Consider the following 54,912-nt stretch of genomic DNA (forward strand, 5'->3'; position numbering starts at 1 on the left):
AACCAGGAACTGGGCGAGCCCTTCCGTCGTGACGCGATGAAAAAACCGGTCGCAGTCGCCGGTATCAGCGAAAACGATATGACACCACAGGCCGGAGCGTAATCCGAGTGAAACCTCTGCGCGCCATTCTCGGGACTGCAAGCGCCTCTGACAAGATCATCGCCTTAGCCGAGGGCGATGATCCCCGTGTTGTCGAAGGCGCGGTCATGGCTGTGAAAGAGAACGTTGCGCGGATTATTCTGATTGGCAGCAAGGCCGAAGTCTCGGCCTTGCTGGACACGCATGAAAGCTATGATCGCGAACGGATCAAAATTTACGATCCTGCCCACTCTTCACTGACACCCGAACTTGCACAAGCGCTGTATGAACGGCGCAAACACAAGGGAATTTCGCTTGACCAGGCGCGGCAACAGATCACAAACCGTCTGAATTTTGCCGCCATGCTGGTGCAGCAGAGCATTGCAGACGGCACTGTCGGCGGCGCGGTTGAAACCACGTCAGACACCGTGCGTGCCGCGTTGCAGATCATCGGCACAGCCCCGGATGCCGCCATGGTCTCCAGCTTTTTTCTGATGCTGTTCTGCAAGGACCATCACGAGGTCAAGGGCGCACGCATCTTTGCCGATTGCGGTCTGGTCGTTGACCCCAGCGCACAGGAAATGGCCGAGATCGCCCGCGCCTCGGCCGCGTCCTACGAGACCCTGACCGGTGAAACCGCGCGCGTGGCAATGCTGTCCTTTTCCACCTCCGGCAGCGCCCAACATGCCAAAGTTTCCAAGGTCGTCGAGGCCACGCAAATTGCGCGCGATAGGGACCCAACGCTGCTGATCGACGGAGAGCTGCAGTTCGATGCCGCCTTCGTGCCCGAGGTCGCGGCCAAGAAAGCCTCCGATTCGCCGCTGAAGGGTGAGGCGAATGTCTTTGTCTTTCCCAATCTGGATGCCGGAAACCTGGGATACAAAATCGCCCAGCGCATTGGCAGGGTCGAGGCGATCGGCCCGGTCCTGCAGGGGCTGGCCAAACCCGCAAACGACCTGTCGCGCGGATGTTCCGCCGAAGACATTCTGCACATGATCGCCGTGACGGCCGTGCAGGCTCAACATGCCGAGTCCAAGCCGGAGACGTGTTGACCCGATCACCAAAGACCCCTGGCGGCTTGTCTGCCGATACCGTAGTTTTTCAAGAAGGCCTGTTGGGTAGATGCTGGCAAAGACCGAGCTTACGTCTCTTTTCGGCGCAAACGCCGCCCGGACGATCCGCACCCTGTTTCCCGGCGTGCTGGTGGCTATGACCGTTGCCGCGACGGCCAAGTTCCTGTCCGAGCACTATGCCACCCCCGCCATGCTGATGGCGCTGTTGCTGGGCATCGCGCTCAGCTTTCTGGGGGAAGAGGGTAAAACCGTGCCTGGCATCGGCTTTGCCGCGAAATCGCTGTTGCGGCTGGGCGTGGCGCTTTTGGGCGTGCGGGTTTCGATGACGTTGATGATGGGGCTGGGCTGGGACCTGATCGCATTGGTCGTTGGTGGTGTTCTGGCCACGATCGCATTTGGCCTGCTGATCGCGCGGTTCTTTGGACATAAGTGGCGCTTTGCCTTTTTGACCGCGGGTTCGGTTGCGATCTGCGGTGCCTCTGCCGCAATGGCAATCAGCGCCATCCTGCCCAAGGACGAGCGGTCCGAGGAACGGCTGATCTTTACCGTTCTGGGTGTCACCGTGCTGTCGACTATTGCTATGATCGCCTACCCCATCCTGGTGCGCACGCTGGGCATGAGCGACGTGGCAGGCGGCGTGTTCCTGGGCGGCACGATCCACGACGTGGCGCAGGTTGTTGGCGCGGGATTCTCGATTTCGGAACAGACCGGCGACACCGCGACGCTGGTGAAGCTATTCCGCGTGGCCATGCTGGCTCCGGTGGTTCTGGTCGCCTCGCTGATAATCCGCAGTGTCGCCGACATGGATGAGGCAGGCCAACGCCCGCCGATCCTGCCCAGCTTTGTCGTGGGCTTTCTGGTTTTGGCTGGGGCCAGCTCATTCGGTCTGATTCCGCCGTTCATTTCGGAACTGCTCAGCCAAACCTCGCGCTGGCTGTTGCTGATCGCCATCGCGGCGGTCGGCATGAAGACCAACCTGAAGCAAATCCTGTCGGTCGGCGGCGCTGCAATCGCCCTGATCGTCGTGGAAACTCTTTTTATTGCAGGAGTTATCCTCGCCGGAATAACATTCCTGACCTGATACGCTGACCCGACAGAAGGACGCCAGATGACCATCCAGCAACCGAAGATCGACACCAGCCCCAAAGTCTCGGACGAGGTCCGGCGCACCACCTGTTACATGTGCGCCTGTCGCTGTGGCATCAACGTGCATATGAAGGACGGCAAGGTCGCCTATATCGAAGGCAACCGCGACCATCCGGTGAACAAGGGCGTTCTCTGCGCCAAAGGATCGGCAGGGATCATGCAGGTCAACGCGCCATCCCGCCTTCGCAAGCCGCTGCTTCGGGTCGGGCCGCGCGGTTCGGGTGAGTTTCGTGAGATCGAATGGGATGAGGCGATCAGCACCGCCGTCGGCTGGCTGAACGAGTTGCACGAGACCGCACCGCAGAAACTGGCCTTCTTCACTGGCCGCGATCAAAGCCAGAGCTTCACATCGTTCTGGGCACAGAATTTCGGCACGCCCAACTACGCGGCCCATGGCGGGTTCTGCTCGGTCAACATGGCCGCTGGCGGCATCTATACCATGGGTGGCGCCTTCTGGGAGTTCGGCCAGCCCGACTGGGAGCATACCAAACTGTTCATGCTGTTCGGTGTGGCCGAAGACCATGACAGCAACCCGATCAAGATGGGTATCGGCAAGATCAAGGCACGCGGCGCGCGGGTGATCGGCGTAAACCCGATCCGCTCGGGCTATAACGCCGTCGCTGATGACTGGGTCGGGATCACCCCCGGCACTGATGGGCTGTTCATCCTGTCGCTGATCCATGTGCTGATGAAGGCGGGCAAGATCGATCTCGACTACCTCAGCCGCTACACCAACGCGCCGGTTCTGGTGAACGCCGCCGAAGGGTCCGAAAAGGGCCTGTTCCTGCGCAACGCCGATGGCAAGCCGCTGGTCATCGATCGCGTGACAGGTGAGCCGACGGCTTTTGACAAGCCGGGTGTCCGCCCTGATCTGTCGACCACGTATGAAAAAGACGGCGTCACCCACCGCCCTGTTTTCCACCTGATGGCCGAGAAGTACCTGTCCGACGAGCATTCACCCGAAAACGTGGCCGATCGCTGCGGTATCCCAGCCCAACGCATCCGTGCCATCGCCGCCGAAATCGCCCGCGTCGCCTTTGAAGAGGCCTTCGAACTGGACCACGAGTGGACCGATTTCCGGGGTGAAACACATTCAAAAATGACAGGCCGCCCGGTCAGCTTTCACGCCATGCGCGGGATTTCGGCCCATGCCAACGGATTTCAGACCTGCCGGGCGCTGCATGTGCTACAGATCCTGCTCGGAACGGTTGAAGTCCCCGGTGGCTTCCGTTTCAAACCGCCCTACCCCAAACCGATAGAGGCACACCCCAGCCCGCACGGAGACCGTCGGCCCGGGCGCCCGCTGGAAGGTCCGCATCTGGGATTTGTGCGTGGCCCCGAAGACCTGCTGATCGACGATTGCGGCACGCCACAGCGCATCGACAAGGCATTCACTTGGGAGAACCCCATGTCCGCCCACGGGCTGATGCACATGGTGATCTCGAACGCCGCCGCAGGTGATCCTTACAAGATCGATACGCTGTTCATGTACATGGCGAACATGTCATGGAACTCCTCCATGAACACCAAGGGTGTGATGGAGATGCTGACCGCCCGCAACGAAGACGGAAAATACGTCATCCCCAAGATCATCTATTCCGATGCCTATTCTTCGGAAATGGTGGCTTATGCCGACCTTGTCCTGCCCGACACCACCTATCTGGAACGGCACGACTGTATTTCTCTGCTGGATCGCCCGATCTGCGAGGCTGACGCCGCCGCCGACGCGATCCGCTGGCCGGTGGTCGAACCCGACCGCGACGTGCGCGGGTTCCAGTCGGTGCTGATCGAACTGGCTAACCGCATGAGCCTCCCGGGATTCACCAACGAAGACGGCACGCCCAAGTGGCAGGACTATGCCGACTATATCGTCAACCATCAGCGCAAGCCGGGCATCGGCCCGCTGGCCGGGTTCCGGGGTGAAAACGGTGAAAAAGAAGGCCGCGGAGAAGTCAACCCTGACCAGCTGAACCGCTATATCGAAAACGGCGGCTTCTACGTTGCGCATATCCCCGAAGGCGCGGATTACTACAAGCCGTGGAACGCTGCCTATCAGGATTGGGCCGTGGGAATGGGCATCTATGACAGCCCGCAACCCTACCTGTTCCAGCTCTATTCCGAACCGATGCGAAAGTTCCAGCTGGCCGCTGAAGGCCACGGAGATCGCCAGCCCCCTGAGCACTTGCGCCAGCGCGTCAAGGACACCATGGACCCGCTGCCGATCTGGTACGAAACCGATCAGCAAGGCAATGAGGGCTTTACGGTCAACGCCCTGACCCAACGTCCGATGGCGATGTATCACAGCTGGGGCACCCAGAACGCGTGGCTGCGCCAGTTGCACGGGCGCAACCCGTTATATGTCCCGACAAAACTGATGCGTGAGCACGGGCTGAGCGACGGCGACTGGGCGAAGGTCAGCTCTCCACACGGGGAAATCACCGTTCCGGTCATGGAGATGGCAGCGCTGAACGACAACACCGTCTGGACATGGAACGCCATCGGCAAACGCAAAGGCGCCTGGGCCCTGCAGGAGGATGCGCCGGAGGCCACCAAGGGCTTCCTGCTGAACCACCTGATCCACGAGCTGCTACCGCCAAAAGGCGACGGGCAACGCTGGGCCAACTCGGACCCGATCACCGGACAGGCCGCATGGTTCGACCTGAAAGTGAAAATCGAAAAAGCCGAGGCCCCGAGTGACGCGGAAAGCCAGCCCGAGTTTGGTCCGATCAAGTCACCCGTTGGCACCGGTCCGAAAGATCTGGCGTGGAAGGTAGGCAAATGACTCAGCTCCCCCAATCCACCGAACGCAAAATGGGTCTGGTCATCGACCTGGATACCTGTGTCGGCTGCCATGCCTGCGTGATCTCATGCAAAGGCTGGAACACCGAGAACTACGGCGCGCCGCTGTCGGATCAGGACGCCTATGGCGGTAACCCATCGGGCACCTTCCTGAACCGTGTGCATTCCTACGAGGTAACACCTGAACAGGGTCACGCCCAACTGATCCACTTCCCCAAGTCGTGCCTGCATTGCGAGGACGCGCCCTGTGTCACCGTTTGCCCAACCGGGGCCAGCTACAAAAGGGTCGAAGACGGCATCGTTCTGGTCAATGAAAGCGACTGTATCGGCTGCGGCCTTTGCGCTTGGTCCTGCCCCTATGGCGCGCGTGAACTGGACGTGGCCGAAGGTGTGATGAAAAAATGCACCCTCTGCGTCGACCGTATCTATAACGAAAACCTGCCCGAAGTGGACCGCGTCCCCTCTTGCGTCCGTACCTGCCCCGCTGGAGCACGTCATTTCGGTGATCTTGGCGACCCCGACAGCGATGTCAGCAAACTGGTGGCCGAGCGCGAGGGCATGGACCTGATGCCTGAAATGGGCACCAAACCCGTCAACAAGTACCTGCCGCCACGGCCCAAGGATCAGATCGAGGACCAGATCGACATTCTGGCACCCCTGCTTGCCCCGGTCGCCGAAGAGCCCAAAGGCTTCCTAGGCTGGCTCGACAAAACTCTGGAGAAGCTCTGATGCATCCGGCCCCATCTGTCATCATCTTCACAACCTGTTCCGGGCTGGGCTTCGGCCTGCTGTTTTTCCTTGGCCTCGGCCAACCCGCGGTAACCGGTTTCGTCGCGTTCGTATTCTACCTCATCGCCTACGCTCTGGCGGTGGGCGGCCTGCTCGCCTCAACCTTCCACCTTGGACACCCGGAACGTGCCTGGAAAGCGTTCAGCCAATGGAAATCCAGCTGGCTCAGCCGGGAGGGGGTCTGCGCCGTTGCTGCACTGCTTGTCATGGGGCTTTATGCCCTTGGTGCCGTGTTCATGGGCAGCCATTGGACCGTTTTGGGGTGGGTCGGAGCACTGCTCAGTCTGGCCACCGTGTTTACCACCTCGATGATCTATACACAGCTCAAGACAGTCCCGCGTTGGAACATGAACCTGACACCGGCACTGTTTCTGTCTTTCAGCCTTGCAGGGGGTGCTCTATTGGCCGGGGTCGAAGCCTTGGCTCCCTGGCTGTTGGCCATCGCTGGGGCCGTGCAGCTTGCCTATTGGGCTAAGGGCGACGGCGCATTGACCCGGTCTGGCACCACCTTGGGCACCGCAACCGGGTTGGGAGGCCGAGGCACCGTTCGTGCGTTTGAACCGCCACACACGGGAACCAACTATCTGCTGCGAGAATTCGTCCACGTCGTCGGGCGCAAACATGCACAGAAACTGCGTGCGATTTCTTTTGGCTTGGCCTTTGTCTTCCCGTTGCTGTTGATCCTGATCCCGGTCTCGGGGGTCGCGATCAAACACATCCTTGCACTGCTTGCCGTACTGTCACATCTGACCGGCGTCGTAGCCTCGCGGTGGCTTTTCTTCGCGCAAGCTGAACACGTGGTGGGGCTATATTACGGCAAGCGCTGAAAACGGTAGAAAGAGCCTCGGGAGTGAGGCTCTTTTTCTTTGCACCGTGTCACAAACCCGGTGACTCGTGCGTCCTGTTTTTGTTCAATACCCAAACAGGAGAAATCGATGTCCCCCCGGATCAATCACTTTGCCCTTGCACCCGACCTGTTGCAGCCCATGCTCGACATGGAGGAACGACTGCGCGCGTCCGAACTGGAACATAGCCTGATCGAGCTTGTGAAACTCAGAGTTTCTCAGGTCAATGGATGTGCCTATTGCATTCACATGCATACGCATGACGCGCGCGCAAACGGAGAAACCGAAGACCGCTTACACCTGCTGAACGCCTGGCATGAATCGTCGCTGTTTTCGGAGCGCGAACGCGCGGCGTTGATCTGGGCTGAAACGCTCACCCGGATCGAAACCAGCCGTGCACCTGACGATGTTTATCGGGTAGTTGCTGCGCAGTTTTCGGAGCGGGACCTAATCACACTGACCCTTGTGACCACCACAATCAATACCTGGAACCGTCTGGCCATTGGGTTTGCGATTCCACACCCTGAAAGCAAAAAGGCCACGGCTGCGTGACCCGTACGATCCCTCTGCCCAAAGATCGGGCATTTGTCGAAATGCAACCGCGTCTTTTCGCGGTTGCATATCATATGCTTGGATCAGTCAGCGATGCCGAGGATATCGTTCAGGAAGCTTACCTGCGCTGGCAGCGCGTCGACACCGAGCAGGTGCGCGACACCACAGGATATCTCATCCGCGTGGTTTCCAGGCTTTGCCTCGATCATCTACGCGCGGCCCGGGCCACGCGTGAGGCTTACCCCGGAGAATGGTTGCCAGAACCGCTGGTTACGGAAGACGCGACAGAACGATTGGACCGCGATGTTTCTGTTGCGCTCTTGATGGCTTTGGAGCGTTTGTCGCCTCTGGAACGCGCTGCATTCCTTTTGCATGACGTATTCGAACATACCTATTCCGACTTGTCTGATACGCTAAACCGCAGCCAGAGCAGCTGTCGCCAACTCGTCAGCCGTGCCAGAAAGCATGTTGAGCACGTCAAGCCCCGTGCAAGCGTCACGCGTGAGCACGGCGAAGAACTGGCCAAGGCGTTTTTTGACGCAGCAAAAAGTGGCGACACAAGAAACCTGACCAACCTGTTGGCACGGGATGTGCAATTGCACACGGATGGTGGCGGTAAAATCATCGCAACACTGAACCCGATTTACGGGCGGGATAAAGTCATTCGGTTTTTCGCGGGGCTGGCGCGGAAAGCCACTGCCGATCAGACCTATTCCGCAACCTTCTGTTGGCTGAATGGACTACCGGCAGTAATCAACAAAGAACCGGCGGGGTCAATGCAGGCGACCTCGCTAAAGATAGAAAAGGGTAAGATCGCAGCCATCTATGTGGTTCGCAATCCCGAGAAGACCCAACATCTGGAAAAACTGCTGGCAGACAGGGCCCGCTGATATCAACAGGCCCCGGCTAATGACTCAGAGCAGCCCCGCATGCTCCATTGCAGCGTCGATGGCGGCCATTGTGCTGTCGTCCAACGCGGTCAGGGGCGACCGGACTTCGGTGCTGCACAGGCCCAGCTTGCTGAGCGCGTATTTGGCGCCAACCAGACCCGGCTCAATAAAGATCGCTTCGTGCAGCGGCATCAGACGGTCCTGATACGCCAGCGCCTTGGTGTAGTCGCCCGCCAGCGTCGCCTGCTGGAATTCGGCACATAGCTTCGGCGCAACGTTTGCGGTGACCGAAATGCAGCCGACGCCACCATGCGCGTTGAAGCCCAGCGCGGTGGCGTCCTCGCCCGACAGTTGACAGAAGTCGGGCCCACACGAGGCACGTTGCTGACTGACGCGGGCCAAGTCGCCTGTTGCGTCCTTCACGCCAACGATGCGTGGCAGCTCGGCCAGCTCTCCCATCGTTGCGGGAGTCATGTCGATCACTGACCGGCCAGGGATGTTGTAGATGATGATTGGGATATCGGCGCAATCATGCAGCGCGCGGAAATGCGCGATCAACCCCTTTTGGGTGGGCTTGTTGTAGTACGGCGTCACAACCAGCGCCGCATCCGCACCGATCCGTTCTGCGAATCGCACGAAGCGGATCGCTTCGACCGTGTTGTTCGAGCCCGCACCCGCGATAACCGGCACTCGACCGGCGGCGGCTTTGACAACCTCTTCCACAACGGTTTCGTGCTCTTCATGGCTGAGCGTCGGGCTTTCACCGGTGGTGCCTACGGGAACCAGCCCGGTCGAACCTTCTTGAATCTGCCATTCCACCAAGTGTTTGAGCGTCTTCAGGTCCAACTCGCCGTTTGTGAACGGGGTGACGAGGGCTGGCATTGAGCCTTTGAACATGACACGCTCCTTGGTGTGCGGTTAGTAATTTTTGCGCCTCGGGCCATCACAATCGTCACGATGTGAGTTGATCCCGGCGGCGCAAGGTTTATCCTGAGTGGCTGTATCCTTGGTTGGTTGGGAAATGCAAGGCATGACACGCGTTCTGGCGCTTTTGATAGCGGTGATTCTGGGGTCAATCGGGCAAGCGCGGGCTGACGCCGCGGGCGATCTGCGCGCCGGGATGAATGAAATGCGCAAGGGCGACTGGAATGCGGCCCTGCGTGTGTCGGGCAAGCGGGGGTCCGTCAGCCGCGATATCATCGTTTGGCACTGGCTGCGGCAGGGCTTTGGCAGCTCGGGAGATGTGCTTGTGTTTCTGGACCGCCGTCCGGACTGGCCCGGGCTGGCCTGGCTGCGACACAAAAGCGAGCCTGCGTTCACCGGTGCCGATCCTGACCGGGTGATGAAATTCTATGCCGGCAATCGGCCGCAAACAGCGGAAGGTGCGCTGAACTATGCCGTCGCGCTGAAGGCTAAGGGGCATCCGGGCGATGCCGAAGCCGATATCGTGGCCGCCTGGCGCACTATGCCGATGGGGTCGGGGCTGCAAAAGGACTACCTTGAGAATTTCGGCAAGCTGCTGAAACCCCATCACGCCGCCCGGCTGGACCGAATGCTGTGGGATGGGCACCATGTCAGCGCCGGGCAGATGTTGCCCTTGGTCAGCGCCGATCAGCGCAAGCTGGCCGAGGCGCGGATTGCCCTGCAAAAACGCCAGCCCGGTGTGGATAACAAGGTCGCCGCGGTTCCGAAGGCGCTGGTCGAATCTCCGGGTCTGGCTTTTGACCGGTTTGTCTGGCGCGACAAGAAGGAACTGGACGACAGCGCGATTGACCTGATGCTGGCACGTTCAACCGGACCGGATGCGCTGGGTGAGCCGGACAAATGGGCCGAGGGCCGCCGCCGTCTGGCGCGGCTTGAGATGCGCAATGGCGACGCCAGCCGTGCCTACAAGATCGCTGCCAGCCACCACATGACACCCGAGATGGGTTACGCCTATGCGGATCTGGAATGGCTGGCCGGGTTCCTTGCGCTGCGCAAGCTGAATGATCCCGCCACGGCGGTGCGGCATTTCCAGAACTTCTCGGGCGCAGTGGAATCGCCGATCTCGAAAGGGCGCGGCGGCTATTGGCTCGGCCGGGCCTATGCGGCTCAGGGGGAGGCTGACAAAGCCTATGACGCCTATGCGATGGGCGCAGACTATCAAACCTCTTTCTATGGCCTGCTGGCAGCCGAACGGATCGGACGGCCCTTCGACGGTGAACTGGCCAATCCGCGCCGGGCACCGCATTGGAAACAGGCCGATTTCGCCAACTCAAGCGTATTGGAAGCCGGACTGCTGTTGCTGCGCGCCGGGGAAAAAAACTTGTCCGAGCGTTTCCTGACCCATCTGGTCGAAGAGCTTGACCCGGTGCAAGCCACACAGTTGGGCGATCTGGTGATCGAACTGAAAGAGCCTCATCTGGCGGTGATGATTGCCAAGCGCGCGGCCAAAACCGGCGTTGTTTTGCCCGCTGCCTATTACCCGATGCATCCGGTGGCCGATATGGGCCTGCCTATGGCGAAAGAAATGACACTGGCCATCGCCCGCCGCGAAAGTGAGTTCGACCCTGTGGTCGTCAGCGGTGCCGGCGCACGCGGGTTGATGCAGGTAATGCCGGCCACAGCCAAGCTGGTGGCCAAGGAACTGGGCATCCTCAGCGGTCACAAGACGTTGAAATTGACTTCGGACTGGCAATACAACGCCAAGCTGGGCGCAAATTACCTCTCGGGTCTGGCAGCTGATTTCAACGGCAATGTGGTGATGATGGCCGCAGGGTATAACGCTGGACCGCGCCGCCCGATCTCTTGGATGGAGCGCTATGGTGACCCCCGCGCCGGTGAGATTGACGTGGTCGACTGGATTGAGACCATCCCCTTCAGCGAAACCCGCAATTACGTGATGCGGGTGGCCGAAAGCCTTCCGGTCTATCGTGCCCGTTTGGGTCAGCCCGCTTTGCCGGTTCCTTTCTCGCAGGAGTTGGTCGGCTCAACCCTGGCTTCGTTCGCGCCATAGGGTGAACAGGCCCGCAGCCACAACCAATGCGGCCCCGATGACAACTGCGGGCCGCAACGCCTCACCAAAGACCAAGATGCCGAGGGTGGCGCTCCAGACCAGATGGAAATAGGCAAAGGGCTGTACGGCGCTGGCCTCGGCCATTTCATAGCATTTGATCAACAGCCAGTGGCCCAGAACGCCGCTGACACAGAGCAGCGCCATCCACACCCAATCCGCGCGCGCCATCGGTTCCCAGAACCACATTCCCACCAGTGTCATCGCGACGGCCCCGGCAATGCCGGTCCAGAAAAAACTGGTGGCCGAACTGTCCTTGCGGGCAACATAGCGGGTCAGCAAACCATAAACCGCGAACATCAGCGCGGAAATCAGTGGCAGGATGGCCCAAGGGTTAAACACGCCAACACCCGGTTGCAGGATGATCAGAACGCCGATGCAGCCCACTCCGATCGCCACCCAGCGCCGCCAGCCGACCTGCTCGCCCAGCACCGGCCCGCTGAGTGCCGCGACCAGCAGCGGATAACAGATGAACACGGCCATGCTGTCGATCAAACCCAGCGCCGTGAAGGCATAAACGGCGACGCAAATCTCAGCCGCCAACAAGAGGCCACGGAAGACTTGAAGCCCAAGCTGGCTGGTTCGGGTGGCAGCCACCAAGCCTCCGGGAGAACGCGCGGCCAGCGCAATCACGAAGGCCGCGAAAAACCAGTAGCGGATCATCACCACCATGTAGGTGTTGTATGTTCCCGCCAGATGGCGCGAGATGCCGTCCTGCAGGGCAAACACAATTGTCGCCGCGATCATCAGCGCGATGCCCACGCGGGAGTTGTTCTGCTGCGTCATTCCTGGATAGCCCGGGTCATATGGCGTTTGTGGCCGAAACCGGGAGTACGGGTGACAGTAAAGCCCGCACCCTCCAAACCGCGCCGCACAAACCCAGCGGCAGTATACGTGGCCGCCGTACCGCCAGCCACCGTGTGGTCGGCCACCTGCTGCATCAGGTCCGCCCCCCAGAGTTCGGGGTTCTTGGCTGGCGAAAACCCGTCCAGAAACCAGGCATCAGCCTCGCCTTCCCATGCGGGCAGCGTTTGACGCGCGTCGCCTTCGATCACCTCAAGATGCAGGGTGCCCAGATTACACCGACCGCCCTGCCATCGATCCAGAAAACGGTCGGTCCAAGGCGCAAGTTCCGGAAAGGCCGCCAGCGCACGGGACATGTCGTCGGCCACCATCGGGAAAGCCTCAAAACTGGTGAAGCTCAGGGGGGCGGTTTGGCCAGCCCTCTCCCACTCAGACCACACGGTTAGCATATTCAGACCGGTGCCGAACCCCAGTTCGGCAATGTGAAACCCCGGCGCAAACCGCGCGGGCAGGTCATTGCCCGCCAGAAACACGTGTCGCGTCTCTTCCAGCCCGTTCTGCAGTGAGAAATACGGATCATCGAAACGGTCCGAGACCGGAATCTGATCCTCGGTCCATGTCAGTTCAGCGCGCTGGTCTGCCATCGGGGAATCCTGTAGCTAAGCGGCGCGACACTGAACAAGGAAAAGGGGAATGGCAATGGTCGATGTAACGGTGCGCGGTGCGGGCATCTTTGGCCTGTCCATCGCCTGGACCTGCGCCCGACGTGGCGCAAAAGTGCAGGTCGTCGATCCGTATGGTGCCGGTTCAGGCTCCAGCAGCGGGTTGGTCGGTGCGCTGGCCCCGCATGTACCCGAGAACTGGAACGCCAAGAAAGCCTTTCAGTTCGACAGCCTGATCATGGCCGAACCGTTCTGGAAGCAGGTCGAAGCCACCGGCGGCGTTTCCCCCGGTTACGCGCGGTTGGGCCGGTTGCAACCCATTGCTGACGCTCGCACGCTGGAGCTTGCCCATGCGCGCGCGGAAACCGCTGCCGAGCTGTGGCAGGGGCGCGCCGAATGGAGGGTTGTAGCTGCCGAGGCCCTCGGTTCGTGGTGCCCGCCCAGCCCGACCGGTTTCGTAATCCACGACACGCTAAGCGCGCGAATGCACCCCCGCCGCGCCTGTGCCGCGCTGGTGTCGGCATTGGCAGTGATGGGAGTGGACGTGGTGGCGGAAGCGCCGGACCGGGGTCAGGTCGTTCATGCCACCGGTCTGGCTGGGTTGCAGGAGTTGAGCCAGGCCTTTGGCAAAACCGTCGGCAATGGCGTTAAGGGACAGGCCGCGCTGCTGCGTTTTGATGCGGGTGAAGTGCCGCAGCTGTTTGCCGATGCGATCCACATCGTGCCCCATGCCGATCGAACCCTTGCTATCGGTTCGACCTCAGAACGCGACTACGACGACCCGTCCAGCACGGATGCCGCGCTGGACGACGTGCTGGATCGCGCCACGCGGGCGGTGCCTGTGCTGCACGGCGCCGAGGTGATCGAACGGTGGGCCGGCGTGCGCCCCCGCAGCAAAAGCCGCGCCCCGATGCTGGGTGCACATCCGTTGCATCAGGGGCAGTTCATCGCCAATGGTGGCTTCAAGATTGGTTTCGGCATGGCCCCAAAACTGGCCGAGGTCATGACCGATCTGGTGCTGGACGGGCGCGACACGATCCCCGACGATTTCCGGCCCGAGGCCTCACTCTGATGAAGACACAGCCTCAGCCAACATGCATTGCCGACCATCTGGGCCACGTACCCACAGGGTTTGCCCGTTCCGACACAGTGTCGCGGTTTCGAAATGCATCAGCGGCGCGGTTGCCCGGAACGAGAACTTCGCCAAAGGCCCCATAGCGTCTTCCGCATACAGCATCAGGTGCTGCGCCAGCAACGGGCCGTGCACGACCAGCCCGGCATAGCCCTCGACATCGCGGGCATAGTCCAGATCATAGTGGATACGGTGGCCGTTGAAGGTCAGCGCCGAATAGCGGAACAGCAAAGTGCTGTCAAAAGTGACCGTGCACAGGTCTGTCTCGTCCGTGCGCGCAAGGGGCGGAACCGGTTTGACCTCATCAGGCGATGGATCCTGACGGTAGACCAGATCCTGCCATTCGGTCAGGCACAGCGTATCACTCTGCCAAACCTCGTGGCGCAGCGTAACAAATCCCAATGGCCCGGTGCGTCCCGTTTTCGAAGTCGCTTTTTCACAGACCGAGCGGCGCTCGGCCCCTGCCCCCGCGATCAGAGGCGTGTGGAAGTGCAGGCGGCCGCCCGCCCACATGCGACGGGGCAGGCCCATATCGGGGATCAGACTGCCCCCCACCTTCGGATGCCCATCGCGGCCCAAACGCTCGGGCGGCTGGGGCAACCAGAAATAGAGTTGGTGAAAGAACGGCGGCAGCGCCGCCCCCGCCATTATCGTTGCGTCCAGCCCCAACGCCACCTGCAATGCGGCAGCACGGGCCGGGTCGATCACATCAGATTGAATTTCATCTGCCATGGCGGCAGATTAAGCGGCCCGGAGAGGGTCAACAAGCGTTAGAACCCTGCCTCAGTTCGCAGCTTCTCCATCAGGGTCCGCAAGCTGCTTTCGTAGTGGTCGCTGGTCAGTTTCCCCTGCTCGTCGAACTCGTTCGAGCTGTCAGCCAGATGGATTTCCGGCCCCTGCAGGATGCGCGGCTGGAACGGCACCATACAGCTGCGCAGAACCATCTGCGCACGTTCACCGCCCGCACGGCCAGCTGCCGCCGACATCACGGCAACCGGTTTGTCTGCCCACGGGCGACCATTGGTCCGGCTGACCCAGTCCAGCGCGTTTTTAAGAACGCCAGACGGTCCTTTGTTGTATTCCGGCGTTGAGATGATCACCGCATGGGCCTGCGCGATTTGTTCAGCCAGCGTTTGAACCGCCTGTGGAATGCCCTCGCCCGCTTCCAGATCACCGTCATAGAGCGGCAGATTCAGATCGGCCTCGATATGGGTGCCGGGGTTGAACAGCCGCGCGGCCTCGCGAAGCAGTTTGCGGTTGGTGGCATTTTGGCGCAACGAGCCTGAAAGGCTCAGCAGGATCGGTTCAGACATCAGGAAACTCCGTCTTGGTGTTTCCCAATAGCTAGCCCAAAGGCCGCACGCGCCAAAGCCCAGTTGACGCGCAGTCAATGTGCGAAAAAGGGCACCCGCAGGTGCCCCCTTCACATTAAACGCTACCGTTCGGAATGATCTCGATATCGACCCGGCGGTTGCGGGCCTTGCCCTCGGGCGTCAGGTTCGACGCGGCTGGTCGGTTCTCACCCAGGCCTACTGTGCTGATCCGGGCACTGCTGACACCATTGGCCTGCAGGATATCCGCCACCGACCGGGCACGGCGTTCGGACAAGGCCTGATTATACGACGCCTCGCCATCGCTGTCGGTATGGCCGACGACCTGGACGCTCGAATTGGGATACCGCGTCAGGTTCTGGCCCACTCTCTCCAGATCAGCCCGCAGCGCCGGGCGCACGGTCGCGCTGTCGGTGTCAAAGGAGATATCATTCGGCACGGTGACAATCAGACGGTCGCCCGCATTGGTGACGGTGATGCCCTGATTGGCCAGTTGCTGACGCAGCTCGGCCGCTTGACGGTCCAGCTGATTGCCGATCAAACCGCCACCGGCGGCACCGACCGCAGCCCCGGCCAATGCACCCAGACCCGGGTTCGAGTTATTGGCAATCGCGCCAACTCCGGCCCCTACTAGACCACCCAAAATCGCGCCTTGTTTCGCGTTCTGGTTGGGATCGGCTGGCAGGTTCAGCGTGCCGGGATCTGTACAGGCCCCCAGAAACAAGGCCGAGCACAGCCCGGCGGACAATACAAATTTGGAATTCGTCATGATATCACCTTCTGCTCCGGCACCCGTTTACCGGGCGCATATTGTTTGGTGCAGTTTATCGCGCTGCTTGCAGGCGTTCTCAAGCAACAATCCGGTGAAATCGGCGAATACCCGCCGCCTAGGAGGCCCGTGCCGAGGCATCCCAGTGGTTCTGTTCCTGCCAGATCGCGCGCAGGGGTTCGCCCTGCCCGCAAAAGTGATCCTTGGTCAACTCGCACGCCCAGATTCGGTCGGTGCGGAAATGGCGGAACCCGTTCCGTAACTCACACCAGGCGGCCAGCAAGGTGCATTCGATGTGATAGATCAGCGCTACAGGCCGGACGATCCGTTCGGTTCGTTCCCCTTCGGCGTTTTCGTAGGTGATGCGAATCTTGCGTTCGTCCCGGATTGCCTCGCGATAGTTCACCACGGGTACGCAGCCTTTTTCGGGGTCGTCCATTGGGGCACCCCACGGCGCGACTTGCAGCCAGTCGGTCGGCACGCGCAAAGCTTCGATCTTGCGACACACCCGGTCAGCAGCCTGTTGCAACGTACTGTCCCCGGTGCGCGCCAGCATCGACAGGCCGACCCACAGCGCCTCGACCTCCTCGGCATCAAAATTCAATGGCGGCAGGTCATAACCGCGCCGCATCAGGTAACCAACACCGGCCTCACCCTCGATCGGGGTGCGTTGCGCCTGCAGGGCTGCGATATCGCGATAGACCGTGCGCGCGGACACTTCGAGCTTTTCTGCCAATGCATCCGCCGTCACTGGCGCGTCGGCCGAACGCAAAATCTGGATGATTTCAAACAGGCGGGTGGAACGGCGCATGGGGGTCTCCGGTTGATCTGCTGACACTCTAGCACACCCCCCTGACAAGGTGGTGTCAGGAGTGATGCGCAAAGCTGGTGATCGGAGAAAAGGAGATCCCCCATGCCAAGCCTCGACAATCACGTGATGATGACCCTGAAACTGGGTCCTTGGGCGCAGGATCACACCTTGCGCAGCTTTGAAATCGAGCGCGAGATCATGGCCGCCCGCCAACCCTGCACCCCGCGCAAACGCCGCTGGCGTTTTTCGCTGGGTAACCTGAAGATGCTGTGGACCAGTAGCGCCTAAGATTCAGAAATCCGCCTTGGCGCGGAACTTCATCGAATCCCCGCCCTCGGGGCTCTTCAGGCGCAGCTCCTCGGAATGAAGCATCAGCCGCGGGAAATCCCGGGCCGCCCCATCGGCATAGAACGGGTCACCCAGGATAGGGTGGCCCAGCGCCTGCATGTGAACCCGCAATTGATGCGACCGACCCGTTTTGGGGAACAGGCGCATGCGGGTCGTTTCGCCCTCGTGTTTGACAACTCTCCAGTCGGTGACAGCGGGCTTTCCGGTCTCATGACACACCTTCTGGCGCGGACGGTTGGGCCAATCCACGATCAGCGGCAGGTTAACGGCACCAGTCTTTTCTTCAACCCGTCCCCAGACCCGCGCCACATAGATTTTGCGGGTTTGGCGGTTCTCGAACTGCATACTCAGATGGCGTTGTGCATGGGGGGTCTGGGCAAAGACCATCACACCCGAGGTATCCCGGTCCAGCCGGTGCACCAGCAACGTCTGCGGAAAGGCCGCCTGTACCCGCGACAGCAGGCAATCGGCCAAGTGCTCGCCCCGCCCCGGCACTGACAACAGGCCCGAGGGTTTGTTCACCACTATCAGCTGCGCGTCCTCATACAGAACGTCCAGAGGGGTGTTCGGGGGATCATAGGTCTCGCTCATGCGCGCCTGCCTATCGCAGCGCGCGACCTCCCGCAACGTCGGGCTTGCCTGAACGAAACAGTTCAGCAACTCTGCCCTCAAAGCGGAAGGAGAATCCATGCACCCCACGATCGAACGCATGCAGGAGGTGGTCGCCAAAGGCGATGAGAGCTTGATCCATGAAGTACTGGCCGAGGATGTGCGCTTTTCCCCACCCACCTATTACAGCACCTGGACCGGGCGCGAACCGGTGGCGGCCGTGCTGGGCCACGTGGGGCAGGTATTCTCAGATTTCCGCTATCGCCGTGTGATGGGTGAGGGCAAGGACTGGGCGCTGGAATTCCAGTGCAAGGTCGGAGATCTGGACGCTGTGGGGGTCGATCTGATCAAGCTGAACGATGACGGGCTGATTCAGGAGTTTGAAGTCGTCATGCGCCCCTACAAAACCATCGGCGCCCTGCGCGAGGCGATGATGGCGCGCGTCATGACCGACCCGCGGTTCCTTGAATACAAGAACGCGCTCAGCTGACCATGCCTGTCGCCGCCGACCAGCTGTTGCGTGTGCCGTTGCTGCCGGTTCTGGCGGTTCAAGGCCTGTCGGTGCGCCGCAATGCTCAACTTTTGCCGGAACCCAGTGGCCCGCGCCAGGGGCGCGTGGGACGAGGGCCGAGACGGCGTCTTCTGATCGCAGGCGACAGTTCCGCCGCAGGGGTTGGCGCGGGGACGCAGGCACAAGCTCTGTCTGGCTATCTCGTGGCACAGCTGGCCAAGCACTATACGGTTGAATGGCGGCTTGAGGCCACGACCGGACATACAACACAGGACACGATCGATCGACTAAGCGGCTTGACCGGCCAGTTCGATATGGCCATCACTGCGCTCGGCGTTAATGACGTGACACGCGGTGTGACACGCCAAAAGTTCATCGCCCACCAAACCCAATTGCTGGATCTTTTGACCGGTCACCTGCGCGCGCGACGGCTGGTGGTCACGGCCGTGCCGCAGATGAACCTGTTCCCAGCACTGCCGCAGCCGCTGGCCTGGGTACTGGGACGGCAGGCCGCGCGGTTGGATCGCGGTTTGCAGCAGGTTGCGGCCAGCTTTCCGCAGGCACGACATCTGCAACTGGATTTGCCCAACGACCCGGCCCTCGCCGCGCCGGATGGCTACCACCCCAGCCCAAAAACCTATGCCATTTGGGCCGAAGAGGCCGCACGCCTCTTGCGTCAGGCCTGAGCCCGCATCTGCCGGATCATCGGGATCGAATAGACCACCAACGCCGTCCAGATCAGCGGAAACGCGATCATGCGCCCCCGGTCGATCTGCTCACCAAATACGGTGATGGCTGTGATGAAAATCATGGTCGGCGCGATGTATTGCAGGATACCCATGGTCGACAGCCGCACCAGTTTCGCCCCGTTGGCATAAACCAGCAGCGGCACCGCCGTCACAACGCCTGCACAAGCCAGCAGCATAGTGTCGGTTGCCCCCACACCGAAATGCCCGGTGCCCTTCAAACCCAGCCACGTGACGTACATCAGCGCTGGGATTAGCAGGATCACAACTTCAAGCAGAAACCCCTGATTTGGACCAATAGGCAGCGACCGCTTGAAAAACGCGTAGAAACCCCAGCTGATCATCAGACCCAGCGCCGCCCACGGCAGGCTTCCTGCCTCGACCACCAAAACCAGCACCCCTAACGCTGCAATTGCCACTGCTGCCAGTTGGATTTTCGTCAAAGGCTCACGCAACAGAACCGCGCCCAAAGCAATACTGAACAGCGGGTTGATGTAATAACCCAGCGCCGCATCCAAAGCCCGGTCATTGGCAATCGCCCAGACGTAAATCGCCCAGTTCACCGAAATCAGAGCCGCCGTTATGCAAGCCATCCCCAACATCTTTGGGTTCACCAGCGCCGCTTTTAAATCGCGCGTGCGCCCCAAGGCCACCAGCAACAGCCCCGCCACCGGAACCGACCAGATGATGCGGTGCGAAACGACCTCAATCGGCCCCACATGAGACACCGTCTTCATATATAGCGGCAGAAAACCCCACAGGACATAGGCCGTCACGGCCAATGCCAACCCTTTGGGCGTATCTGCATTGTTGGGCGGTACAGGAGTGTCTGCCACGGCGGGTCTCCGACTGATACCGGATCTCTCTACGGCAAATCAGACCGGGTTGGAAACTACGAAAACTGTGAAGCAGGTCATCAGGAAATCTGATACGTCGCGACGCCCACCAGCACACCCCAAGAAAAAAGCCGGGGCGCCGCAGCGCCCCGACAGTTTGGTTATACTTTAACGCGTTCCGATTTCGGGTCGTACATCGGCTTCAGCGACGCCTCGGCTTTGACCTTCACACCGCAGACGTCGATTTCGTAGGTCGAGGCAAGCACATCCGCTGCCTTTTCACCTTCGCACGGTACGTAGCCCAGACCAATGGCAGCACCCAAAGTGTGGCCGTAGTTGCCCGAGCTCAGATAGCCCACATATTCACCATCACGGATGATCGGCTCATTGTGAAACAGCAGCGGCTCGGCATCGGTCAGTTTGAACTGCAACAGACGGTTCTTAGGACCACTTTCCTTGCGCGCAATCACCGCCTCGCGGCCGATGAAATCGCTGCCCTTGTCCACTTTGACCGCAAAGCCGAGCCCCGCATCCACGACGTGGTCTTCGCAGGTGATGTCGTGACCAAAGTGGCGGAAACCTTTCTCGATCCGGCAACTGTCCATCATGTGCATCCCACAGAGTTTCAGCCCCATGTCCTGCCCGGCTTCGTGCAGCGTCTCGAATACATGACCAGCCATATCGGACGAGACATAAACCTCCCACCCAAGCTCACCCACATAAGTCACGCGGTGCACGCGGGCGAGGCCCATACCGATCTCGATTTCCTGCGCAGTGCCGAAAGGATTGGTCGCGTTCGAGAAGTCGTTGGGCGAGACTTTCTCCAACAGCGCGCGTGCGTTCGGGCCCATCACCGCCAGAACCCCTTCGCCAGCGGTCACGTCGGTAAGGACCACATTGAAGTTGCCCACATGGCGCATCATCCAGGTCTGATCGGCCAGACGCGTCGCAGCCGGTGTCACCACCAGATATGAGGTCTCGGTCAGTCGGGTGACGGTCACATCAGATTCGATCCCGCCAGTGCGGTTGAGGAACTGGGTATAGACGATCTTGCCGTTGGGCACCGAATAATCGCCGCCGCCGATATAGTTCATGAACTTCTCGGCATCGGGTCCTTCGACGCGGATCTTGCCGAAAGACGACATGTCGTACATGCCGACATTTTCGCGCACAGCACGGTGTTCGGCCGCCGAGTTTTCGAACCAGTTCTGGCGCTTCCAGCTGTATTGGTATTCGCGCTCCTGCCCTTCATTTGCAAACCAGTTGGCGCGTTCCCAACCGGCGATTTCGCCCATGACAGCACCCTGTTCCAGCAGGTGATGGTGGAACGGTGTGCGGCGCACACCACGTGCGGTCGCCTTTTGCCGATAGGGGAAATGGTCCGCATAGAGCAGACCCAGCGTCTCTTTCGAGCGTTCAAACAGGTATTTCTTGTTGCCTTGGAACGGTTGCATCCGGCCGATGTCCACGTCACCCAAATCAAAGGGCTTCTCACCGCTGTCCATCCATTCGGCCAGCGCCATGCCCGCACCACCGGCGGACTGGATACCGATCGAGTTGAACCCCGCCGCGACCCAGACATTGTCCATCTCGGGTGCCAGACCCAGGTGATAGGCGTCGTCGGGGGTAAAGGACTCGGGGCCGTTGAAGAAGGTGTGAATGCCCGCCTCGGCCAGCATCGGCATCCGGTTACAGGCCGCTTCGAGGATCGGCTCAAAGTGGTCGAAATCTTCGGGTAGTTGGTCGAACTCAAAGGTGTCCGGAATACCACCCATACCCCAGGGTTTGGCATTAGGTTCAAACGCACCCAGAAGGATTTTGCCCGCGTCTTCCTTGTAGTATGCGCACTCATCCGGAACACGCAGAACCGGCAGCTGTGTCAGGCCGTCGATGCCTTCGGTCACAATATAAAAGTGTTCGCACGCATGCAGCGGGACATTCACGCCCGCCATGCGGCCGACCTCGTGACCCCACATCCCGGCGCAGTTCACCACCATGTCGCATTCTATGTGACCCGAGGCGCTGCCATCGTCAGCGACCCAATCTACACCGGTCACCTTGCGGCCCTGCTTGACGATATCGGTGACCTTCACACGTTCCTTTACGATGCCGCCACGCTGACGAGCACCTTTGGCAAGGGCCAGCGCAATGTTCGCCGGATCGCCCTGCCCGTCCAGCGGGAGATACACTGCGCCTTTGACGTCTTCGATGTTTAAATGCGGATACAGCTCGGCCACGCGCTCGTTCGAGATCTCTTCAACCTCAACCCCAAAGGCGCGGGCCATGGCGGCCTGACGATAGATCTCCTCCTTGCGCTCTTCGGTCAGGGCAACGGTAATCGAGCCGCAGCGCTTGAAGCCGGTAGCGACCCCTGTCTCTTCTTCCAAAGAGCCGTAGAGCTCCTGGCTGTACTTCGCCAGCTTGGTCATATTCGCCGTTGCACGGAGCTGTGCGATCAGACCAGCGGCATGCCATGTGGTGCCGCTGGTCAGCTGCTTGCGCTCCAGCAGGACAACGTCGCTCCAGCCCTTTTTGGTCAGGTGATACGCGACCGAGCATCCAATGACGCCGCCGCCGATGATGACCACTCGGGCCTTGCTGGGAAGATCAACCATCCTGAAATCTCCGCTGTGTCAGGTTTTGCGCAAAATGCCACGAAAGATCGACACTAAATGCACCAAAAACGTCACAGTATCAGCGATTTTCACCGATATGTTGCCGCCCGCTTTTCCCGTCGGACAACAAAGGGGGTGACGCCGAAAAAACTTTTGTAAACAGAAGAAAAACCGTTGGGAAACCCGCAGGCTAGACCGATTTCACGGACGCTCATGGTGGTGTTGAGCAACAGGTTATTGGCTTTGGCCAGCCGCATTTCGCGATAAAACCCGTTCGGCGTGGTGCCAAAGTAATTTTTGAATTTCCGCTCCAAAGACCGGTTCGACAGGTGCAGTGATTCGACAATCTGGTGGATCGGCAGCGGGTCTTCGATATTGGCCTGCATCAGTTTGATGCACAGATCCAGCTTGGCGTCGCCGGTTGCGGTCTGCTTGGCCCCGGAAAACGGCTGCATCGAGGCAAAGTCGCGGATATTTTCGTGCAGCATGATGTCGGCCACGGTCATCTTGGCCGGTCCCGAGATATGCCGGCCTATGACGGCTAACGCCACATCCGTCGTCGCCCCCATCCCGGCGCAGGTCACCACCGCGCCCTGTTCTGTCGCGATCGACAGCTTGGCCTCGAACCGGGCGCCGCGTTCGCGCAGGAACGAGGCATTTTCCCAATGCGTTGCCATGTCGTCTGTACCCTGTTCATCAATATAGCGGCTGGCGGCTTCGGCCAGCAAAAACACCTTGGCCCCGCGGAAGGTATAATCCGTCACCACGCGGCCCAGAGACAGGTCCGGGTGATCCGGGTTGGAATTGCCGATCACGAACAGGTAATTCGCCTCGGGTTGGGCCTGCACTGGTTCCGTTTGCACCACCGCATCGCTGCTGCTGGCAATCGGGCCGCCTTTCAGCGAACGATAGGTATAGGTGAACGGAGGGCTCGGACACACACGATTGGCCAGCCGCAGCACCTCGACCAATGAGGCCAGTTCCAGCAGCACGTATCCGGGCGCGACCAGAATATCGAAATGCAGCTGAGCTGAATTGCCCACCGGGTTCCGCATCCTTTGCGCCTCAGACGATTTGGTGACCAGCGGCACGCAGCCGGCTGGCCAGGGTTTCGATGTGATCCGGGCCAACCTCGCAGCAGCCGCCGACAATGGTCGCCCCGTGCGCAACCCATGCCATCGCATGATCGGCATAGGCCTCAGGCCCCAGATCGTGACGTTGCTCCAGCGCGTCTACGGTGGGCGCGTCTTCCAGGAATTTCTGAGTAATGCCGGTGAACCCGTTGGCATAGGCCCCGAACGGTCGACCCAGTTTTGCGATGACGTTCAGAGCTGCGGGAATGGCCTCGGGACGCGAGCAATTGATCAGCACGGCCTCGGGCGAAAACCGATCAACCAATGGCGCGACGTCGGACAGCAGCTCGCCCGAGCGCAGGCGTGAACCATTGTCGTCCATCACTGTCAGCGCCAACCAGACGGGCTTGCCGCCTTCCGCGGCGCCGCGCAAAGCACCTTCGGCTTCCTGAACCGAGGATACGGTTTCGATCAGGAAAAAGTCCACGCGATCCGCCATCAGCTTGGCCAATTCAGCAAACTTCTCGGCCGCCTCGGCCACATCAGGTTTCAGGTCAGGCCGGTACGAGGCCAGAAGCGGCCCAAGCGCCCCTGCAATGCGCCCGCCATTTGATCCCCGCGCCCGTTCGGCCTGTGTCAACGCCGCGTTGATCAGGTCGGCAAGCTGCACCTCCATCCCCTCCCGAACCAACCGAGACCGGTGCACGGCGTAGGTGTTCGTCGTGGCAACGGTGGCACCCCGGCGAAAATACTCGGTATGAACGTCCCCGACCAATTCGGGGTGGTCAATCATCACCCGGGTCGACCACAATGGCGTCGGCTGTTTCCCGCTGCGCTTGACCAGTTCCTGCCCGATTGAGCCATCCAGAAGAGTGATTTTCGCCATTACCCCAGCCTTTTCACGGAATCAGAACAAGTTTGCCCGGGAACGCCTTGGATTGGAAATCCGCCTGCGCCGCCGCAATGTCCTTTAGAGGATAAGTTCTTGAAATCAAGGGTCTGATCCGTCCGGCATTGATCATCTCTACCAACCTCCCGAACACATCAAAAGCTTGATGGGTGCAGCCGTGAATGGTGATGTCGCGTAGATAGATGTCACGCAGATCGGCCTGAACGATTGGCCCCGCAATTGCGCCCGACACGGCGTAATGCCCACCCGGTTTCAATGCCAGGATCAGGCCGGGCCACGCCGGACCACCCACAACGTCGATCACCACATCGAACATATCCGCAGGCAGCGTCGCGTCGCGGACAAAAGTCGCAACCGCGCCCTGCCCTTTGACCGCCGCGACCTTGGCCGCGCTGGTTACGCCCCAGACACTTGCCCCCCGCAGCGCCGCCAGTTGCACGGCGGCCAGACCGACACCACCGGACGCCCCTGTAATCAGAACCTTCTGACCCAAGGTTACACCCGCACGGGTCAGAAGGTTTTCGGCGGTGCCAAAGGCGCAGGGGATGGCGGCAATTTCGACATCCGACAAGGGAGAGGCGGTCACGTCATACAAATCATCCGCCTCAACAAGACAATATTGCGCAAATGCACCATCTATTTCGGAACCCAGAGCAATGAACCCGGTCGGACGCCCCGGCCGCGGGCGGGGCAGGTTGATCGGGCAGGTTACCCGCTGCCCCGGTTTGAACCTGGTTCCCGGCTCGGCTAGTTCGACGACGCCGCACAGGTCCCCGCCCTGAATGCGCGGAAACTGCAGCGCGCCGCCCCAGCCTCCGACCTCGACGTCCTGATCAACGGCATCAGTCGCGCCCGTCACATCAGCGGAATACCAGCCGACACGCGTGTTGATATCGGTGTTGTTCACCCCCGCGGCGAGAACCCGAACCAGCACCTGCCCCGGTCCGGGCTGGGGCAACGGTATATCCTCGCGCCAGTCCAGCGCCTCCGGCCCGCCGTGTTGGGTCAGATAAACGCCAGACATTGTATGGGGGAGTGTCATCTGATGCCGCCTTCAGGTCTGATCGTCCGGATGTGGCGGAACCGGACCCATCGGGATGATGTCATAGCGGGCGTTCAGAGCAGCCATCTTTGCCTCATCTGCGAAATCGGCCTGGCTCATTGCCGCAAGCTCTGCGAGGAAACCGTCAAACCCCGATGGTTGAAAGATCATCAGCATCCGCGCGGGTTTCCCTCCCGCCACGCGGCAGGCATGGGGCACCCCGGGCGGGACATGCATCGTGGTGCCTGCCGTGCACCGGTGCCAGTCGCCATCGACGTAGAAATCCACCTCACCTTCCAGAAAGTAGAAGGTCTCGGCATGGCTGTCGTGGCGATGAAGGCCAAGCGCGAAGCTGGCCTTCAGATTGTCTTCCATGAGCGTATAGGCACCACCTGAGGCCTGACCGGAGACCTTGACGAAGGTATGGTCGTTTTCCCAGTCATAGTTGGGGCCCTCACCGGGCCCCAGTTTGGAGTATCGCTTGCTCATGGCAGCTCCGTCCGGGGTTATGCGCGCAGCCGCTCGTTTGCCGGATCCCAGAGCGGTTGGTCCTCTTGTACCACAGCACGGTATTTCTGGCCGTAGATTTCCACCTCCAGCTCAGTGCCCGGGTTGGCGGCTTCGGTCTTGACCATGCCCAGCGCGATGGACTTTCCAACGCGATAGCCCCAGGCGCCCGAGGTGGTCTCGCCCACGATCTCGCCATTCTGCGAGATGCAGGACATGTAGGGTGCGTCGCAATCACCGGCCTCAACGGTCAGCGTGACAAAGGCTTTCTTAACACCCTGCTGCTTTTCGTTCTGGATCGCAGCCTTGCCGGGGAAGTCCTGCGGCTTGTCCAGTTTGACGAACCGTCCCAGACCACCTTCCAGCAGCGAGTAGTCACTCGACAGATCTCCCTTCCAGGTGCGGTAGCCCTTTTCGATCCGCAGCGCGTTCAGCGCATACATACCGAAGGGTGTCGCACCGGCGTCGAGGATCGCCTCGTAAATCGCGGGCATGTCCTCGTTCAGGGCGTGCACTTCCCAGCCCAGTTCACCGGCGAAGGACACACGGATCAGGAAGGCCGATTTACCAGCTACTATGGCCGCCTGATGGGTCAGCCAGCCGGTGGTCAGGTCCGCATCGGTCAGACCCGACAGGATCTCACGCGATTTCGGGCCGGTCACGATCAGGGTGTCGCGGGTGGTGGTGACGTCCTCGACGGAAACACTGGCGGGCATGACCTTTGTCAGGATATCACGATCATGCCACTGTGCGGTGGCGGCAGTGATCATCATGAACTCATCCTCACCCAGACGGACACAGGACATCTCGGTCAGGATGCGGCCCCGGTCATCAGAGATATAGACGAGGTTGATGCGGCCAACCTTGGGCAGACCACCGGTGATCAGGCCGCGCAGGGCCTCGGCCGCGCCTTCACCTTTGACCATGAAGCGCGAAAAGCCCGGCAGGTCGAGCACGCCGCAATTGTCGCGGACGGCCTCACACTCTTCCTTGATGCGCTGTTCCCACGGGCCGGACCGGCCCCATGTGTGGGTGGCTTCCTCGGAGGTGTTGTCGCCCGGCTTGGCGAACCAGTTGGCGCGTTCCCAACCGTTATACGCGCCCATGACACCGCCCAGTTCTTTGACCTTGGCATGGACCGGCGACAGCTTCTTGTCGCGCGCTGCAGGCCATTCGTGATGCGGGAAATGCATGGCGTATTCGTTGCCGTAGACCTCCATACCTTTCTGGTTGCAGTAATCCTGATCGGTATAGTCGGTGTAGCGGCGCGGATCGACCGCCCACATATCCCATTCAGTGTGGCCATCGACGATCCATTCGGCCAATACCTTGCCTGCGCCACCGCCTTGTGCAATGCCGAAGGTAAAGCTGTGCGCCTCGAACGCGTTTGTCACGCCCGGCATCGGGCCGATCAGCGGCAGACCATCCGGCGCGTAAGGGATCGGGCCATTGATGACGCGTCCAACGCCTGAGGTGGCCATCAGCGGCACCCGCTCCATCGCGTCGGTGATGATGTCTTCGATGCGGTCCAGATCGTCATTCCACAGCTGGAACGAGAAATCCTCGGGCATCGGATCGTTTTCGGTCATCCATTCACCCTTACAGTTGGGCTCGTAGGGGCCGAGGTTGAAGCCGTTCTTTTCCTGACGCAGGTAGTACGAGATATCCACGTCGCGCAGCAGCGGCAGCTTGCCGCCGTTTTCTTTCGACCAAGCCTCGACCTCGGGCACTTCGTCGGTCAGCAGGTATTGGTGGCTCATGACCATCGCGGGCACGGTGCGGCCGCCATATGGCTTGAACATCTCGCCCACGCGCTGCGCGTAGTAGCCGGCGGCATTCACCACATAGTCACAGGCGATGTCGCCTTTTTCGGTGTGAACGGTCCAAGTTCCGTCTTCGTGCTGGGTTACACCTGTGGCCGGGCAGAATCGGATGATCTTCTGCCCCATGTCGCGGGCACCTTTCGCCAGGGCCTGAGTCAGCTGCGCCGGGTCGATATCACCGTCAGTGGGGTCATACAGTACACCTTCAAGGTCATGGGTTTCCAGGAACGGATAGCGTTCCTTGGCCTGTTCCGGGGTCCACATTTCCATCGGAATGCCCTGATACTTGCCCATAGCCATGGCGTGTTCGAATTCCTGCATCCGCTCTTTGCTATGCGCCAGACGGATCGAGCCCGAAACGTGGTAGTTCATTGGGTAGTCAACCTCTTCGGCCAAACCCGAATACAGCTCGGTTGAATAGCGCTGCATGTTCATGATCGCCCAAGAATTCGAAAACGTGGGGACGTTACCCGCCGCGTGCCAGGTCGAGCCGGCTGTCAGTTCGTTCTTTTCCAGCAGAACGCAATCGGTCCAGCCCTTCTTGGCCAGATGATACAGGGACGAACAGCCAACGACGCCGCCGCCGATGATGACCACACGGGCCTTGGTTGGAAAATCGCTCATGTGTTTTGATCCTCTTTTACTGTGCCCGCCGGGGCAGATCGTCTGTGATGTCGTAGTAATCGCCCTTGTCGGCCACAAAGATGTGCCGGGCGAGGCTCAGTCCGGTGGGTTCGCTCAGGGCGCCCATGGAAATGGAAATCGTGTCCTCGTCATTGTGCTGCCAGAACAGGAAGGAACCGCAGGCGCTGCAAAAGCCGCGCCGCGCGGTGTCTGATGCCCGGAACCAACGCAGCGTGTCGCTGGCGGTAAAGCTGAGGTTGTCCTGATGGGTCGAGGTCGAGGCCCAGACATGGCCCGATTGCTTGCGGCATTGGCCGCAATGGCAGGCCGAGGGCGGTGACAGATTGCCGTCGATGGCAAACGAAACAGCGCGGCAAAGGCAGGAACCGGTATGCATGTGATTATCTCCTTGCTGCTGGCGCATGGATGAGCACCTGCCCAACCACACCAAAGTTGAATGCAGGACACGACATGTCAGTACACTGGCGGCGCGATGACCCAGATGGCCACTGCGGGCTCATCATAGGGATTGGCCCATTGATAAGGCTCGTTCTTAATGCGAAAACTGTCCCCCGGACCGACCGAAAATGCACGGCCCCCGATCATCAGATCCAAACGACCCGACACCAAATAGCCGACCTCTTGCGTTGGGCGATTTGCGGGCGTCTGCATCTTCGAGAATGGCTCGAACGTGGAATGCACCATTTCGAAGTCATCGGTCAGATCAGGTGAAAGCAGCTCTTCGATTAGCCCTTCCTCGCCCGAACCCATCGGGCGGCGCAACCCGGCACGCACGACATAACCCTGCTCGTCCACCGGCACCGAGGAATGCGCAAACAGCATCGACATCGGTACACCCAGGCATTCGGCGATCTGGCGCAGGTCCGAGATCGAAGGGTCGGACATGTCCCGCTCAACCTGGCTGAGCCATCCGACCGAGCGGTTCAGACGTTCGGCTATTTCGGTCAGCGTCAGCCCACGCGCCTTGCGAAGGGCGCGGATATCTGCGCCGAGCGTCGCGCTATGGGGGGCCTGAGTGTTCACGTGCCGCTCCGATTCTGGTGAAATTTTTCTCTCCTTTTTCACGATGACCCAGATTCGTGAAATTTCCAAGAGTTTTTTCATTTACACGTGAAAGCGTACCTGTTTATGCCAAGGCCATGTGGATTGCAGTGATCTATCTTTGGGCGATCAACGCCCTGACGCTATTGGCATTTGCGTGGGACAAGGCCCGCGCCCGGCGGCGCAAAGGCAGGGTTCCGGAACGTCGGTTGCTGTGGCTGGCCGCACTGGGCGGCAGCCCTGGTGCGGTTCTGGGCCGCTGGATTTTCAACCACAAAACCCGCAAACGCGGCTTTTCGATGCGGCTTCTTCTTATTGTCGGGATGCAGGTTGTCTGCGGCTTTTTTCTTGTGCAGTTTGCGCAGGCAAATTGATCAGAAAAGTGCTGTTCAAGCCAACGTACTGGGTGAATTTACGGGGTAGCCGATGGATCTTGTATTGCAGTCGACCAAGTACATGCTTTGGCTGAACGGAGCGATGATCGTCGGCGCGACTGGAATCGCCATTGGACACAATTCGCCCGAAGCCATTGCGGTATCCCTGCAGATTGGGCTGGTCATCTTGATCTTGCTGGCCTTTCGTGCCGGTCTCCGCAGAGAAAAGCGTTGGGTTGCCCTGTTATTTGCCGTGTTCTGCACAATTGACCTGTTTGGCGCGATTTCAGGCGGCATTTCGCTGCGGAACGCCATCAACCTCGTTGACGGTATCTTGTCGTTCGTCGCCATTTGCGGTGTCATCATTTGGCTGCGCGAGCGCAGCATCACAGCCTCACAATCAAAGGCCTAACAGGCAAAGACCTGCGCCAGAATGCGAGCCAGTTTGTCGGCATCTTCCTCGTCAAAAGCATCCGGCTGATCGCTATCAATGTCGAACACGGCAATAACTTCGCCCGATGCGTCGCGCACCGGCAGCACCAGTTCGGACCGGGTGGACGACGCGCAGGCGATGTGACCCGGAAACGCATCCACGTCCGGCACCAACTGCACCTCGCCGGTGCGGGCCGCCGCCCCACAGACGCCGCGATCAAAGGGGATGACCAGACAGCCGTGCCCGCCTTGATAGGGGCCGATCTTCAGCAGGCCCGGTTCAGTCACCCGGTAAAACCCGGTCCAGTCAAACCGGTCGTCGGCGTGATGCACCTCGCAGGTGATCGTTGCCATCAGGGCGACCTGATCCGTTTCGCCTGCTGTAAGGGCGGCGATGGTTTTGGCGAGCGTGTCGTAATCAACAGTCATGGTCAGTCTTATTCCGTATGGGGCGGGGGCACTGCCCCATCTTGAGCCAATGACTCAATTCACCCCCGGAATATTTTCAAAAGGATGCAGCGTCAAATTCGTTCGATGGCAACGGCGGTACCTTCTCCTCCGCCGATGCAAATGGCCGCAACACCGCGTTTGAGGTTCCGCTTTTCCAGTGCGTTCAGCAGCGTGACCATGATCCGCGCCCCCGACGCTCCGATCGGGTGGCCCAACGCACAAGCACCGCCATTCACGTTCACCTTATCGCGCGGCAGGCCCATCTCGTGCATGAAAGCCATGGGGACAACGGCGAAGGCTTCGTTGACTTCCCAAAGGTCCACATCATCATGGGACCAGCCGATGGTCGAGAGCAACTTTTGCGCTGCAGGAACCGGAGCCGTCGTGAAAAGGCCAGGTGCCTGCGCATGGCTGGCGTGACCAACGATCCGAGCACGCACCGTCAGGCCCTGCGCCTCGGCAGCGTCGGCCGAGGCCAGCACCAGCGCCGCCGCACCGTCAGAAATCGATGAGGAATTGGCAGCCGTCACCGTGCCGTTCTTGCGGAAGGCGGGTTTCAGCGTCGGGATTTTATCGGGCCGCGCAGATTGTGGTTGCTCGTCTGCGGCAAAGGTAACCTCACCCTTGCGGGTCCGGGTGGTCACAGGTGCAATCTCACCTTCAAACGCACCGCTTTCCTGCGCGGACAGGGCGTTGGACAGCGATTGCAGCGCGTACTCGTCCTGTGCCTCACGGGTGAATTGGAAAGATTCAGCACAGTCCTCGGCGAAGGTGCCCATCAGGCGGCCCTTGTCATAGGCGTCCTCGAGCCCGTCCAGAAACATGTGATCGACCACCTGACCATGCCCGATCCGCGCACCACCGCGCATCTTTGGCAACAAGTAGGGGGCGTTGGTCATGCTTTCCATCCCGCCTGCGATCATTGTATCCGCGTGACCCAGAGCGATCTGGTCAAAGGCCATCATGGCAGCTTTCATCCCCGATCCGCACATCTTGTTCAGCGTCGTCGCGGGCACCTCTTCACCCAGACCCGCCGCGAATCCGGCCTGGCGCGCTGGCGCCTGACCCTGACCGGCGGGCAGAACGCAGCCCATCAACACCTCATCCACCGTATCAGCACCCGCCCCTTGCAGCGCGGCTCGGATGGCGGTTCCGCCCAGCTCGGCGGCGGGCACACCGTCGAACATTCCCTGAAACCCTCCCATGGGTGTGCGCGCGGCCCCGGCGATAACAACCTGTTTCATCGGCGTGTTCCTCCTGTTTTTCCATCCGATGGATACCGAATGGTAAGATTTGCCGTCTAGCGTATTTCTACCAGCGATTTTCAGATAAAAGGACCGTCGCGCATGGCCCTGACCAGCACAACAACCGACGAAACCCAGATTATCAAAGTACATTCAGACCGAATTGATGCGGCCATGGCTATCCAGTTCAAGGAAGACATGCGCAACGAGGCCGAAGGCGGCACCACACGGGTGGTGCTGGACCTAAGCAGCGTTGAGTTCATCGATTCAAGCGGGCTGGGCGCCATTGTCGCCTCGATGAAGCAGCTGGGCAACGACCGCAGGCTGGATCTGGCCGGGCTGCATCCCTTTGTCGAAAAGGTGTTTCGACTGACCCGGATGGACACGGTCTTCAAACTTTACCCGACGCTGGATGACGCCTTGTCGGCCACCGCCAGCTGACCCTCCTGACCATCTGAATAGGCCCAATGCCCATGTGTAACGGCAAGTGTTTGGATCTGAGCTTTGCAGCGACCGAGTCTGAGGCCAGCGCCGGTATTGCGCAGCTCAGCAGATGCCTTGCGACACAGGGGTTGCCGCAGCAAAAGGCGGGTGACGTGAAGATTGCTCTGGCCGAAGCGATCAACAATGTTGTGGAACACGCCTATGCCGATGTGACGCCCGCAAAGGTCAAGGTGCGATGCCGCCTGCATCGGAACTGGCTCGATATCGTGATCTCCGACACCGGCAACCCCCTGCCCGGGTTTCGGGTACCAGACGGGGTTCCGGCACCGTTGGGATCAACCGTCGATGAACTGCCCGAAGGAGGGTTCGGTTGGTACCTGATCCACGAATTGACCAGCGATATCCGATATGTACGCTCCGATGGCTGCAACCGGCTATCGCTGCGGTTTGACTTTCCCGATCCCGCCTGACGGCAAGAAAACGTCACAATAAGGCCCAGATCGAACCATTGTAGCGCCGCAAACAACGGGCAAAAAGATACCTGTAGCTCAGATAGCTTCCCTCGGCGTCAAGTGTCACAGCCCCCACCCAGTGAACGGCGCCGAGGAACTTCTCCCCCATGTGACTGGACAACCTCTGACCGCGCGATATCTTCGGCGCGTTCAAAGCGGGGAAACGCACCATGCGGGATTTTCACACTCCGGGCCGGTCCGAAGTTCTGGCGACCGAAGGAATGTGCGCCACGTCGCACCCTCTGGCCGCGAAAGTGGCCGTGGATGTTCTTGCACAGGGCGGAAACGCGATGGATGCGGCCATTGCCGGAGCGGTCCTGCTGGGCATTTGCGAACCTCAAATGACCGGGTTGGGGGGCGACTGTTTTGTCCTATACAACCGGGCCGGAGAGGATGATGTTCGCGCCCTGAACGGTTCAGGCCGTGCGCCTACCGCAACCGATGCAGAGAAACTGCGAGCGCAAGGATTGACTGCGGTACCCCTGAATACCCCGGACGCTGTAACCATCCCCGGCGCTGTAGATGCGTTCTGCCACTTGGCGGAAACTGAGGGCAAGCTGGGGCTGGATGTCATCCTGCAACCCGCCATTCACTATGCCGAGACAGGTGTGCCGGTTGCGCCAAGGGTTGCTTTTGACTGGGCGGTCGGGGCGGCCACCCTGCAAGGGGCGGCGCGGGCGCATTATCTGATCGATGACAAGGCACCAGGGATTGGGCAGGTTTTCCAATCCCCCGGTCAGGCCGAGGTCCTGCGCCGGATTGCCCGGAACGGGCGGGACGCATTTTATTCCGGCGACATTGCCGAGGATATGCTCGCCGTGCTGGCCCAACGGGGTGGTACCCATACGGTTGAGGATTTTCTTGCCAATGCCTGTACCGAAACCCAACCTGTCAGCGGCTTGTATAACGGGCTGGAACTGGTCGAGCACCCGCCCAATGGTCAGGGCGCCACTGCAATTTTGCTGCTGAACATACTCAAGAATTTCGACCTCGCCAGCCTCGACCCATTCGGGGCCGAACGTCTGCATATCGAAGCTGAAGCCTCAAAACTGGCCTATGACGCCCGCAACCGGTTTATTGCCGATCCCGATCACACAATGCACGCGGATCGATTTCTGGATCAGGACGTAGCCGATAGGCTGGCCGCGCTGATCGACCCAAAGCGCGCAATGCCTGCTGCGGCCCCGCTGACCGAAGCCATTCACAAAGACACCGTCTATATCACAGTGGTGGACCGAGACAGGATGGCGGTCTCGTTGATCTATTCCATCTTCCACAGCTTCGGCTCGGGGATCGCATCCGAAAAATATGGCATTCTGCTGCAAAACCGCGGGGCTGGCTTTACACTGCAAGCAGGTCACCCCAATGAGTTGAGCGGCGGCAAACGCCCTATGCACACCATCATTCCCGGGATTCTGAAACAAAATGGCCGGATTCTGATGCCGTTTGGAGTGATGGGCGGCGCCTACCAGCCCACCGGTCACGCCCGGTTCATGTCAAACCTGACCGACCACGAACTGGCCATGCAAACCAGCATCGATGCGCCGCGTGCTTTTGCGCACAACGGTGTGTTGAAGCTGGAACGCGATATTTCGCCCAAAGTGGCTCAACAATTGTGTGAATTGGGCCACACTGTTGAGGTACCGGAAACGCCGCTGGGCGGAGCACAAGCCATTCGAATCTGTGAAAATGGTGTTCTGATGGGCGCAAGTGACCCGCGGAAAGACGGTTGCGCGCTCGGGTATTGACCGGCGAACGCGCTGCCAAAGGGCCTCAGTTCAGATGGAAATGAAGCGGATAGGACCCGTTTTCGAACGGACCGAACATGTCGGGGATATCCGGGTGCTCAACCGGTTCGCCGGACTGGTCCGCAACCAGATTTTGTTCTGAAACATAAGCAACATAGAAGGATTGGTCGTTTTCCGCCAACAGGTGATAAAACGGCTGATCCTTGATTGGGCGGCTGTCTTCGGGAATGGCCTGATACCACTCTTCGGTATTCGAAAACTCTGCATCCACGTCAAAAATCACCCCGCGGAAGGGATGTTTCTTGTGACGGACCACCTGACCCAGGCGGTACTTGGCATGTGTCTTCAGCATTGTTTCTGCCCCCATTGAACTTACTACCTGTTTCCGGGCTGAAAAGCCAATCATTGATCCGAAATCAAAGGAAACAGTCTGTGAACCACTTGCTGACAGTGCGCTAAATTGCGGCCCGATTCTTTCTGTTGGCCGACGGGGATCATGACCACAATATTTCTGTCCGCAGGCGCATTACATCTAATTCGAGCTAACGTTCCGCAACGATTGTGATTTCCTAAAAGTTCAATCTGCGCTAGAATAAAAGAAAAAGGCACGAGGCACATGAGCAGAATTCTTATCGTACTCTTCGGGGTGCTGTTTCTGGCATCCTGTGGGGGTGGCTCTAAACAGCCGCCCAGCAAACTGAATGACGCGTGCAGCATTGCGCGCGAACGGCCCGAATTCATGAAGGCCTTCAAAAGCACCGAACGGAAATGGGGCGTCCCGGTCCATGTACAGATGGCGACGATCTATCAGGAAAGCCGCTATAAGCACGATGCCCGCACACCGCACCAATACGTTCTGGGTGTGATCCCAATGGGTCGCCAAAGCAGCGCCTATGGATTCAGCCAGGCACTGGACGGAACCTGGGAGCAATACCAAAAAGAAACTGGGAAACGCCGTGCCAAGCGGGATCGCATCCGCGATGCGTCGGATTTCATCGGCTGGTACATGAACAAAAGCTACGAGCGGAACGGCATTCACCCCAGCGACACGCGCAACCAGTACCTTGCTTATCACGAGGGCCATACCGGTTACGCCCGCGGCAGCCATTACAGCAAGACCTGGCTGTTGAACGTCGCCAATGACGTGGATGCGCGCGCCAAGCTTTATCAGGCGCAACTGTCCGGTTGCCGTTATTGACAGGCTAGCGGGTCAGCGATTGCCTGACCCGCTTCTTTTCGATTTCGAGAACAGATCGCGGCTCAGGCTTTTGCCCGTATCCAGTTGCCCCAGCAGAACGGTTGTCTGGGTGCCTGCGTTGTCATGTATGACCCATTTGCGCAGCTCGATCGGATTATCTGTGAACATAAGTTCGATTCGACCGGACTCGGGGTTTTTCGGGTCCTGAGCGGTCACGACTGTGGCCGTGCCGTCGAAATCATGAGCCACGACCATATTTGCCTGACCCAGATTCACGTTCCGCGCCAGAACCAGTGACAAAGGCGTGCGCTTCAGCGGGTATTGCTCGGGCGGCTGGTTCGACTTCGGGTCAAAAATCTGCACCGTACCCGTGTTGGCCAGAACAACCGCGCTGTTAGGCGGATCATATTCGAACCGCATCTTGCCGGGCCGCTGCAACCACAGCTTGCCGGTGCTCAGCGAGCCATCGTCGTTGACCTGTGTGAATGTGGTCTGAACAGTTTTCAGGCCGTTCAGATAGTTGGAAATCTGCGACAGCGGCAGTTTATCGGCCGCCCAGGCGGCAGGTGCGGCCAGGGTAAGGGCAAGGGTAAGGGCAAAAGCGATCTGTTTCATGCGTCACAGATATGCGCTCTGCCCTTGTTATTAAATATCCTACTGCTCGGGGACGAGGATTTCCCGCTTACCGACGTGATTTGCCGCCGAAACAACGCCTTCGTCTTCCATCTGCTCAACCAAACGCGCGGCCTTATTGTAGCCGATGGCAAGTTTCCGCTGGATGTATGAGGTCGAGCATTTGCGATCCTTGATCACAATCGCCACCGCTTGATCATAGAGCGCATCCTCACCATTGGTGTTGCCACCAGTGTTTAGCCCCAGAACCGCGTCGATATTGTCGGCCTTTTCTTCGGCCGGGCCATCGACGACACCACTCATGTAATCCGGCGGACCGAACTGTTTCAGGTGGTTGACGATTTCTTCGACCTCTTCATCCGACACAAACGGCCCGTGGCAACGGGTAATCTTGGCACCGCCTGCCATATACAGCATATCACCTTGCCCCAGCAGTTGCTCGGCACCCATTTCTCCCAGAATAGTGCGGCTGTCGACTTTCGAGGTCACCTGGAACGAAATCCGGGTCGGGAAGTTCGCCTTGATCGTACCGGTGATCACATCGACCGAGGGGCGCTGCGTGGCCATGATCAGGTGAATGCCCGAAGCCCGCGCCATCTGCGCCAGACGCTGAATGCAGGCTTCGATTTCTTTGCCCGCGACCATCATCAGGTCGGCCATCTCATCGACGATGACAACGATGTACGGCATCGCCTCGGGGGCGAATTCCTCGGTCTCGAACACCGGCTCGCCGGTTTCATCGTCAAATCCGGTCTGGACCGTGCGGCTGAACATCTCGCCCTTGGAGAGCGCATCCTTAACGCGGCCGTTGTAGCCGGCGATGTTGCGGACGCCCATCTTGGACATCTTGCGATAGCGGTCCTCCATCTCGCCCACGACCCATTTCAGGGCCACAACCGCCTTTTTCGGGTCAGTCACAACGGGCGACAGCAGATGCGGGATGCCATCATAGACAGACAGTTCCAACATCTTTGGGTCGATCATGATCAGTCGGCATTCGTCCGGTGTCAGCTTGTACAACAGCGACAGGATCATCGTGTTGATCGCCACCGACTTACCGGAACCGGTGGTCCCCGCGATCAGAAGGTGAGGCATCTTGGCCAGGTTCGCCACAACGGATTCGCCGCCGATATCCTTACCCAGCGCCAGAGGCAGCGCGTGGTTTCCGTCGCCAAAGTCACGGCTGGCGAGGATCTCGCGCAGAACCACCATTTCACGGTTCTCATTCGGCAATTCGATCCCAATCACGGACCGCCCGGGCAGGGTCGAAACCCGCGCCGACAGGGCAGACATCGACCGGGCGATATCGTCGGCCAGACCGATCACACGGCTGGCTTTCAGACCCGGGGCTGGTTCCAGTTCGTACATGGTAACGACCGGGCCCGGGCGTACGCTGACGATCTCCCCCTTTACGCCGTAATCATCCAGAACGTTTTCCAGCATCCGCGCGTTTTCTTCCAATGCCTCATCACTGAGGTGATGGCGCTGAATGCTGGCCGGGTTTGACAAAAGACCCAACGGTGGCAGTTCGAAATCGGAATGCCTGTCCTCAAAAGACAGCGCAGGCTGCGCCTCGGCCCGTGCGCGGCGCGACGGCGGCGGGGTGCGGCGTACGGGTTGCGCCACCACCGGCTTGCGCGGCTCTGCCACCGGGATTTTCATAGCCGGGCGCGGCTGCGGTGCGGATTCGGGAGCATCTTCGAACACGGCCTCGTCTTCAAAATCCTGCTCGGGCGCGAAATCCTCATGCAGCGGTTCCTGCTGCCATTCGGGCACGGGGTCGGCTGTCAGCATCGGCTCGGGAGGCAGACCGGCCAACGTTATCGGCGGTTCAGGTGGCAATTCTTCCCCGCCTCGGGTGTTCAGGATCAACGGGTCCGGACCACGGCCCCGCCCCTTGGTCAGCGGCAGGTTCGGATCATGCTCGGGTGCCATCTCGCCAGCGGCGACTTTGCGGTTACGCACGGCGGCGGAGATTTTCGATCGAATTCGATCCTCGCCCGGCATCTCGTCAAAGCCCACAACGGGCTCGGGATCGACCAGCTCAGGTTCAGGCATCGGATCGGGGCGGCGGATCAGGCTGGGCATCCGCGCCAACAGGCCCAGCTTGGCAGGCTCGGGCTCATCAAATTCAGGTTCTTCGAAGATCGGATCGGCATAGGCCGATTCATCATCAAACACCGCTTCGGCGGCCTCAGTGCGGGCAACCTTGCGTTCCTCCCACTGGGCGCGCCGATCGCGGGCAGCGTGCGCTGTGGCCGTGGCCCCACGGCCCAGCAGGTTCATCAGCATGTCGTAAGACATCACCAAACCCAGCAGGAAGCCGCGGAATCCTTTGCGTACATCTGCCCTGGTGAAACCCAGAACAAAAACACCCAACGCCAGCATCCCGGCGGCCATCGCCAGCGACATTAGCTTGACCATGAAATGCGAGGAGATCGGCAGCAAAGTCAGCAACGCCCCCATTACGGTATCACCAAACAGGCCACCCAGACCAAAACTATGGGTCGCGCGCCAGGCCTCACCCGGCACCAGCGTTGCAGCGTAAACCGAAACAATGGCAATCCAGATCGGAGCGAAGATCAGACGTGCGACCGCACGTTCTTCACCGAAATGCCCGGCAAAACGCACGCCCCAACCGATCAGCACCAGCGCGATGCTCCAGCTGCCCCAGCCGACAATCATGAACAACGGTGCAGCGATCGAGGCCCCAATCCGACCCAACCAGTTCTGCACCGGCGCATCGGTCGACACCATCCAGTTCGGATCATCCGGCGTGTAGGACCAGATCATCGCTGCGGCACCAAGCCCCAACAGGATCAGGGCGATCCCAATCAACTCCTTGCTGCGCCGCTCAATCGCGGCCTGAGTCGTGCTGTCCAACAATGGATCGCGGTTGCGCGCGTTCAATGATGCCATTTTGCCCTCGTACCTCACGAATAGATGCAGTCGCGGAGCTTGATCAGCCCTTGCTGCAACTCTGTTTTTGGGGCCACCAAAGCGACCCGGATAAATTGCTCGCCCGGGTTTTGCCCCGGATCACCTTGAGAAAGATATGCGCCCGGCAGCACCCGGACACCGGTCTGCTGCCACAGCTTCAATGCAGTTTCTTCACCGTTTTCGACCGGAAGCCACAGGAAGAACCCGGCCTCGGGCGGCATATACCCCTGAATGCCCGCGAACACCTGATCGGCAATCGCGTATTTTTCCTGATACAGCGCGCGGTTTTCAGCGACATGCTCTTCGTCCGCCCAGACCCGAGCTGCAGCGGCCTGCAACGGCAACGGCAGCGGTGCCCCCGCATAATTGCGCAACTGCTTGACCTGTTTAATCGACTCCGGGCCGCCAGCGATCAGACCTGATCGCAATCCGGCCAGATTCGAACGTTTCGACAGCGAATTAAACAACGTAACCCGCTCGGGGTCGGCACCCAGTTCCTGCGCCACAGTCAGCGCGCCCGTGGGCGCCTCATTGCGGTAAATCTCGGAATAACATTCGTCGGCGAAAATGCGGAAATCGTATTTCTCTGCCAGTTGGATCAGCTCAACCCAATAGTCACGCGAAGCCACAGCCCCCTGCGGGTTTGCAGGCGAACAGATATAGGCCGCGACAGTTCGGTTCAGAACATCCTCGGGCAGTCCCGCATAGTCTGGCAGATGGTCCGTGGCTGCTGTGGCGGGCACAAAAACCGGCTCGGCCCGGACCGAGATCGAAGCGACCATATAGACCTGGTAAAACGGGTTTGGGCACAGGACTACCGGTTTTTGGCCGTTTTTTTCCTCGGGGCACAGCGCCATAGCGGCGTTATACAGGCCCTCGCGCGTACCGTTCAGGGCCATCACGTTGGTGTCTGGGTCCATCTGCACGCCATAACGGCGGCTGATCCAGTCGGTGATTGCACCCCGCAGCTCGGGCGAGCCTTCATTCGGCGGATAGCCCTGAAAACCGGCGGCGTTTTCCATGATCACATCCGTCACCCAAGCCGGAAAGTCATGCATCGGCGCGCCGATGGTCATGTGAATCACCTCTCCGCCCGGCTGGTGGTGGTCCAACAGGGTGCGCAGACGCGGGAATGCGTATTCCGGTAGGTTCGAAAACCGCTCGGGGAAATTCATAACTGCTGCCTCAATATCGGGATCATTTTTGCCCCGTTTTTTTGGCAGATTACAGGCCACACCCCGCTTCGTCCAGACAAAGAGGCGCCGAATCAGGGGATTGTGGCATTCAGGCCAAAGCGGCCTCGGCTGCGGATCCAAGCCTTAACAACGCCTCTTCCGAGCCCGGATAGCCCATCATCATCACCCCGCAGCCGGGCGTTCCGGTGGGCAATGTCAGCGCGGCCAGACCCATCAGATTGCCAATCCGGGTGTTGCGCAGGGCCAGCAGGTTTTCGGCGACATAGTAGTCATGGTCGGTCATCAGCCGGTCCAGATTCGGCGGAAGGATGGGAGCGGTCGGGGCCAGAACCGCGTCAAACCCTGCGGTGGCCGCGTCCCACGCGGCGCGGCTAGCCTTCAGCTTGGACCAGGCGGCGATATAGTCGGGGCCAGAGGCGTTTTTTCCAGCGCGGAAGCGTTCCAGAATCTCCGGGTACATCGCCTCCGGGTTGGCCTCGATCACATCGCGCCACAGGCCATAGGCTTCGGTTGTATAGAGAATGCCAGACAACCCCATCGCCTCGTTCAACTCGGGCACTTCAAGGGGAACAATCTCGGCCCCGGCTTCCCGCAGACGGTCCAGCACGTCCTCGAAGGCCTTGCGCGGTGCGTCCCGCAGATCGTCTTTGGCAACGTTCTGCAGGTCCGCAAATCGGCACCCCTTCAGGTTGGCGCCACGCAGATCAGCCGGGGAACTGCCTTCCAGCAAGGCCAGCAGATGTGCCGCATCCTCGACCGACCGGGCCAGCGGGCCAGCGGTATCGAAGCGCAGGCACAAGGGTACCACCCCTTCCAGACTGACCCGCCCGGTGGTGGTTTTCAGCCCGACCAGATTGTTCCACGCCGCCGGAATGCGCACCGAGCCGCCCGTATCCGAACCGATTCCACCGGCCGCCAAACCCCAGGCCACCGACGCTGCCGCCCCCGAGGATGAGCCGCCGGACACAGCGTCTTCATCATCAATGCACGGCGGGGTTCCTGTGATCGGGTTCAGGCCCAGCCCAGAAAAGGCCAACTCACTCATATGGGTTTTGCCCAGGCAAACGGCGCCCAACGCAGTGGCGTTGCGCAAGACGACCGCGTCCGCTTCGGGCACGCGGCCTTTCAACAGCGCCGATCCGGCCTCGGTCCCGGTTCCGGCCGTATCGAACAGGTCTTTCCAGCTGATTGGCACCCCATCCAGCAGTGACCGGCGCAGGCCCAGCTTGGCGCGTTCTTGCGCCGCCTTGGCCTCGGCGCGGGCACGGTCGTGGGTAACGCGGGCATAGATCCGCTCGCGGTGATGATGCGCGTCGATGGCAGACAGATAGGTTTCAGTCAGCTCAACCGGATCGATCCGCCCCATGCCGATGCCCCGGCCCAGATCACACGCCGTCATGGTCAGCCAGTCCTGCATCCCTGCCCCCTTTGGAAAATCGTGTTCATCGGACGGTAGCGACAGGACCGCACATGGACAATCCCGAAAGGCCGCGCATATTGCGGGGCATGGAACAGAAGACCGAAATCCTGATCGTTGGCGGCGGCCTCAATGGCCCGGCCCTGGCACTGGCACTGGCGCAGACGGGACATTCCGTCACCGTAATTGACGCACTGGCTGAGAAAGTGCGCAAGAACGCAGCCTTTGACGGGCGCGCCTATGCGCTGGCGCTGGCGTCTCAGCGCCTGTTGGACGCGATCGGGGTATGGGACCACGTGGCCGAACACGCCCAGCCGATGTTGGAGATCAAGGTCACCGACGGGCACGCGGGCACAGGACCGTCGCCCTATTTCATGCATTTCGACCATGCCGAGATCGAAGAAGGTCCGATGGGTTACATGGTCGAGGATCGCCACCTGCGCCGCGCTTTTCTGGACGCCATGGCCAGGGAAAAGGGCATCACCCAGATCAGCGGCCGGATGGTCATAGCGCAAGAGGTCGACGCGCCCGGCGTAACCCTGACACTGGACGATGACAGTACTGTTACTGGCCGCCTGCTGGTCGGCTGCGACGGGCGCCGTAGCGGTACCGCCTCGCGCGCCGGCATAAAGCGCAGCGGGTGGGACTACGGCCAGACCGCACTGGTCTGCGCCATCGAACACGACCTGCCCCATCACGGTATCGCACACCAGTTCTTTATGCCCCCCGGCCCGCTGGCCATCTTACCGTTGACCGGCAACCGCAGCTCGATCGTCTGGAGCGAACGGACTGAAACCGCACAGCGCATCGACGCCCTGCCCGAGGCCGAATATCTGCAGGTTCTGCGCCCACGGTTCGGAGATTTTCTAGGAGATATACGCCTGCAGGGAGACAGGTTCACCTACCCGCTCAACCTGACCATCGCCAATTCATTCATTGGCGACCGCTTAGCTCTGGTCGGAGACGCGGCACACGGCATGCATCCTATCGCCGGTCAGGGTCTGAACGCCGGGCTCCGCGACGTAGGCGCGCTGGCCGAGGTGCTGACGCTGGCGGGGCGGCGCGGTGAGGATATCGGCTCGGTCCAGGTTCTGGAACGCTATCAGGAATGGCGCCGCTTCGACACGGCCGCGCTGGCCATGGCGACGGATGTGTTCAACAAGCTGTTCTCCAACGACAACCCGCTGCTGCGTGCTGGGCGCGATATCGGGATGGGGATCGTCGGCTCTCTGCCCGGATTGCGTCGCGGCTTCGTGCGCGAGGCCGCCGGACTGACCGGAGACCTGCCGAAACTGCTGCAAGGTCGCTCAATTTAGTCGAGCGTACGCGCCTCGTCGACCAGCATCACCGGAATCCCATTTCGTATCGGAAAGGCCAGATTGGCGGCCTTCGAGATCAGCTCTTGCTTTTCAGCGTCGTATTGCAGCGTGGTATGGGTCTGCGGGCAGATCAGCGCCTCAAGCATGTGGCGGTCAAAGGGGTGTTCGGGGTCGGTCATTGCAGTTTTTCCTCGTTCGTTCCGCCGCGCATGGCGAATTCTATCAATGTCACCAAAGTCTCGCGCCGGGTGCGCAGGCACGGGGCCTCAAGCAGTGCCTGTTTCTCTTCGGGATCGAAATCCAGCAGCATCGACAATGAATTCACCAGCAGCTCATCATCGGCGTCTTTCAACGTATCCCAATCCGTCGACAGCTGACGCGAGGCAAAGAAACGTTCCAGCAGGCAAAGAAACTGCGAACGATCAAAGCCTTCGTCCAGCTCGGCCTTGCCCAGATCGCGGTCAAACCCGCCCCATGACACGGCGCAGCGCCGATAGGGCGTAAAGGCGTCCAACTCTGACGTGATGCGAAACCTGGAAATACCGGTCAGCGTGATCAGATAACGGCCATCCTCGGTTTCTGAAAACTGCGTCACCCGCCCGGCGCAGCCGATCCGGTGCAGTTTGTCTTCATTGCTCTGACAGGGGTTCGGCTGCACCATGCCAATCAGACGTTCCTGCGTTTTCAGCGCATCGTCCAACATTTGCAGATAGCGCGGCTCGAATATATGCAGCGGCAGGCGAGAACGGGGCAGCAACAGCGCCCCGGGCAATGGAAAAACGGATACCGTTTCCGGCAGATCAGCGGGATGCATCATGTATCCGAGTGTAGCCCTGATCCCGAATTAGGCAAATATCATCGAGCTGAGCTTGCGGCGACCGTTCAGAACAATCGGATCATTGGGCTTGAGCGCGTCGAAAACGGTAAACAGTTGCGCTTTGGCGGCGCCGTCATTCCATTCACGGTCGCGTCGGAACAGTTCCAACAGCTGCGCAACAGCCTCTTCCACATCGCCATTGGCGTGCAGTGCCTGCGCCAGATCGAACCGTGCCTGATGGTTGTCGGGCTCTGCCTCAACCGTAGTGGTCAACTCGGCCACGGGGCCGGCATCTGCGGCCTGCTTGGCCAGCTCCAATTGCGCGTGGGCGGCTTCCAACTCGGCTGCGGTGGAAATCTCGGCTGGTGCACCGTTCAGGATTGCCTCGGCCTGTTCCAGATCACCGGCCGCGATATGCGCACGCACCAGCCCGCCATAGGCTGTGGCATTGTTCGGATCTTCGCCCAAAATGGCAGCAAAAGTCTGAGCCGCGTCAGTGGCCGCGCCTTCTGCCAGCATTTCTTCGGCGGCCTGAATGGCGTCGTCCAGTTGCCCGCCGGGGCTTTCACCGCCCGCGGCCTCGATCACACGGTCGACAAACGCCTTGATCTCGGACCCCGGCACTGCACCCTGAAACCCGTCTACGGGCTGGCCCTTGAAGAACGCGTACACGGTCGGGATCGACTGGATGCGCAGTTGCGCGGCGATCGTCTGCGCCTCGTCCACGTTGATCTTGACCATCTTCACCGCACCCTTGGCCGCGGTCACGGCCTCTTCCAGCAGCGGCCCGAGCGTCTTGCAGGGGCCACACCAGGGCGCCCAAAAATCGACGATGACCGGAGTAACCTGAGAGGTTTCGACCACGTCGGCCATGAACGTGGCCTCGGTTCCGTCCTTGATCAGATCAGTTGCCTCGGGGCTGGCAGCAGCGTTCAGAAGGTCCATGGCATTCACTCTCCGGTTCGAACTCGCGCCCTATATGCAACCGCTTGTTGCAGAAACCAAGGGCCGAGTTACGCAATTACAGGTCAAAACTGGCAAAAACAGGGGCGTGGTCGCTGGGCTTCTCCCACCCACGTGCGTCGCGCAGGATACGGCTGGAATGCCCCGCGTTCGAGATATCGGGCGTGGCCCAGACATGATCCAGCCGCCGCCCCTTGTCGGCCGCGTCCCAATCACGCGCACGATAAGACCACCAGCTATAGAGCTGCCCCTCGGGAATATCCTGGCGGGTGATATCAACCCAGCCGCCCGCATCCTGGGTTTCGGCCAGCGATTCGACTTCGATCGGTGTGTGCGAAACGACCTTGAGCAGTTGTTTGTGCGACCAGACGTCATCCTCACGCGGGGCGATGTTCAGATCGCCGACCAGAATGGATTTTTTCGGCTTTTCCGCATGGAACCAGTCGCGCATATCGGTCAGGTAATCGAGTTTTTGACCGAATTTCTCGTTCTTCTCGCGATCCGGCACATCGCCGCCCGCCGGAACATAGAAATTGTGGATCGTTACACCATTCTCCAACCGCCCTGCGATGTGGCGGGCATGACCGAGACCAGCAAAATCCTTGTCGCCCACCTCCTCCATCGGCAGGCGCGACAGGATGGCGACGCCATTATAACCCTTTTGCCCGCGCGCGATCATGTGGGTGTAGCCTAGCTCCGCAAACCCCTCCGTGGGGATCTTTTCGACCGGAGACTTGCATTCCTGCAGACACAGAACATCCGGCGCCTCTTCCTGCAGCAATTTCAGCACGATGGGCTCGCGCAGGCGGACCGAGTTGATGTTCCAGGTGGCAAGGGTAAAGGGCATGGGGGATTCCTCTGTCGCGGTTGGCGCAGACTAGCGTGGCGTTTCGCCCGGCACCATGGGAAATGACAGAGACAATCATGTTTTGAAACTCGCGCCAAGGCGAGCGCTCTGAACGCAATTTTTCCTTCATGAAGCGTGGATGAATTTACCTTTATGTATTAACGCCCGCATAGAAATCGAAGTCTCCACCCCCAACATCTATGGAAAGAAAATGGAGGAGATCATGACCAGACTTAAGACACTTGGCGCCGCCGCACTTGCCAGCACCTTTGCTTTTGCCACCCTTGCGGCCGCCGAAAACGCACCCGACCTGCGCGGAATCTGGAATGGCACCCACACAGTTGCCGCCCTGCCCAACGAACACAGCGACGGGGCACCGCGTTTCAACCAGTCCGAATGGGTTCTGGAGATAAAAGAACAACAGAACAATGCATTCTGGGGTACCAGCAAATGGAGCCGCATCGGTTCTGATCGTTGGAACGAAGGTCAGGTAACCGGAACAATCAGCCGCGATGGCTCAGGTACGATTTCCATGGTCGAAAGTCGCATTGGCGAAGACCGCAAAGTGAACGGTCTTATTGATGCCACCTTTGAAGATGGCAAAATCTATGCCGATTTCCGCAGTCTCCGCAGTGGCATGACCTACGGCACTATCCTGGAGAAAGAAGGAACCAGTTAACCCATTCCCCGAGGTGGCAGATTCGCTTTCTCTTCAACCAATATAAAGAAAAAAGCCGGGCCATCAGGCCCGGCAGTCCAACAGGGAGGTGCATGTCATAACCCGGACATGCGCGGGTTGGGAGCAATCTAATTACACATCCAGAGTATCACTTTGATCCACGTCAATCCACAACCAGTTAAGAGACGAGCCTATATCCACCCGATTCTGTGACCAAAAGGCGCGCATTGGACGGATCGGGCTCAATCTTCTGGCGCAGGCGATAGATGTGCGTTTCAAGTGTGTGGGTGGTGACCCCGGCGTTATAGCCCCAGACCTCGTGCAACAGCACGTCTCGGGCAACGACGCCATCGGTCGAGCGGTACAGAAACTTGAGAATGTTGGTTTCTTTCTCGGTCAGCCGGATTTTGCGATCGTCTTCGGTGATCAGCATCTTCATCGCAGGCTTGAACGTGTAGGGACCCAGAACAAACACCGCGTCCTCGGACTGTTCATGCTGGCGCAGTTGCGCCCGGATACGGGCCAGCAGGACCGGAAACTTGAATGGCTTGGAAACATAGTCGTTGGCACCCGCATCCAGACCCAGAATGGTATCCGCGTCGCTGTCATGGCCGGTCAGCATCAGGATTGGGCTTTTGACGCCTTGCTTGCGCATCAGGCGGCACAACTCGCGCCCGTCAGTATCCGGCAGGCCGACATCCAGAATGACCAGGTCATAAATCGCTTCGCGCGCACGCTCCATCGCGGATGCCCCGTCATGGGCTTCGAACACGTCGAAGTCCTCGGTCATCACAAGTTGCTCACTAAGCGCCTCGCGCAGGTCTTCGTCGTCATCCACCAGCAGGATTTTCTTGAGCTGAGCCATGTGCGGTCCTCCTAAGCCTTTTCCACCACTTGCGCGCGGAAGATGCAATCAACAAGGTTTGCTGCAATGGTTTCACGCCCTCGTGTCTGAGGCAGAGGAAATGTTTCACATTTCCGTCTTATCAGGCTACAGGGAGGCCGGATGGTTACAGGGTAACACAGATGAGTCTTGTCCCGGATATTTCAGAATTGCTGTCGCGGGCCCGCGCGGATCTGCGTATGGGCGTTCCAGTTGCCCTGACCGATGACAGCGGTTTCAGCGTACTGGCCGTTGCTACCGAGACACTGAGCGCCCAGCGGCTCGCTGATCTGCGCGGCCTTGGCGGCAACCCTGCGGTCGCCGTCACCGTGCGCCGGGCCGAGACGCTGAAGGCGCGGGCCTATGACGGTGATCTGGCCCGGGTGATCATCCCGGCAGATGCGGATATTGGCTGGGTTCAGGCCGTAGCCGATCCATCGGACGATCTGAACGCACCAATGAAAGGCCCCCTGATGACCGAGCGTCAGGGTAACGCCAACCTGCACCGCATCGCCATCGCCCTGACCAAATCCGCACGCCTGCTACCTGCGGCGGTTGTTCTTCCCATCGAGGATGGGCGCAACTTTGCCGCGACACATGGCCTGACATGCATCGACCACACCCGCGCCGCGCCGCATCTGGCGGATCGCAGCGCACTGCATGAAGTGGTCGCGGCGCGCCTGCCGATGGAAGTCTCCGAGGCAGGACGGTTGCATGTGTTTCGTCCCGAGGACGGCGGTGAAGAGCATTATGCCGTCGAAATCGGTCGCCCGGATCGCGGCAAGCCGGTTCTGGCGCGGCTGCATTCGGCCTGTTTCACTGGTGACCTGATGGGCAGCCTGAAATGCGATTGCGGGCCTCAGTTGCGGGGCGCGCTGGCACAGATGGGCTCGGAAGGAGCCGGGGTGCTGCTGTACCTTAACCAAGAAGGTCGGGGGATAGGTCTGGCCAACAAGATGCGCGCATATTTCCTGCAGGATCAGGGGTTTGATACGGTCGAAGCCAACCACCGGCTAGGCTTTGAAGATGATGAGCGTGATTTTCGCCTGGGCTCAGATATCCTGAAATCGCTGGGATTCAACTCGGTTCGGCTGCTGACCAACAACCCTGCGAAAATCGTCATGATGGAGAAAACCGGGATCGCCGTGACGGAGCGCGTGCCCCTGAAAGTGGGTGAAACAGCCCACAATCGGGGATACCTGGCGACCAAGGCGGCCAAGTCTGGGCACCTGCTGTGACGCCTGACGACCTGGTACTGACCCCGCGCGGCGTGCGGTTTGCCGGCCGGGTCTTTCCCTGTTCGATTGGCAAGGGCGGGTTGGCACGCTCGAAGCGCGAGGGGGATGGTGCGACACCGATGGGTACGCATCACATCGTCGGGATGCTGTACCGGCCGGACCGGGTTGCGAAACCAGCTGAGTGGGCGATTCCCATCGGTCCGTGGGACCTGTGGTCGGATGACGTGCGGGACCATCACTATAACCACCTCGTCTCCGCACCCTATGCCTTCAGCCATGAAAAGCTGCGCCGCGCCGATCCCCTGTATGATCTGGTGCTGATCACCGACTGGAACTGGCCCAATGCCGTGCCCGGCCACGGATCGGCAATCTTTATTCACCAGTGGCGCCGCCCCGGTTATCCGACCGAGGGCTGCGTTGCATTCCGCCGCGACCACCTGCGTTGGATCGCCAGCAAGGTGGCTCCGGGTGCGCGGTTAATTATCCCTCCGGCTTGATCCGCTCACCGAATATGGCGGATCCCACGCGCACATGCGTTGCGCCAAGTGCGATGGCCCGTTCGAAATCTCCGCTCATTCCCATCGACAAGCCCTGAAGATCGTTGCGCTCGGCAATCTTGGCCAGAAGGGCAAAGTGCAGCGAGGGTTCCTCGTCAACCGGTGGAATGCACATCAGGCCCTGAATCGGCAGGTCCAGTTCCCGGCATTCGGCGATAAAGGCGTCCGCGTCGGCAGGCAGGATACCGGCCTTTTGCTCCTCCTCCCCGGTATTGACCTGAATGAACAACTCCGGGCAGGAACCAACCTCCTGCGCCAGCCGAGCCAGTGTCTTGGCCAGCTTGGGCCGATCGACGGAATGGATGGTGCTGAACAAGTCTATCGCCTGCCGGGCCTTGTTGGTTTGCAGCGGTCCTATCAGGTGCAGATCGACATCCGGGTATCGCGCGGTGAAGCCCGGCCATTTGCCTACCGCCTCTTGCACCCGGTTTTCACCGAAACACCGGTGTCCCTGATCCAGAACGGCCTGCACACGCGTGTCCGGTTGCACCTTGGACACCGCGATCAGTTTGACGGATCCCGCGGCCCGCCCCGCAGCAGTTTCGGCTTTGGCGATTCGGACAGTGATTTCTTGCAGCGACATTGGTTTCCTCAATCTGCTTTCCGCGCAGAAAAACACCATGTCGGCACAAAAGAAAAGGGCAGGTCCGAGGACCTGCCCTAAAACCTTCCGGTTTCAGATCAACTTAGAAGTTGAACTGTGCACCGAAGTCAGCTTGGATGCGGCTGTCGTCGCAGATGTCGCAGTCGTTGACGCCGATACCACCGCGCAGCGATGCACCGCCGCCCAGGTCGTAGATGGCACCGATTGCGACTTCTTGTGTGTCAGCGTCGGCATTACCGTCACCGTAGGTGAACAGCAGGGTGGTTGCGGCGCCCAGGTTGTAAGCAGCCGACAGACCCCATGCGGTGCCGTCAGTTGCGTCAACTTCTGTCGCGTCGTCTGCAACAAACAGGGTACCGTTGAAATCACCCCATTCGCCACCCAGGGTCAGAACGGTCAGGCTCGGATCGCTACCACCGCCCGGCAGATCGGTTTGACCATAGGCCACAGCAGCAGTGATGTTGTTGAAGGTGTAAGTTGCGCTTACGTCCCAACGGTCAGCGTCCTGCGGGTTGCCGTTGATGGCCACAGTCTGCTGGTCATACGATGCGCCGAAGGCGAAGTCGCCAACCGCGTACTGGAAGAACACAGCGTTCGAACCCGGGTTGTCGCCCGAAACATAGCTCAGGAAGCTATAGTCAACGCCCGAGTACTGACCTGCGAACAGTTCCAGACCAACTTCGTTACCGTAGTAGTTTGCCAGGTTGTCGAACGAACCGGCGACGTTGCCGGCGTCAACGCGCAGACCACCGTAGATAACCGAGAAACGTGCGCCGTTCAGACGAGCGTTGTTGGCTTCACCGTTGGCCGCGTTTTCGTCGGCTTGCATACGAACACGTGCTTCAAAGCGAACGCCACCGTCGGTTTCGGTGAAACCGTCGATGTTCAGACGGAAGCGCGAAACCAGGATCGCGTCGTCGGTGTCGACAACTGCAGTGTTGGTGGTGGTGATAACACCGGTGTTCACGGCACCGCCAGTGGTGGTGGTGGTACCGGTTACGAAGTTGGTAACAGCACCGGCACGGTCTTCCAGGTAGCCGATACCAAAACGGCCGTAACCGCTGAAGTTAATTCCGGAGTCAGCCGCTGCGACACCTGCGGTCGCGATCAGAGCGGTCGATGCGAAGAGAACTTTTTTCATCTTGTTTCCCTCGGTTTCAAAAGTTTTTCTACTCGACACATGCCTCAGCACATGTCTCAGCACGGGAACCGTTTCGCTCTTTTTGCCCCTGACACGCAAGCTTGGCATAAATGAATGGATCGCATTGGCATAAAATTGGTGCAAGGATGCCACAGTCGGTTTTGAGGGCTGGAACGGGGCCAAACCCACGCGAATGCGACAATAATAGGGTTGTTGCGGATCCGGTCCTTGTCTAGGAGTAACATCTGACAACGTAGACCAAAGTGAACAGGACCAGTCGACAATGCGCCTGCAGACGATTTTCGGTTTGATCATAGTGACTGCTGCCGTGTCGGCCTGCGGACAGAATCGGGCCACGCCGACCGAGTACAACCCGAATCTGATTGGTGGCAATACCGAAGAGCGCGAGCTTAACGACCCAGAGCGTTCGACCATCTGGGATGTGTTCAACACCGCCAATGCCGAACAAATTACAAATGTGAATCGCTACCTGTGGGCTGCATCGCTGGATGTGCTGAACTTCCTGCCCGTTCAGGAGGTCGATCCGTTTACCGGCGTGATTGTAACAGGTTACGGCACACCTCCGGGTGGCGGACGCCAATACCGTGCGACCGTTCACATCAGTGACCCGGCGCTGGCGGCGCGCTCTTTGTCAGTGTCGCTGCAGACCAGTGGCGGCGCTCCGGTCAGTGCGGCTACGGCGCGCGCGGTCGAAGATGCGATCCTGTCCCGTGCCCGCCAGCTACGCATCGCGGACAACAAGTTCTAGCAACCCGCCGAAAATCACACTAATACCACGCCGGGTTCCTACCCGGCGTTTTCATTCACGAAGGACCGCACGATGTCTCGCTACTCGGCCAACGAAATCGAAGCAAAATGGCAAGAGGCCTGGGACAAGGCCGGAATCTTTACCGCCAACCGCGCGGCGGACAAACCGAAATACTATGTGCTTGAAATGTTTCCCTACCCCTCGGGCCGAATCCATATGGGGCATGTGCGCAACTATACGATGGGCGACGTGATCGCGCGGCACAAGCTGGCGACCGGCCACAACGTACTGCACCCGATGGGCTGGGATGCGTTCGGGATGCCTGCGGAAAACGCCGCCATGGCCATCGGCGGTCACCCCAAGGACTGGACCTATGGCAATATTGCCGACATGCGGGGGCAGATGAAGCCGCTGGGCCTGTCGATCGACTGGTCGCGCGAGTTCGCTACCTGTGACCCGGAGTATTATGGCCAGCAGCAGGCGTTGTTCCTGGATATGCTCGAAGCCGGGCTGGTTTATCGCAAGAACGCCGTGGTGAACTGGGACCCGGTCGACATGACCGTTCTGGCCAATGAACAGGTGGAAAACGGTCGTGGCTGGCGTTCAGGCGCCTTGGTGGAGCGGCGTGAGCTGACCCAATGGTTCTTCAAGATATCCGACTATTCCGAAGAGCTGCTGGACGCGCTGGACACGCTGGAGAACTGGCCTGCCAAGGTGCGTCTGATGCAGGAAAACTGGATCGGCAAGTCGCGCGGCCTGCAGTTCGGGTTCGAACGCACCGACGGAGGTGAGCCAATCACTGTCTATACGACTCGCCCCGATACGCTGCTGGGCGCGTCTTTCGTCGGCATCTCGCCGGACCACCCGATTGCAAAGCAGCTTGAAGCGGAAATCCCCGAAATTGCTGATTTTGTTGCCGAATGCCGAAAGGGCGGCACCACAGAAGAAGCCATCGAAACGGCTGAAAAGCTGGGCTATGACACCGGGATTCGCGTCAAGCACCCGCTGGATCCGAATTGGGAACTACCGGTCTGGATCGCCAACTTCATCCTGATGGATTACGGAACCGGCGCGATCTTCGCCTGCCCGGCGCACGATCAGCGCGACCTCGACTTCTGCCGAAAATACGGGTTGCCCGTGGTGGACACCTTCTTTGCTCTGGCCGATGAGACACCGGTCGACAAGATCGCATTCGTCCCACCGAAGACCGAGAAAGTTCGCTGGGTGAACCACTTTGCCGGTCTTACCGAGGCGACCGGCGAAGAAGCAATCAACACCACTGTCGATTTCGCTGAAAAAGCAGGTTGGGGCGAAGGCGTAACCAAGTACCGACTGCGCGACTGGGGTCTGTCCCGTCAGCGTTACTGGGGCTGCCCGATTCCCGTCGTGCATTGCGAATCCTGCGGTGTCGTACCAGAGAAAAAGGAAAACCTGCCGGTTCGCCTGCCCGACGATGTCAGCTTTGACAAACCCGGCAACCCGCTGGACCGCCACCCGACCTGGCGCGATTGCGCGTGCCCATCCTGTGGTGCGCCCGCCAAGCGCGAAACCGACACTATGGACACGTTCGTCGATTCGTCGTGGTATTTCGCCCGTTTCACCGCCCCACGCGCCGAAACACCGACCGATCTGGGCGAGGCCGAATACTGGATGAATGTCGACCAGTATATCGGCGGCATCGAGCACGCGATTCTGCACCTGCTCTATTCCCGGTTCTTTGCACGCGCGATGAACATTACCGGCCACCTGCCGAAAAAGGCGATCGAGCCGTTCGATGCGCTGTTCACCCAAGGCATGGTGACGCATGAGATTTACCAGACCCGCGACGCCAATGGCCGTCCGGTCTATCACCTGCCCGAGGATGTGACCGACGGCAAACTGGCAGACGGCACCGAGGTCGAGATCATCCCCTCGGCCAAGATGTCGAAATCCAAAAAGAACGTGGTCGACCCGGTCAGCATCATCTCGGCCTTTGGCGCCGACACTGCGCGCTGGTTCGTGCTGTCCGATTCGCCGCCCGAGCGCGATGTGGAATGGACCGCTGCGGGTGCAGAAGCAGCCTATAAACACCTGAACCGCGTCTGGAACCTCTGCGACAAGATCGGCGCCATGGACCCCGATGCCAAAGGCGAAGGGGATGAAGACCTGCTGCGCGAGATGCACAAAACCATCCGCGACGTGACATTGGGTGTTGAAAGCTTTGGCTTCAATGCAGCCATCGCCAAGCTTTACGCCTTTACCAACACGTTGGCAAAATCCAAGGCTGGTGCTGCGGCTCAGAAGCAGGCGATCAAGACACTCGCGCAGCTGATGTCGCCAATGACACCGCATCTGGCCGAAGACATCTGGGCGCATCAGGGTGGTGAAGGCCTGGTCGCGGTCGCGCCGTGGCCGGTCGCTGATGAGGCAATGCTGGTCGACGACACCGTCACTCTACCGATCCAGATCAACGGTAAGCGCCGCGCGGAAATCAGCGTCGCCAAGGATCTGGCCAAGGATGAGGTTGAAAAAATCGCGCTCAGCACCGAAGCTGTACAAAAGGCGCTGGATGGCAATGCGCCGAAGAAGGTAATTGTTGTCCCGGGCCGGATCGTGAATGTCGTTGTTTAATCGCAGAACCCTGTTGTTGATGCCGCTGGCTTCCTGTTTTCTGGGGGCCGCCTGCGGCTTTGAACCGGTCTACGCACCCGGCGGTTCCGGCGCGGCCCTGAATGGTCAGGTCGCCGTCTCGGCCCCGAATTCGGTCGACAGCTATATGCTGGTCCAGAATTTGGAACAGCGTCTGGGCCGCAGCGCAAATTCGGGCAGCGAGTATAATCTGGATGTGAACGTTTCGACCGCATTCCGGTCGGCTGCGATCACCACGACGAACGAGACCAACCGGTACACAATAGAAGGCAGGGCGAACTACGCGCTCAGATCAAATGCGACCGGTCAGGTCGTTGCATCCGGCACGGTAAACAGTTTTGTCGGTTATTCGGCCGCCGGATCGACCGTGTCCACGCTGGCCGACGAACGCGATGCCAAAGAACGGCTGATGGTGATTCTGTCGGATCAGATCATAGCCG

56 protein-coding genes (1 of these 56 only partly in view) are annotated in these 54,912 nt (G+C 59.9%); 25 read left to right on the top strand and 31 right to left on the bottom strand.

Annotation, left to right across the window (positions count from 1 at the left end):
* The first annotated feature begins 107 nt into the window (after nucleotides 1-107).
* The 7 genes from pta (at nucleotide 108) to ACR0IK_RS17320 (ending at nucleotide 8,172) form a co-directional block, all read left to right on the top strand.
* Nucleotides 108-1,130, top strand: a complete 1,023-nt coding sequence (pta, locus tag ACR0IK_RS17290; RefSeq protein ID WP_480642446.1) for a phosphate acetyltransferase — start codon at nucleotides 108-110, stop codon at nucleotides 1,128-1,130.
* Between the two features lie 70 nt (nucleotides 1,131-1,200).
* The gene (locus tag ACR0IK_RS17295; RefSeq protein WP_480593958.1) at nucleotides 1,201-2,232 is read left to right on the top strand and encodes a YeiH family protein; all 1,032 of its coding nucleotides are present in this window, start codon (nucleotides 1,201-1,203) and stop codon (nucleotides 2,230-2,232) included.
* Between the two features lie 27 nt (nucleotides 2,233-2,259).
* Nucleotides 2,260-5,079, top strand: a complete 2,820-nt coding sequence (locus ACR0IK_RS17300; protein ID WP_480642448.1) for a molybdopterin oxidoreductase family protein — start codon at nucleotides 2,260-2,262, stop codon at nucleotides 5,077-5,079.
* Nucleotides 5,076-5,825 carry a 4Fe-4S dicluster domain-containing protein gene (locus ACR0IK_RS17305; protein ID WP_480593960.1) on the top strand — a complete coding sequence of 250 codons (750 nt, stop codon included), beginning with the start codon at nucleotides 5,076-5,078 and terminating at the stop codon, nucleotides 5,823-5,825. Before ACR0IK_RS17300 ends, ACR0IK_RS17305 begins: the two co-directional genes overlap by 4 nt.
* Nucleotides 5,825-6,712: a dimethyl sulfoxide reductase anchor subunit family protein gene (locus tag ACR0IK_RS17310; RefSeq protein ID WP_480642449.1), complete on the top strand. Its 888-nt coding sequence runs from the start codon at nucleotides 5,825-5,827 to the stop codon at nucleotides 6,710-6,712. The genes ACR0IK_RS17305 and ACR0IK_RS17310 overlap by 1 nt, the downstream gene beginning before the upstream one ends.
* A gap of 108 nt (nucleotides 6,713-6,820) precedes the next feature.
* Nucleotides 6,821-7,282, top strand: coding sequence for a carboxymuconolactone decarboxylase family protein (locus tag ACR0IK_RS17315; RefSeq protein ID WP_480642451.1), 462 nt, complete (start codon nucleotides 6,821-6,823; stop codon nucleotides 7,280-7,282).
* Complete coding sequence (locus tag ACR0IK_RS17320) at nucleotides 7,279-8,172, top strand: sigma-70 family RNA polymerase sigma factor (protein ID WP_480642452.1); 894 nt, start codon at nucleotides 7,279-7,281, stop codon at nucleotides 8,170-8,172. The genes ACR0IK_RS17315 and ACR0IK_RS17320 overlap by 4 nt, the downstream gene beginning before the upstream one ends.
* Before the next feature lie 24 nt (nucleotides 8,173-8,196).
* Here ACR0IK_RS17320 and dapA read toward each other — a convergent pair whose 3' ends face one another.
* The gene (gene dapA / locus ACR0IK_RS17325) at nucleotides 8,197-9,069 is read right to left on the bottom strand and encodes a 4-hydroxy-tetrahydrodipicolinate synthase (RefSeq protein WP_480642453.1); all 873 of its coding nucleotides are present in this window, start codon (nucleotides 9,067-9,069) and stop codon (nucleotides 8,197-8,199) included.
* Nucleotides 9,070-9,202: 133 nt separating this feature from the next.
* Here dapA and ACR0IK_RS17330 point away from each other — a divergent pair, with 133 nt between their 5' ends.
* On the top strand, nucleotides 9,203-11,167 hold the full coding sequence (locus tag ACR0IK_RS17330) for a lytic transglycosylase domain-containing protein (RefSeq protein ID WP_480642454.1): 1,965 nt from the start codon (nucleotides 9,203-9,205) through the stop codon (nucleotides 11,165-11,167).
* Here ACR0IK_RS17330 and ACR0IK_RS17335 read toward each other — a convergent pair.
* Together ACR0IK_RS17335 and mnmC2 are read right to left on the bottom strand one after the other, a co-directional pair.
* Nucleotides 11,141-12,010, bottom strand: a complete 870-nt coding sequence (locus ACR0IK_RS17335; protein WP_480642455.1) for a DMT family transporter — start codon at nucleotides 12,008-12,010, stop codon at nucleotides 11,141-11,143. The genes ACR0IK_RS17330 and ACR0IK_RS17335 overlap by 27 nt on opposite strands.
* Nucleotides 12,007-12,672 carry a tRNA (5-methylaminomethyl-2-thiouridine)(34)-methyltransferase MnmC2 gene (gene mnmC2 / locus ACR0IK_RS17340; protein WP_480593969.1) on the bottom strand — a complete coding sequence of 222 codons (666 nt, stop codon included), beginning with the start codon at nucleotides 12,670-12,672 and terminating at the stop codon, nucleotides 12,007-12,009. The genes ACR0IK_RS17335 and mnmC2 overlap by 4 nt, the downstream gene beginning before the upstream one ends.
* A gap of 49 nt (nucleotides 12,673-12,721) precedes the next feature.
* On the opposite strand from mnmC2, the gene ACR0IK_RS17345 reads away from it, so the two are divergent.
* Complete coding sequence (locus ACR0IK_RS17345; RefSeq protein WP_480642456.1) at nucleotides 12,722-13,762, top strand: NAD(P)/FAD-dependent oxidoreductase; 1,041 nt, start codon at nucleotides 12,722-12,724, stop codon at nucleotides 13,760-13,762.
* On the opposite strand, the gene ACR0IK_RS17350 is transcribed toward ACR0IK_RS17345, so the two are convergent.
* The 4 genes from ACR0IK_RS17350 to ACR0IK_RS17365 all read right to left on the bottom strand — a co-directional run bounded on the left by ACR0IK_RS17350 (nucleotide 13,754) and on the right by ACR0IK_RS17365 (nucleotide 16,733).
* Complete coding sequence (locus tag ACR0IK_RS17350; protein WP_480642457.1) at nucleotides 13,754-14,554, bottom strand: HTD2 family dehydratase; 801 nt, start codon at nucleotides 14,552-14,554, stop codon at nucleotides 13,754-13,756. The two genes, ACR0IK_RS17345 and ACR0IK_RS17350, sit on opposite strands and share 9 nt — an antisense overlap.
* 38 nt (nucleotides 14,555-14,592) lie before the next feature.
* A complete protein-coding gene (locus ACR0IK_RS17355; RefSeq protein WP_480642458.1) occupies nucleotides 14,593-15,135 on the bottom strand; it encodes an NADPH-dependent FMN reductase in 543 nt (180 codons plus the stop codon).
* Between the two features lie 115 nt (nucleotides 15,136-15,250).
* The gene (locus ACR0IK_RS17360) at nucleotides 15,251-15,922 is read right to left on the bottom strand and encodes a YiaD family glycine zipper/OmpA-like lipoprotein (RefSeq protein ID WP_480642459.1); all 672 of its coding nucleotides are present in this window, start codon (nucleotides 15,920-15,922) and stop codon (nucleotides 15,251-15,253) included.
* 118 nt (nucleotides 15,923-16,040) lie between these two features.
* On the bottom strand, nucleotides 16,041-16,733 hold the full coding sequence (locus ACR0IK_RS17365) for a helix-turn-helix transcriptional regulator (protein WP_480642460.1): 693 nt from the start codon (nucleotides 16,731-16,733) through the stop codon (nucleotides 16,041-16,043).
* A 102-nt stretch (nucleotides 16,734-16,835) separates the two neighbouring features.
* Between ACR0IK_RS17365 and ACR0IK_RS17370 the strand changes: the two genes are divergently transcribed.
* Nucleotides 16,836-17,021, top strand: a complete 186-nt coding sequence (locus tag ACR0IK_RS17370) for a hypothetical protein (RefSeq protein WP_480593975.1) — start codon at nucleotides 16,836-16,838, stop codon at nucleotides 17,019-17,021.
* Between the two features lie 3 nt (nucleotides 17,022-17,024).
* On the opposite strand, the gene ACR0IK_RS17375 is transcribed toward ACR0IK_RS17370, so the two are convergent.
* Nucleotides 17,025-17,672, bottom strand: coding sequence for an RluA family pseudouridine synthase (locus ACR0IK_RS17375; RefSeq protein WP_480642462.1), 648 nt, complete (start codon nucleotides 17,670-17,672; stop codon nucleotides 17,025-17,027).
* Between the two features lie 97 nt (nucleotides 17,673-17,769).
* Here ACR0IK_RS17375 and ACR0IK_RS17380 point away from each other — a divergent pair, with 97 nt between their 5' ends.
* Both ACR0IK_RS17380 and ACR0IK_RS17385 read left to right on the top strand, forming a co-directional pair.
* A complete protein-coding gene (locus ACR0IK_RS17380) occupies nucleotides 17,770-18,180 on the top strand; it encodes a nuclear transport factor 2 family protein (protein WP_480642464.1) in 411 nt (136 codons plus the stop codon).
* Nucleotides 18,181-18,182: 2 nt separating this feature from the next.
* Nucleotides 18,183-18,887 (top strand): SGNH/GDSL hydrolase family protein, encoded by a 705-nt coding sequence (locus ACR0IK_RS17385; protein ID WP_480593979.1) that lies wholly within the window; start codon nucleotides 18,183-18,185, stop codon nucleotides 18,885-18,887.
* Here the strand turns inward: ACR0IK_RS17385 and rarD are convergent.
* The 9 genes from rarD to ACR0IK_RS17430 all read right to left on the bottom strand — a co-directional run bounded on the left by rarD (nucleotide 18,878) and on the right by ACR0IK_RS17430 (nucleotide 29,421).
* Nucleotides 18,878-19,783 (bottom strand): EamA family transporter RarD, encoded by a 906-nt coding sequence (gene rarD / locus ACR0IK_RS17390; protein WP_480642465.1) that lies wholly within the window; start codon nucleotides 19,781-19,783, stop codon nucleotides 18,878-18,880. The genes ACR0IK_RS17385 and rarD overlap by 10 nt on opposite strands.
* A 161-nt stretch (nucleotides 19,784-19,944) precedes the next feature.
* Nucleotides 19,945-22,398 (bottom strand): GcvT family protein, encoded by a 2,454-nt coding sequence (locus ACR0IK_RS17395; protein WP_480642466.1) that lies wholly within the window; start codon nucleotides 22,396-22,398, stop codon nucleotides 19,945-19,947.
* Between the two features lie 89 nt (nucleotides 22,399-22,487).
* Nucleotides 22,488-23,453 (bottom strand): GlxA family transcriptional regulator, encoded by a 966-nt coding sequence (locus tag ACR0IK_RS17400; RefSeq protein WP_480642468.1) that lies wholly within the window; start codon nucleotides 23,451-23,453, stop codon nucleotides 22,488-22,490.
* Between the two features lie 10 nt (nucleotides 23,454-23,463).
* Complete coding sequence (locus ACR0IK_RS17405) at nucleotides 23,464-24,357, bottom strand: homocysteine S-methyltransferase family protein (protein ID WP_480642469.1); 894 nt, start codon at nucleotides 24,355-24,357, stop codon at nucleotides 23,464-23,466.
* A 13-nt stretch (nucleotides 24,358-24,370) separates the two neighbouring features.
* Nucleotides 24,371-25,423, bottom strand: a complete 1,053-nt coding sequence (locus ACR0IK_RS17410; protein ID WP_480642471.1) for a zinc-binding dehydrogenase — start codon at nucleotides 25,421-25,423, stop codon at nucleotides 24,371-24,373.
* A gap of 12 nt (nucleotides 25,424-25,435) precedes the next feature.
* Nucleotides 25,436-25,912 carry a cupin domain-containing protein gene (locus ACR0IK_RS17415; protein WP_480642472.1) on the bottom strand — a complete coding sequence of 159 codons (477 nt, stop codon included), beginning with the start codon at nucleotides 25,910-25,912 and terminating at the stop codon, nucleotides 25,436-25,438.
* 17 nt (nucleotides 25,913-25,929) lie between these two features.
* Nucleotides 25,930-28,377, bottom strand: a complete 2,448-nt coding sequence (locus ACR0IK_RS17420) for a GcvT family protein (RefSeq protein WP_480642473.1) — start codon at nucleotides 28,375-28,377, stop codon at nucleotides 25,930-25,932.
* 16 nt (nucleotides 28,378-28,393) lie between these two features.
* Nucleotides 28,394-28,774: a GFA family protein gene (locus tag ACR0IK_RS17425; protein ID WP_480642474.1), complete on the bottom strand. Its 381-nt coding sequence runs from the start codon at nucleotides 28,772-28,774 to the stop codon at nucleotides 28,394-28,396.
* Nucleotides 28,775-28,851: 77 nt separating this feature from the next.
* Nucleotides 28,852-29,421, bottom strand: coding sequence for a helix-turn-helix domain-containing protein (locus tag ACR0IK_RS17430; RefSeq protein ID WP_480593990.1), 570 nt, complete (start codon nucleotides 29,419-29,421; stop codon nucleotides 28,852-28,854).
* Between the two features lie 56 nt (nucleotides 29,422-29,477).
* On the opposite strand from ACR0IK_RS17430, the gene ACR0IK_RS17435 reads away from it, so the two are divergent.
* Complete coding sequence (locus ACR0IK_RS17435) at nucleotides 29,478-29,813, top strand: DUF1294 domain-containing protein (RefSeq protein WP_480642475.1); 336 nt, start codon at nucleotides 29,478-29,480, stop codon at nucleotides 29,811-29,813.
* A 52-nt stretch (nucleotides 29,814-29,865) separates the two neighbouring features.
* The gene (locus ACR0IK_RS17440; RefSeq protein WP_480642476.1) at nucleotides 29,866-30,225 is read left to right on the top strand and encodes a hypothetical protein; all 360 of its coding nucleotides are present in this window, start codon (nucleotides 29,866-29,868) and stop codon (nucleotides 30,223-30,225) included.
* Here the strand turns inward: ACR0IK_RS17440 and ACR0IK_RS17445 are convergent.
* Both ACR0IK_RS17445 and ACR0IK_RS17450 read right to left on the bottom strand, forming a co-directional pair.
* Nucleotides 30,222-30,674, bottom strand: coding sequence for a GAF domain-containing protein (locus tag ACR0IK_RS17445; RefSeq protein ID WP_480642478.1), 453 nt, complete (start codon nucleotides 30,672-30,674; stop codon nucleotides 30,222-30,224). The two genes, ACR0IK_RS17440 and ACR0IK_RS17445, sit on opposite strands and share 4 nt — an antisense overlap.
* A gap of 92 nt (nucleotides 30,675-30,766) precedes the next feature.
* The gene (locus ACR0IK_RS17450; protein ID WP_480642479.1) at nucleotides 30,767-31,939 is read right to left on the bottom strand and encodes a thiolase family protein; all 1,173 of its coding nucleotides are present in this window, start codon (nucleotides 31,937-31,939) and stop codon (nucleotides 30,767-30,769) included.
* A gap of 102 nt (nucleotides 31,940-32,041) precedes the next feature.
* Here ACR0IK_RS17450 and ACR0IK_RS17455 point away from each other — a divergent pair, with 102 nt between their 5' ends.
* From ACR0IK_RS17455 to ACR0IK_RS17465, 3 genes are all read left to right on the top strand, one after another.
* The gene (locus tag ACR0IK_RS17455) at nucleotides 32,042-32,380 is read left to right on the top strand and encodes an STAS domain-containing protein (RefSeq protein WP_480593997.1); all 339 of its coding nucleotides are present in this window, start codon (nucleotides 32,042-32,044) and stop codon (nucleotides 32,378-32,380) included.
* Nucleotides 32,381-32,406: 26 nt separating this feature from the next.
* Nucleotides 32,407-32,853 carry an ATP-binding protein gene (locus ACR0IK_RS17460; protein WP_480642480.1) on the top strand — a complete coding sequence of 149 codons (447 nt, stop codon included), beginning with the start codon at nucleotides 32,407-32,409 and terminating at the stop codon, nucleotides 32,851-32,853.
* Between the two features lie 212 nt (nucleotides 32,854-33,065).
* Nucleotides 33,066-34,643, top strand: a complete 1,578-nt coding sequence (locus ACR0IK_RS17465) for a gamma-glutamyltransferase family protein (RefSeq protein WP_480642481.1) — start codon at nucleotides 33,066-33,068, stop codon at nucleotides 34,641-34,643.
* Nucleotides 34,644-34,668: 25 nt separating this feature from the next.
* Here the strand turns inward: ACR0IK_RS17465 and hspQ are convergent, their stop codons facing one another.
* Nucleotides 34,669-34,995 carry a heat shock protein HspQ gene (hspQ, locus tag ACR0IK_RS17470; protein ID WP_170328114.1) on the bottom strand — a complete coding sequence of 109 codons (327 nt, stop codon included), beginning with the start codon at nucleotides 34,993-34,995 and terminating at the stop codon, nucleotides 34,669-34,671.
* A gap of 264 nt (nucleotides 34,996-35,259) precedes the next feature.
* Between hspQ and ACR0IK_RS17475 the strand changes: the two genes are divergently transcribed.
* Nucleotides 35,260-35,841 carry a transglycosylase SLT domain-containing protein gene (locus tag ACR0IK_RS17475; protein ID WP_480594001.1) on the top strand — a complete coding sequence of 194 codons (582 nt, stop codon included), beginning with the start codon at nucleotides 35,260-35,262 and terminating at the stop codon, nucleotides 35,839-35,841.
* Between the two features lie 12 nt (nucleotides 35,842-35,853).
* Here the strand turns inward: ACR0IK_RS17475 and ACR0IK_RS17480 are convergent, their stop codons facing one another.
* From ACR0IK_RS17480 to ACR0IK_RS17495, 4 genes are all read right to left on the bottom strand, one after another.
* Nucleotides 35,854-36,456 (bottom strand): LolA family protein, encoded by a 603-nt coding sequence (locus ACR0IK_RS17480; RefSeq protein ID WP_480642482.1) that lies wholly within the window; start codon nucleotides 36,454-36,456, stop codon nucleotides 35,854-35,856.
* A 39-nt stretch (nucleotides 36,457-36,495) separates the two neighbouring features.
* The gene (locus tag ACR0IK_RS17485; RefSeq protein ID WP_480642483.1) at nucleotides 36,496-39,393 is read right to left on the bottom strand and encodes a DNA translocase FtsK; all 2,898 of its coding nucleotides are present in this window, start codon (nucleotides 39,391-39,393) and stop codon (nucleotides 36,496-36,498) included.
* Nucleotides 39,394-39,407: 14 nt separating this feature from the next.
* The gene (locus ACR0IK_RS17490; RefSeq protein ID WP_480642485.1) at nucleotides 39,408-40,589 is read right to left on the bottom strand and encodes an aminotransferase class I/II-fold pyridoxal phosphate-dependent enzyme; all 1,182 of its coding nucleotides are present in this window, start codon (nucleotides 40,587-40,589) and stop codon (nucleotides 39,408-39,410) included.
* 109 nt (nucleotides 40,590-40,698) lie between these two features.
* Complete coding sequence (locus ACR0IK_RS17495) at nucleotides 40,699-42,027, bottom strand: amidase (RefSeq protein WP_480594008.1); 1,329 nt, start codon at nucleotides 42,025-42,027, stop codon at nucleotides 40,699-40,701.
* A 53-nt stretch (nucleotides 42,028-42,080) separates the two neighbouring features.
* Between ACR0IK_RS17495 and ACR0IK_RS17500 the strand changes: the two genes are divergently transcribed.
* On the top strand, nucleotides 42,081-43,343 hold the full coding sequence (locus ACR0IK_RS17500) for an FAD-dependent monooxygenase (protein ID WP_480642486.1): 1,263 nt from the start codon (nucleotides 42,081-42,083) through the stop codon (nucleotides 43,341-43,343).
* Here the strand turns inward: ACR0IK_RS17500 and ACR0IK_RS17505 are convergent.
* The 4 genes from ACR0IK_RS17505 to ACR0IK_RS17520 all read right to left on the bottom strand — a co-directional run bounded on the left by ACR0IK_RS17505 (nucleotide 43,340) and on the right by ACR0IK_RS17520 (nucleotide 45,973).
* Nucleotides 43,340-43,525: a Trm112 family protein gene (locus ACR0IK_RS17505; protein WP_480642487.1), complete on the bottom strand. Its 186-nt coding sequence runs from the start codon at nucleotides 43,523-43,525 to the stop codon at nucleotides 43,340-43,342. The two genes, ACR0IK_RS17500 and ACR0IK_RS17505, sit on opposite strands and share 4 nt — an antisense overlap.
* The gene (locus tag ACR0IK_RS17510; RefSeq protein ID WP_480594013.1) at nucleotides 43,522-44,163 is read right to left on the bottom strand and encodes an LON peptidase substrate-binding domain-containing protein; all 642 of its coding nucleotides are present in this window, start codon (nucleotides 44,161-44,163) and stop codon (nucleotides 43,522-43,524) included. The genes ACR0IK_RS17505 and ACR0IK_RS17510 overlap by 4 nt, the downstream gene beginning before the upstream one ends.
* Nucleotides 44,164-44,190: 27 nt before the next feature.
* Entirely contained in the window at nucleotides 44,191-45,108 is a 918-nt protein-coding gene (gene trxA, locus ACR0IK_RS17515; protein WP_480642488.1) for a thioredoxin, read from the bottom strand.
* Between the two features lie 76 nt (nucleotides 45,109-45,184).
* Nucleotides 45,185-45,973 carry an exodeoxyribonuclease III gene (locus ACR0IK_RS17520; RefSeq protein WP_480594016.1) on the bottom strand — a complete coding sequence of 263 codons (789 nt, stop codon included), beginning with the start codon at nucleotides 45,971-45,973 and terminating at the stop codon, nucleotides 45,185-45,187.
* Between the two features lie 223 nt (nucleotides 45,974-46,196).
* Between ACR0IK_RS17520 and ACR0IK_RS17525 the strand changes: the two genes are divergently transcribed.
* Entirely contained in the window at nucleotides 46,197-46,652 is a 456-nt protein-coding gene (locus tag ACR0IK_RS17525; protein WP_480642490.1) for a hypothetical protein, read from the top strand.
* A gap of 178 nt (nucleotides 46,653-46,830) precedes the next feature.
* Here ACR0IK_RS17525 and ACR0IK_RS17530 read toward each other — a convergent pair whose 3' ends face one another.
* Entirely contained in the window at nucleotides 46,831-47,517 is a 687-nt protein-coding gene (locus tag ACR0IK_RS17530) for a response regulator transcription factor (RefSeq protein ID WP_170328103.1), read from the bottom strand.
* A 161-nt stretch (nucleotides 47,518-47,678) separates the two neighbouring features.
* Between ACR0IK_RS17530 and ribA the strand changes: the two genes are divergently transcribed.
* Nucleotides 47,679-48,773 (top strand): GTP cyclohydrolase II, encoded by a 1,095-nt coding sequence (gene ribA, locus ACR0IK_RS17535; protein WP_480594019.1) that lies wholly within the window; start codon nucleotides 47,679-47,681, stop codon nucleotides 48,771-48,773.
* Nucleotides 48,770-49,270 (top strand): L,D-transpeptidase family protein, encoded by a 501-nt coding sequence (locus ACR0IK_RS17540; RefSeq protein WP_480642493.1) that lies wholly within the window; start codon nucleotides 48,770-48,772, stop codon nucleotides 49,268-49,270. The genes ribA and ACR0IK_RS17540 overlap by 4 nt, the downstream gene beginning before the upstream one ends.
* On the opposite strand, the gene ACR0IK_RS17545 is transcribed toward ACR0IK_RS17540, so the two are convergent.
* A complete protein-coding gene (locus ACR0IK_RS17545; protein ID WP_480642495.1) occupies nucleotides 49,254-49,913 on the bottom strand; it encodes a YggS family pyridoxal phosphate-dependent enzyme in 660 nt (219 codons plus the stop codon). The genes ACR0IK_RS17540 and ACR0IK_RS17545 overlap by 17 nt on opposite strands.
* A 103-nt stretch (nucleotides 49,914-50,016) precedes the next feature.
* The gene (locus ACR0IK_RS17550; protein WP_480594025.1) at nucleotides 50,017-51,075 is read right to left on the bottom strand and encodes a porin; all 1,059 of its coding nucleotides are present in this window, start codon (nucleotides 51,073-51,075) and stop codon (nucleotides 50,017-50,019) included.
* A 283-nt stretch (nucleotides 51,076-51,358) separates the two neighbouring features.
* On the opposite strand from ACR0IK_RS17550, the gene ACR0IK_RS17555 reads away from it, so the two are divergent.
* The 3 genes from ACR0IK_RS17555 to lptE form a co-directional block, all read left to right on the top strand.
* Complete coding sequence (locus tag ACR0IK_RS17555; protein ID WP_480594027.1) at nucleotides 51,359-51,844, top strand: DUF3576 domain-containing protein; 486 nt, start codon at nucleotides 51,359-51,361, stop codon at nucleotides 51,842-51,844.
* Nucleotides 51,845-51,916: 72 nt separating this feature from the next.
* Nucleotides 51,917-54,454: a leucine--tRNA ligase gene (gene leuS / locus ACR0IK_RS17560; RefSeq protein WP_480642497.1), complete on the top strand. Its 2,538-nt coding sequence runs from the start codon at nucleotides 51,917-51,919 to the stop codon at nucleotides 54,452-54,454.
* On the top strand, nucleotides 54,441-54,912 hold the 5' portion of the coding sequence (gene lptE / locus ACR0IK_RS17565) for an LPS assembly lipoprotein LptE (RefSeq protein WP_480642498.1). The gene runs 32 nt beyond the window's last position; the window shows 472 of its 504 coding nt (coding positions 1-472); its start codon is at nucleotides 54,441-54,443; its stop codon lies beyond the right edge, outside the window. The genes leuS and lptE overlap by 14 nt, the downstream gene beginning before the upstream one ends.

This window comes from Ruegeria sp. BF7, from assembly GCF_056538605.1.

What these genes read in the sequence shown, in the direction of transcription:
- ACR0IK_RS17460 (WP_480642480.1), top strand. Translation starts at nt 32,407, where the DNA reads ATGCCCATGTGTAACGGCAAGTGTTTGGATCTGAGCTTTGCAGCGACC.
- ACR0IK_RS17405 (WP_480642469.1), bottom strand. Translation starts at nt 24,357, where the DNA reads ATGGCGAAAATCACTCTTCTGGATGGCTCAATCGGGCAGGAACTGGTC.
- ACR0IK_RS17345 (WP_480642456.1), top strand. Translation starts at nt 12,722, where the DNA reads ATGGCAATGGTCGATGTAACGGTGCGCGGTGCGGGCATCTTTGGCCTG.
- ACR0IK_RS17375 (WP_480642462.1), bottom strand. Translation starts at nt 17,672, where the DNA reads ATGAGCGAGACCTATGATCCCCCGAACACCCCTCTGGACGTTCTGTAT.
- ACR0IK_RS17495 (WP_480594008.1), bottom strand. Translation starts at nt 42,027, where the DNA reads ATGCAGGACTGGCTGACCATGACGGCGTGTGATCTGGGCCGGGGCATC.
- hspQ (WP_170328114.1), bottom strand. Translation starts at nt 34,995, where the DNA reads ATGCTGAAGACACATGCCAAGTACCGCCTGGGTCAGGTGGTCCGTCAC.
- ribA (WP_480594019.1), top strand. Translation starts at nt 47,679, where the DNA reads ATGAGTCTTGTCCCGGATATTTCAGAATTGCTGTCGCGGGCCCGCGCG.
- ACR0IK_RS17520 (WP_480594016.1), bottom strand. Translation starts at nt 45,973, where the DNA reads ATGCCCTTTACCCTTGCCACCTGGAACATCAACTCGGTCCGCCTGCGC.
- ACR0IK_RS17360 (WP_480642459.1), bottom strand. Translation starts at nt 15,922, where the DNA reads ATGACGAATTCCAAATTTGTATTGTCCGCCGGGCTGTGCTCGGCCTTG.
- ACR0IK_RS17385 (WP_480593979.1), top strand. Translation starts at nt 18,183, where the DNA reads ATGCCTGTCGCCGCCGACCAGCTGTTGCGTGTGCCGTTGCTGCCGGTT.
- ACR0IK_RS17315 (WP_480642451.1), top strand. Translation starts at nt 6,821, where the DNA reads ATGTCCCCCCGGATCAATCACTTTGCCCTTGCACCCGACCTGTTGCAG.
- ACR0IK_RS17365 (WP_480642460.1), bottom strand. Translation starts at nt 16,733, where the DNA reads ATGCGCCGTTCCACCCGCCTGTTTGAAATCATCCAGATTTTGCGTTCG.
- ACR0IK_RS17380 (WP_480642464.1), top strand. Translation starts at nt 17,770, where the DNA reads ATGCACCCCACGATCGAACGCATGCAGGAGGTGGTCGCCAAAGGCGAT.
- ACR0IK_RS17505 (WP_480642487.1), bottom strand. Translation starts at nt 43,525, where the DNA reads ATGACCGACCCCGAACACCCCTTTGACCGCCACATGCTTGAGGCGCTG.
- mnmC2 (WP_480593969.1), bottom strand. Translation starts at nt 12,672, where the DNA reads ATGGCAGACCAGCGCGCTGAACTGACATGGACCGAGGATCAGATTCCG.
- trxA (WP_480642488.1), bottom strand. Translation starts at nt 45,108, where the DNA reads ATGGACCTTCTGAACGCTGCTGCCAGCCCCGAGGCAACTGATCTGATC.
- ACR0IK_RS17400 (WP_480642468.1), bottom strand. Translation starts at nt 23,453, where the DNA reads ATGCGGAACCCGGTGGGCAATTCAGCTCAGCTGCATTTCGATATTCTG.
- ACR0IK_RS17410 (WP_480642471.1), bottom strand. Translation starts at nt 25,423, where the DNA reads ATGACACTCCCCCATACAATGTCTGGCGTTTATCTGACCCAACACGGC.
- ACR0IK_RS17420 (WP_480642473.1), bottom strand. Translation starts at nt 28,377, where the DNA reads ATGAGCGATTTTCCAACCAAGGCCCGTGTGGTCATCATCGGCGGCGGC.
- ACR0IK_RS17510 (WP_480594013.1), bottom strand. Translation starts at nt 44,163, where the DNA reads ATGATGCATCCCGCTGATCTGCCGGAAACGGTATCCGTTTTTCCATTG.
- ACR0IK_RS17525 (WP_480642490.1), top strand. Translation starts at nt 46,197, where the DNA reads ATGACCAGACTTAAGACACTTGGCGCCGCCGCACTTGCCAGCACCTTT.
- ACR0IK_RS17555 (WP_480594027.1), top strand. Translation starts at nt 51,359, where the DNA reads ATGCGCCTGCAGACGATTTTCGGTTTGATCATAGTGACTGCTGCCGTG.
- ACR0IK_RS17355 (WP_480642458.1), bottom strand. Translation starts at nt 15,135, where the DNA reads ATGTCTGAACCGATCCTGCTGAGCCTTTCAGGCTCGTTGCGCCAAAAT.
- ACR0IK_RS17350 (WP_480642457.1), bottom strand. Translation starts at nt 14,554, where the DNA reads ATGGCAGATGAAATTCAATCTGATGTGATCGACCCGGCCCGTGCTGCC.
- ACR0IK_RS17445 (WP_480642478.1), bottom strand. Translation starts at nt 30,674, where the DNA reads ATGACTGTTGATTACGACACGCTCGCCAAAACCATCGCCGCCCTTACA.
- ACR0IK_RS17485 (WP_480642483.1), bottom strand. Translation starts at nt 39,393, where the DNA reads ATGGCATCATTGAACGCGCGCAACCGCGATCCATTGTTGGACAGCACG.
- ACR0IK_RS17500 (WP_480642486.1), top strand. Translation starts at nt 42,081, where the DNA reads ATGGACAATCCCGAAAGGCCGCGCATATTGCGGGGCATGGAACAGAAG.
- ACR0IK_RS17450 (WP_480642479.1), bottom strand. Translation starts at nt 31,939, where the DNA reads ATGAAACAGGTTGTTATCGCCGGGGCCGCGCGCACACCCATGGGAGGG.
- ACR0IK_RS17490 (WP_480642485.1), bottom strand. Translation starts at nt 40,589, where the DNA reads ATGAATTTCCCCGAGCGGTTTTCGAACCTACCGGAATACGCATTCCCG.
- ACR0IK_RS17370 (WP_480593975.1), top strand. Translation starts at nt 16,836, where the DNA reads ATGCCAAGCCTCGACAATCACGTGATGATGACCCTGAAACTGGGTCCT.
- ACR0IK_RS17310 (WP_480642449.1), top strand. Translation starts at nt 5,825, where the DNA reads ATGCATCCGGCCCCATCTGTCATCATCTTCACAACCTGTTCCGGGCTG.
- ACR0IK_RS17480 (WP_480642482.1), bottom strand. Translation starts at nt 36,456, where the DNA reads ATGAAACAGATCGCTTTTGCCCTTACCCTTGCCCTTACCCTGGCCGCA.
- ACR0IK_RS17465 (WP_480642481.1), top strand. Translation starts at nt 33,066, where the DNA reads ATGCGGGATTTTCACACTCCGGGCCGGTCCGAAGTTCTGGCGACCGAA.
- dapA (WP_480642453.1), bottom strand. Translation starts at nt 9,069, where the DNA reads ATGTTCAAAGGCTCAATGCCAGCCCTCGTCACCCCGTTCACAAACGGC.
- ACR0IK_RS17440 (WP_480642476.1), top strand. Translation starts at nt 29,866, where the DNA reads ATGGATCTTGTATTGCAGTCGACCAAGTACATGCTTTGGCTGAACGGA.
- ACR0IK_RS17415 (WP_480642472.1), bottom strand. Translation starts at nt 25,912, where the DNA reads ATGAGCAAGCGATACTCCAAACTGGGGCCCGGTGAGGGCCCCAACTAT.
- ACR0IK_RS17300 (WP_480642448.1), top strand. Translation starts at nt 2,260, where the DNA reads ATGACCATCCAGCAACCGAAGATCGACACCAGCCCCAAAGTCTCGGAC.
- ACR0IK_RS17395 (WP_480642466.1), bottom strand. Translation starts at nt 22,398, where the DNA reads ATGGTTGATCTTCCCAGCAAGGCCCGAGTGGTCATCATCGGCGGCGGC.
- ACR0IK_RS17550 (WP_480594025.1), bottom strand. Translation starts at nt 51,075, where the DNA reads ATGAAAAAAGTTCTCTTCGCATCGACCGCTCTGATCGCGACCGCAGGT.
- ACR0IK_RS17335 (WP_480642455.1), bottom strand. Translation starts at nt 12,010, where the DNA reads ATGACGCAGCAGAACAACTCCCGCGTGGGCATCGCGCTGATGATCGCG.
- ACR0IK_RS17425 (WP_480642474.1), bottom strand. Translation starts at nt 28,774, where the DNA reads ATGCATACCGGTTCCTGCCTTTGCCGCGCTGTTTCGTTTGCCATCGAC.
- ACR0IK_RS17330 (WP_480642454.1), top strand. Translation starts at nt 9,203, where the DNA reads ATGACACGCGTTCTGGCGCTTTTGATAGCGGTGATTCTGGGGTCAATC.
- ACR0IK_RS17295 (WP_480593958.1), top strand. Translation starts at nt 1,201, where the DNA reads ATGCTGGCAAAGACCGAGCTTACGTCTCTTTTCGGCGCAAACGCCGCC.
- ACR0IK_RS17475 (WP_480594001.1), top strand. Translation starts at nt 35,260, where the DNA reads ATGAGCAGAATTCTTATCGTACTCTTCGGGGTGCTGTTTCTGGCATCC.
- ACR0IK_RS17530 (WP_170328103.1), bottom strand. Translation starts at nt 47,517, where the DNA reads ATGGCTCAGCTCAAGAAAATCCTGCTGGTGGATGACGACGAAGACCTG.
- ACR0IK_RS17455 (WP_480593997.1), top strand. Translation starts at nt 32,042, where the DNA reads ATGGCCCTGACCAGCACAACAACCGACGAAACCCAGATTATCAAAGTA.
- leuS (WP_480642497.1), top strand. Translation starts at nt 51,917, where the DNA reads ATGTCTCGCTACTCGGCCAACGAAATCGAAGCAAAATGGCAAGAGGCC.
- ACR0IK_RS17545 (WP_480642495.1), bottom strand. Translation starts at nt 49,913, where the DNA reads ATGTCGCTGCAAGAAATCACTGTCCGAATCGCCAAAGCCGAAACTGCT.
- ACR0IK_RS17305 (WP_480593960.1), top strand. Translation starts at nt 5,076, where the DNA reads ATGACTCAGCTCCCCCAATCCACCGAACGCAAAATGGGTCTGGTCATC.